The sequence below is a fragment of the Pseudonocardia sp. ICBG601 genome, assembly GCF_020496245.1.
This window is the reverse complement of the sequence record NZ_JAHLJA010000043.1, coordinates 1-56,663: the sequence shown is the minus strand read 5'-3', so window position 1 is coordinate 56,663 and position 56,663 is coordinate 1. Positions and strand designations below refer to the sequence as shown.

Below are 56,663 nucleotides of genomic sequence, written 5' to 3'. Positions count from 1 at the left end.
GGAGCCCCGGGCGCACGGCCCGGGGCCCGGGGTCACCCCGCCGGGCACCACCGGGCCCCGACCGGGTGGCCCTGCGCCACCGTCGCGTGACGCCCCGCGCCGTCGCCGCACCGGCGTGGTCACCTCGGCCCCGGCCGGGTGGCGATCGGGGGAGTGCGGGCATGGCGGGATGGACGGGCAGCCGGGGCGCGGCGGTGGCGACGGCGGTCGTGGTCGGGCTGCTGGTACCGGTCACCCAGCAGGCGTCCGCGGGCCCCGCCCGGGTCGCGCCGCCCGTCGCGGCCGTCGTGCCCGCGGCGCCCGGGCCCACCGTGGGGACCGCGTCCACCGGTCGACCGCGTCCACCGGGGCCACTGCGGAGGCCGCGTCCACCGCGGAGACCGTGGCCACCGGGCGCTCGGGTCCACGGTGACGGCCGGGTCCACGGGTCCACCGGGTCCACCGGGGCCGATGCGCCCGTCGCCCCGGCCCCGCAGGCCCCCGCCATCACCCACCGCGAGGAGCGGGTCGACACCCCGGCCGGGCCGGTGACCGTCGACGTCGTCGTCGCCGACCTGAACCGGGCCGAGCTGCGCGCCACCCTGCTCACCGGTGCGACGGTCGGCGAGCGGTCCTCGGTTCCCGCGCACGCGCAGCGTGGCGGGGCGGCCGCCGCGATCAACGGTGACTTCTTCGACCTGGGGCGCAGCAACGCCCCCGCCGGGCCCTCGGTCCGCGACGGCCGCGCGCTGACCTCCGCCGTCCCACCGGGCGGCGGCTCGCCCCGGGCGTCCCCGGCGCCGAGCAGGGCGACGTGCTCGCCGTCGACGACGACGGCACCCGCGCCTGGACCGGCTCACCCTCGACGCCTCCGCGACCGGCCCGCAGGGCCGCCTCCGGATCGACACCCTCAACGCCTACGCCGTGCCCGTCGGCGGGATCGGGCTGTTCACCTCCGACTGGGCGGGTGATCGGGCCGCCACGCTGTGCGGCAGCGACACCGACCGGAACGCGCCGTGCGCACCGGACCGGGTCGAGGTCGTCGTCCGCGACGGCGCGGTCACCGCGGTCCGCCCGCCCGGCGGGGGAGCGATCCCGGCGGGGGACCAGGTCCTCGCCGGCCGCGACCAGGGTGCCGCCGCGCTGCGACGGCTCGCCGTCGGCGACCGGGTCACCGTCCGGTACGCGCTCACCGCCGCGTCGGGGACGCCGCCGCGGACCGCGGTCGGGGCGTCGCCGATCCTGCGCGACGGTGCGCCCGTCGCCGGGTTGGACGCCCGCTCCCGCGACCCGCGCAGCGCCGCGGGCCTCACCGCGCAGGGACGGCTGATCCTGCTCACCGCCGACGGCCGCGAGTCGACCTCGGTCGGCATCACCCTGGCCGAGACCGCCGAGCAGCTGCGCCGGGCGGGCGCCGTCGACGGCGTCAACCTCGACGGGGGCGGTTCCTCGACGATGGTGTTCCGCGGCCAGGTCGTGAACAGCCCGTCCGAGGACGCCTACCGGCTGGTGCCCAACGCGCTCGGCGTCGTGGAGAACTGAGCGTCGGGGTCGCGGGCCACGGTCACCCCGAGCATCGCGAACAGCTGCTCCACCAGCCAGTCCCGCAGCTCGGCGCGGGCCGGCACCCGGCCCGCCTCCAGCCACACCAGCACCGAGCCCTCGACCAGCGCGACCCAGCCGCGCAGCGTCATCAGCTGCAGCGGCGTCGGGTCGGGCACACCGCCGCGCACGCACAGCAGGTCCACGATGTGGTCGCGCACGCCGTCGACCATCGCGTCGGTCTCCCCGGTGGAGACGACCGAGCCGCTGCGCAGCAGCGCGACGTAGGCCCGCGAGTGCCGGCCGACGACGTCGAGGAACACGTCCAGCGCGTCGGCGAGCTGGGAGTCCAGCGGACCGTCGGTGGGCAGCGCGACCCGGTCGATGAGCTCCTCGGCGACACTGCCCAGCGCCGCGACGTGCAGCTCCTCCATCCCGGAGAAGTACCGGTAGAACAGCGCCCGGGACACGTCCGCGGCCCGGGTGACGTCCTCGACGGCCACCTCCTCCGGCGAGCGGGCGCCGTAGAGGTCGAGCGCGGCCGACACCAGCTGCGCGCGGCGGGCCTCGGGCGTCATGCGCCGGGGTGGACGTGCGGGTGAGGTCATCACCGACGAGGGTACGGACCCCATACCTCAGAGCGTGTTTGGAAATTCTAGTGGGTTGAGGGTGTCGTGTGTTTCTGCTGGCGGGTGGCGGGGTATCCACGGGCGATGCGGCGGGTGATGGTGTTGATCGCGGCCCAGCGGATCATGGCTTCGGATGTGGTGGGGTGGCGTTCGTAGTCTCGGGCCAGGCGTCGGTGTGCGGTGAGCCAGGCCAGGGTCCGTTCGACCACCCACCTTCGTGGGAGGACGGTGAATCCGCGCTGCTCGGGTGGCTTGCGGATGATCTCGATCGTTGTCTGCAGGATCGTGGCGGCCCAGTCGAGCAGTCGCCCGGCGAAGCCGGCGTCGGCGTAGACGAACCGCACCCTGGTGCGCAGGTAGAGGTTGAGCAGGATCGGCTTGGCGCCGTCGCGGTCCTGTACCGAGGCCGAGCACACCATCGTGGTCAGCAGCAGACCGAGGGTGTCGGTCACGATGAACCGTTTCCGTCCGCCTGTCTTCTTCCCGGCGTCGTAGCCGCGGGAGTCCTGGCCGACGGTGTCGGCGCCCTTGACCGACTGGGAATCGATGATCCCCGCACTCGGCTCCGGATCACGGCCCTCGGCGATACGTAACTGCCCCCGCACGACCGGGAGGATCTTCTCGGTGACCTTCTGCTGTTCCCACTGGTTGAAGTACCAGTAGACGGTCTGCCAGGGCGGGAAGTCCACCGGCAACGCCCGCCAGGCACACCCGGTCCGCACGACATACAAGATCGCGTCCAGCACGTCCCGACGAGCATGAGCAACAGGCCGCCCCCGCCGCGCGAGCGGCGGTAACAACGGCTCGATCACCACCCACTGGGCATCACTGGTGTCCGAGGGGTACCGGCGCGGTCGTTCCTGCATGCCGACCACGATGGAGCACCCCAGCCGTGTCGACCATCCCGACACACCCACCATTTCCAAACACGCTCTCAGCGCCCGAGGTCGACGACGATCGTCCCGTCCGTGGCCCGCCCGACGCACAGCGCGGTCAGGCCCGGCCCGGCCGGGTCGCCCACGGTCGTGCCCTCCACCAGCCGGACGTGGCAGGTCCCGCAGAATCCCTGCCGGCAGGAGTAGGGCACGTCCGGGCGCAGCGCGCGGACGGCGTCCAGCGCGGTCCGGTCGGCCGGGACCGCGACGTCCGGGCCGCCGACGATCCGGACGGTGAACGGGCGGCCGCCGCGGATCGGGGGCGGGGAGAACCGCTCGGAGTGGAACCGCTGCCCGGCGGGCAGCGCCCGGCGCAGCGCCTCGATCATCGGCGGCGGCCGCAGCAGTAGACGGCGGCGTCGGGGTCGGTCCCGGCCAGCAGCTCGGCCGCCGTCGGGACACCCGCGACGTCGTCGGGGCGGCGGACCACACGATCCGGGGCGAGCGCGGCGAGGGCGTCGGACAGCGGCATCGACGCCCGGTCCCGGCCGGTGTGCACCAGCCGCCACCCCACCCCCGCGGCGTGCGCGGCCCGGACCATCGGCGCGATCGGGGTGATCCCGATGCCACCGGCGACGAACAGGTACGACGGCGCCGCGGCCAGGGGGAACGCGTTGCGCGGGCCGTGCAGCCGCAGCCGCACCCCGGGGCGCAGGTCGTGCACCTCGTGCGAGCCGGAGCCCCCGGGCACCCGCCGCACCGCGATCCGGTACACCGACCGGTCGCCCGGGTCGCCGCACAGCGAGTACTGCCGCAGCAACCCCGAGGGCAGCTCGACGTCGACGTGGGCGCCGGGCCGCCAGCCCGGCAGCGGCGCGGTGCCGGCCGGGACGAGGTCGACCTCGGCGACGTCGGGGCAGGGGCGGCGCACGGCGTGCACCTCGACGACCACGGTGCGGTCCACCGGGGTGACCGGGCGACGGCGCCGGCCACCGGCCGTCGCCAGGGTCTGGGTCACCGCGGTGAGCACCGACAACGCGGTCGCCCCGCGGTTCGGGTGCGGCGGCGTCGCGGCCGAGCCCGCGCCGGACAGCAGCGCGGTCCTCATGCCGCGGACCCCCCGGCCGGGTCGGCGTGCCCCGCCTCGGCGGCACGGGCGGCGGGGGAGACCGCGAGGTAGGCCACCGCCGCGTCGGTGTCGCCGTGTGCGGCGGGGTGGAACCGCGGGCTCAGATAGGTCAGCACGGCGCGGGCGAACAGCCACGGGCCGGGCACCAGCCCACGCCGGGAGTCCCGCAGGTAGTCGCGCAGCCGGGCCCGGCGCTGCGGTGTCCCGCGCAGGTGCGGGTCGCGGGCGCACAGGTGCCGGGTGCCGTCGGCCCACAGCTTCGCCAGCGCCGGGCCGGCCACCGCCATCGCCCGGATCCGGCGCAGCCACCGCCCGTCGAGGTGGGTGTAGAGGTCGTGCGCGACGCTGCGGTGCTCGACCTCCTCGGCGCCGTGCCAGCGCAGCATGTCCAGCATGTGCGGGTCGGCCCCGGCCGCGTCGAGAGCGTCGGCGTCGAGGATCCACGAGCCGAGGACGGCGGTGAAGTGCTCGATCGCCGCGATCAGCCCGACCCGCTCCACCAGCCACTCCCGGGCCGCGTCGCCGCTGAGGCCGCGGTCGCCGAGCAGCTCCGTGAAGATCCACTCGACCTGCTCGACGAAGCGGGTCACGTCCACGCCCGCCTCGACGAGGTGGTCCAGCGCCCCCTGGTGCGAGGTCGCGTGCACGGCCTCCTGGCCGATGAACCCGCGCACGTCCTCGGCCAGCGCCTCGTCACGGACCATCGGCAGCGCGCGGGAGAAGACCTCCACGAACCAGCGCTCCCCCTCGGGCAGCAGCAGGTGCAGCACGTCGATCAGGTGCGAGGCGAACGGCTCGCCGGGGATCCAGTCGGTCCGCAGGGTGCTGAAGTCGAACCGGACGTCGCGGGCCTGCAGCGCGATCCGGTCCTCGGTCGGGTCGGTCATGGCGATGCTCCTGGGAGGCTCAGCGGGTCCCGTCGACCCGGGCGAGTGCGCGGACGAGTGCGGGGGACAGCCGGGAGGCGAGCAGCCCGACGTGCGCCTCGGCGGTGACCGGGGCGATCGGCAGGTCCCGCTCGACGGCGCGGACCAGCCGGGCGGCGACGCGCTGCAGGGTGTACCCGCGTCGGGCGTAGGCCGCCGCGACGTCGCGACGGCGGACGGCCTGCGTGGCGTCGTCGGTGCCGGCGAAGCGGGTGGCACCGGTGATCGGGGTGTCGACGAACCCGGGGCACAGCGCGGTGACCCCGACCCCGGCGCCCGCCAGCTCGGCGCGCAGGCACTGCGACAGCATGAGCACCGCCGCCTTGGTCGTGGCGTAGGCCGGCAGCGAGCGCGACGGCAGGTAGGCCGCCGCCGACGCGGTGTTGACGATCGTGCCGCCCTCGCCGTGCGCGGCGAGCAGCGCGCCGAAGTGCCGGCAGCCGTGCACGACGCCCCACAGGTTCACGTCGACGATCCGCTGCCACTCCTGCGTCGTCGTGTCGGCGAACGACCCGGCGACGGCGATCCCGGCGTTGTTCACGACGAGGTCGGGCACCCCGTGCTCGGCGGCGACCCGCTCGGCGAGCGCGGCGACGGCGGCCTCGTCGGCGACGTCGACGACCGCGGCCACCGCACGCCCTGGCCCGTGCCGCCGGGTCACCAGGTCGACGGTCTCCGCGGCGCCGGCCTCCGAGACGTCGGCGACGACGACCCGTCCCCCCAGGTCGGCGAGCCGGCGGGCGATCTCGCGGCCGATCCCGCTGCCGGCCCCGGTGACGACGGCGAGCGAGCCATCCCAGCGCGACGCCCGGCCCGGCCGCCCCCCGCTGCGGACCAGGGCGGCGCCCCGGGCCGCCGCCCGCTCCAGCGCGGGCGCGGTGGTGCCGCCGGAGCGCTCGGCGACGAGCTCGCGGACGCAGCGCGCGACGACACCCGCCCGCTTGCGGACGATCCAGTGCCCGCCGGGCAGGTACCGGACCCGCAGGTCGGGGGCGTACGCGGCGGCGCTCGTCGCCATCGCGGGGGTGACGTAGGCGTCGCCGAGCGGGGCCAGGATCTGCACCGGGACGTCGGTGCGGCGCGGCCGGGGGCGTCCGAGCCGCCGGGGCAGGTTCCGCCGGTAGAGCTCCAGGCCGTTGACCGCGTCGCGCACCGAGGGCCGCGGGATCCGCTCGGTCCGCGCCACCATCGCGCCGAGCAGCCCGCTGCGGACCATCAGCTCGGGCAGCACCGGCATCCGGAACGCCAGGGTGTACCAGGAGTGCAGCGCCTGGATGAGGACCGGCCGCAGGTCGCGCAGGCCGCGGCGGCGCAGGAACAGCCCCACGTGGTCCAGGCACGGGCCGGAGACCGAGGTGAACGACGCGACCCGGCCGTCCATCGCCGAGGGGGCGCCGTCCTCGCGCGTCACGGCGTGCCAGGTCTGGATCGCGCCCCAGTCGTGCGCGAGCAGGTGCACCGGGGAGTCGGGGGAGAGGGCGTCGGCGACCGTGCGCAGGTCCGCGGCGAGCAGCTCCAGGTCGTAGCCGGCCGGGGCTCCGGGGGCGGCGGAGCCACCGTGGCCGCGCACGTCGTAGGTGACGACGTGGTGGTCCGCGGCGAGGTCCGCGGCCACGCGGTCCCACACGTGCCGGTCGTCGGGATAACCGTGCACGGCGACGACCGTCGGGTGCGACGGGTCGCCCCGTTCCTCCACGACCAGGTCCAGGTCGTCCCGGCTGCGCACCGTCCGGACGCGGCCGGCGGGCTCCACCTCGTTGTGAGACACACCGTCATCGTAGAAAACGTGTCAACAAGACGCCACCCCTGGTCGCCGCCGCGCTGCCGGACGTCGTCGGGGCCGCGGGGAGGTAGGTTCTCCACGGCCGTCCCCGCACCACGATCCGAGGTCCCAGCGTGTCCACCGCTCCGCCCACGTGGTTCACCGACGCACTCGCCGATCCGGGCGAGCCCGGGCGCACCGAGAGCGACGGCGTCGAGATCCGTTTCCGCAGCTGGGGCACCCCGGGCGGGCCCGGCGTGCTGCTCGTGCACGGCGGCGCGGCACACCTGCACTGGTGGGACCACATCGCTCCGCTGCTGACCGAGGGCACCCGCCGGGTGGTGGCGGTCGACCTGTCCGGGCACGGTGACTCCGGGCGCGCACCGTCCTACGACCTGGACCGCTGGGCCGCCGAGCTGCGTGCCGTGATCGACGCCGCCGGCCTCGGCCCGCGTCCGACGCTGATCGGGCACAGCATGGGCGGGTACGTCACGCTCACCGCGGCACTGCGCTACGGCGAGGAGCTGGCCGGGTCCGTCGCCGTCGACTCCCCGATCCGGGACCGGTCGCCGGAGGAGCTGGCGGCACGGGAACAGCGGGCGTTCGGTCCGGTGAAGGTGCACCCCGACCGCGACGCGCTGGTCGCGCGGTTCCGCACCATCCCCGGCCAGCCCGGTGACCTGCCCTACGTGCACCGGCACATCGCCGAACGCAGCGTGCGCGCCGTCGACGGCGGCTGGAGCTGGAAGTTCGACCCGCGCATCTTCGGCGGGATCGCGCTGACCCCCGGCGACCTGGGCCGGCCGGGCTGCCGGATCGCGCTGTTCCGCGCCGAGCACGGCCTGGTCCCGGCCGACATGGGGGAGATGGCCGTCGACCGGATGGGCCGGGCCGCGCTGGTCGTCGAGATCCCCGGTGCCGGGCACCACGTGATGATCGACCAGCCGCTGGCGCTGGTGACCGCGCTGCGGACCCTGCTCGCGGACTGGGAGCACTCGGTTCCGGTGGTGGCGCCCGAGATCTAGGGTGGGCCCATGACAGAGCAGTCAGAACTGACTCCTTCCGGGACGGCCGCGTCCGACGAGGACGTGCTGGTCGAGCGGCGGGACGGCGTCCTGCTGATCACGATCAACCGCCCGCACGCCAAGAACGCCCTCAACGAGAGCGTCGCGCGGACCGTCGCCGCGGCCGTCGACGAGCTCGACGCCGACCCCGACCTGCGGGTCGGCGTGCTGACCGGGGCGGGCGGGGTCTTCTCGGCCGGGATGGACCTCAAGGCGTTCCTGCGCGGCGAGCGGCCGTCGGTGCCCGGGCGCGGCCTCTGCGGGATCACCCAGGCCCCGCCGGTCACCCCGATGATCGCCGCCGTCGAGGGCTGGGCCCTGGCCGGCGGGTTCGAGATCATGCTGGCCTGCGACCTCGTCGTCGCCGGGCGGGGCGCCCGTTTCGGGGTGCCGGAGGTCAAGCGGTCCCTGGTCGCCGCCGCGGGCGGGGCGCTGGAGCTGGCGAACCGGGTGCCCCGGGCACTGGCGCTGGAGATGCTGCTGACCGGGGACCCGATCGACGCCGCGCGGGCCGAGGCCGCCGGCCTGGTCAACTCCGTTGTCGACGACGGCACCGCGCTCGAGGCGGCGCTGGCGCTGGCCGCGCGGATCGCGGTGAACGGGCCGCTCGGCGTCGCCGCGTCGAAGCGGATCGTGCGGGAGAGCCCGGACTGGGGCGCCGACCGCTGGGAGCGCCACGACGCGATCGTCCGCCCCGTGCTGACCTCGGAGGACGCCCGCGAGGGCGCCACGGCGTTCGCCGAGAAGCGCGACCCGGTCTGGCGCGGTCGCTAGGGGGTCACGCCACTCCATCGGGTGCCGCACCGATCGTTTCAAATCTTCGTTAAGAAGGTGTCCCTGAGCGTTCACCGTCGAACGGAGACACGATGTCCCTCCCCCTCGCGCGCCCGCTGCGAGCTGCCGTTCTGGCGGTGGCGACCGCGATGATCGCCACCACAGTGGGCGTCGTCCCCGCCCTCGCGGCCCCGGCCACGGACTGCCGCGAGGTCCGGGTGCCGGTCCGGGTCGTGGGCGGAGCGGGGGACATCGCCGGCACCCTGTGCGCCCCGGCCGGTGCCTCGGTGCTGCAGGTCCTGGTGCACGGCTACACCTACGGGCGGTACTACTGGGACCTGCCGTACCAGCCGGAGACGTACTCCTACGTCGACCGCTCCACCGCCGCGGGCATCGCCACCCTGAACATCGACCGGATCGGCACCGGTGACTCGTTCCACCCGCTCGGCGCCACGCTGACCTACGACAACCACGCCGACGCGGTGCACCAGGTCGTCCGGGCCGCCCGGGCGGGCGAGCTCGGGCGGGCGTTCGAGCACATCGTGCTCGTCGGGCACAGCTACGGCTCGGTGACCGCCTACCTCGAGGCCGGGCGGTACCAGGACGTCGACGCGCTGATCGTCACCGGTGCCGGGCACCAGCTCAACGCGGTCACCCTCGCGAAGGACGTCGCCGCCAACAGCATCCCGGTCGCCCTCGACCCGAAGTACCACGACGCGGGGCTCGACCCGACCTACATGACCACCCGGCCCGGTACCCGCTCGGTCTTCTACCGGGTGGAGAACGCCGACCCCGCGGTGATCGAGCTCGACGAGGAGCTGAAGGGAACCGGCAACGACATCGAGCTGGCCACCGCGGCGACGTACCTGGCCAGGCCGGAGTCGAGGTCGATCGACGTGCCGGTGCTGACCGTCAACGGCGACCAGGACAGCATCTTCTGCTCCGTCGGTGCCTCGGACTGTTCCTCGGCCGAGGCCCTGGCGGCCCAGGAGGCGCGCTACCTCGGCCCCCGTGCGGTGTCGGAGGCGGTCGTCCTGCCCGGTGGCGGGCACGACGTGAGTCTGGAACGCACGACGCCGCAGGCGCACGATGCGATGATCGACTTCATCGAGCGCCACGTCGGGGGCTGACGACGGCCGCCCGGCCGAGACGGCGGGCGGTCAGGCGACGAACGCCTCCCAGATCAGGAAGGCGTTCAGCCCCACCACGACCGCGGCGACGACGACCGCCGCGGCCGTGGTGACGCGGTGGTTGACCATGTCGCCCATCACCTCGCGGCGCGCGGTCAGCCACACCAGCGGGACCAGCGCGAACGGGATCCCGAACGACAGCACGACCTGGGAGAGCACCAGCGCCTGCGTCGGGTCGATCCCGATGCCCAGCACGACCAGAGCGGGGGCGAGGGTCAGCAGCCTGCGCAGCAGCAGCGGGATCCGGCGGCGCAGGAACCCGGCCATGATGACCTGCCCGGCGTAGGTCCCGACGCCCGAGGACGCGAACCCCGAGGCGAGCAGTGCGATCGCGAACCCGTACGCGGCGACGGCGTCGAGCTCGCTGCCCAGCCCGGCGAAGATGCCCTCCAGGGTGTCGGTGCCGGGCACGTCGGTGCCGGCGAACAGGGCGGCCGCGACGACCAGCATCGACAGGTTGACCAGCCCGGCCACGCCCATCCCGAGCGCGATGTCGGTGCGCCCGACCCGCAGCAGGAACCGGGTGTCCTCCGGGCCACGGGCGACCAGGCGGCCCTGGGTCAGCGCCGAGTGCAGGTAGATCACGTGCGGCATCACGGTCGCGCCGAGGATGCCGGTGGCCAGCACCAGCGACCCGACGCCGTCGAAGCCCGGGACCAGGCCCGCCGCGAGCGCGGGACCGTCCACGTCGGTGCGCGCCACGGTGGAGACCAGCCCGACCAGGATGATCGCGAGCAGGAAGACGATCGCCCGTTCGAACGGCCGGTGCCCGCGCGACTGCAGTCCCAGCAGCACGAACGCGATCACGCCGGTGATCACCCCGCCGGTGAACAGCGGGATGCCGAACAGCAGGTGCAGTGCGACGGCGCCGCCGATCACCTCGGCCAGGTCGGTCGCGATCGCGACGAGCTCGGCCTGGGCCCACATGAACCGGTTCCGCCACGGGGTGAGGTGCTCGCGGCACAGCTCGGGGAGGTTCTTGCCGGTCGCGAGCCCGAGCTTGGCCGAGAGCGACTGGATGAGCATCGCCATCAGGTTGGCGACGACGATCACCCAGACCAGCAGGTAGCCGTAGCCGGCGCCGGCGGAGAAGTTCGTCGCGAAGTTGCCCGGGTCGACGTAGGCGACGGCGGCGACGAACGCGGGCCCGAGGACGGCGAGCCTGCCGCGCCACCCGCGTCGGCGCAGCTGCTCCACGCTGACCGGTGCGGCCGTGTCCGTGCTCGTCATGTGCGCCCCCGTGCAGTGATGAGGTCTGGCGAAGACGCAGTGTAGGCACGACTAACTCTGCAGGTACAGAGGTGCAACGATGCAGACCGTGCGGGTCACAGGTAGCGGTGCATCACGTGCAGGCCGGTGGTCGTGCCGTCGGGCAGGGCGAACGCGTCGGGCACCGTGCCGACCGTGGCGAAGCCGAGCGAGTGCCACAGCGCGACCGCGCGGGTGTTGGTCGCAACGACGGCGTTGAACTGCATCGCGGCGTACCCGTCCGCGCGGGCGAGGGCCAGCACGTGCTCGCCGAGCGCGCGCCCGGTGCCGCGCCCGGCCTCGCCGGCGTCGACGGCGAAGCTCGCGGTCGCGACGTGCGAGCCCGGCCCCGGCTGGTTGGGCCCGGTCTTGGCGGTGCCCACGACCCTCCCGTCCCGGACCGCCACGACGACCCGTGCCGGCGGCGGGAGCATCCACATGCGGGTGATCCAGGCGTCGTCGGCGTCGGGCGGGACGGTGTAGGTCCGGCCGTCGGCGAAGATCGGGCGGAGCACGTCGAGGACGGCGGGGAGGTCGTCGGCGGTGGCGGCGCGGATGTGCACGCGCTCAGGGTAGGTAGAGGTCGCGCGGGCCGGCGTCGAGCGCCTCGACGTCGCCGCCGGTGTGCTCGGCGAGCCAGTCGGCGAAGGCACCGGTGTCGGTCTCGGCGACGGCCACGGTCAGCGTGACGTCCGCGCCGTGCGTGACGTCGCACAGCCGGTACGGGGAGTGGTGCAGGTCGTGCTCCAGGCGCCCGGCACGGTCGTGGCCGACGGCGAGCAGCAGCTCGCGGTGCCGGACCCGGCGCAGCTCGCCCACCGCGTCCAGGGTGGCGGTCAGCGCGCCGGAGTAGGCGCGGACCAGCCCGCCCCCGCCGAGCTTCGTCCCGCCGAACCAGCGCGAGACGACGGCGACGACGTCGGTCAGCCCCCGGCGGGTGAGCACCTCCAGCATCGGCACGCCCGCGGTGCCCGACGGCTCCCCGTCGTCGCTGCTGCGGGCGGTGAGGTCCCCGGTGGCGGGGTCGCCGATGCGCAGCGCGGTGCAGTGGTGGGTGGCGTCCGGCCCGGCCCGGCGGACGCGGTCGATCACGGCCTGGGCCGCTGCGACGTCGGTGACGCGGGCGACGGTGCAGCGGAAGCGCGACCGCGCGATCTCGATCTCGTGCGCGCCGTCGCGGGCGATCACCCGCACGCCGCGACCGGCCTCACATCGTGACCGCGCTCGCGATCGGCGGCGCGTCGGGATCGATTCAGTGCATCCTGGAAGGGTCCGGTGACGAGGCCGCCCGCCTCACCCGGCGGGCTCCCTCGTCCACAGCTGGCGGTTCTGCCGCCGACACCGAAGGGAATCCCATCCATGATCGACACACTCCGCGTCCTGCGTTCCGGCCTGACCCGCGTGGTGCGCCGGATCGACGACTACACCCTCGCGGCGTTCAACCCGGTCTACCCGAACCCCGCCGGCCGCGAGCGCTGAGGGCACTCCCGGCCGGCGTGGTCCGGGTCAGTCCTGCTCGTCGGCCGCCGGCGGGGCCAGCTTCAGCGGCCGCAGGTACACCCACAGCAGGAACAACGCCCCGATCACCAGCATGCCGATGCCGATGTCCAGGTTGAGGTTCGTACCGCCGGTCTTGGCGAGGTTCTCCGGGTCGTTCCCGGACACGGTGCCCATGATCGTCAGCACGATGCCGTAGACCCCGAACAGCAGGGCGATCACCGTCCGCAGGTCGAACAGGTTGGCCGCGGTCGTCGAGACCGGGGCGTCGGTCCCGGCGCGGTCGCCGGGGGTGTGGTCTGCACTCTTCGAGCTCATCGCAGGTCTCCGCTCAGCCGAACGCGATGTAGAGGACGACGGTCATCGCGAGCACCAGCGCGCCGAGCACACCCGGGCTGCGGTACCAGCCCGCGTCGTCGCCGTCGGTGGAATGGGTGCGGGCCTCCTTGGGCGTGAGGCTCCAGGTCAGGCCGACCAGCTCGGCGTCCGGCTTCGGGGTGGTCACCAGCGAGACCCCCGCGGCCACGCCGACACCGACGACGAACGCCGCGATGGCGCCGACGAAGCTGCCCGCCTGGCTGGACATCGTCCAGACCTCGGCGCGCACCAGGATGTCGACGAGCACCGCCGCAGCGGTACCGGAGAGCAGGCCGATCCAGGCCGACGGCCCGGTCATCCGCTTCCAGAACAGACCCAGGATGAAGATCGCGAACAGCGGTGCGTTGAAGAAGCTGAACAGCGACTGGATGTAGTCCATCAGGTTCGCCGAGCCCGAGGCGATGAACGCGGTGCCGATCGCGAGCACGCAGCCGACGATCGTGACCAGCCGGCCGACGCCGAGGTAGTAGCGGTCGGCGCGGCCCGGGCGCACCCAGTCCTGCCAGATGTCGTAGGTGAACACCGTGTTGAACGAGCTGATGTTCGCCGCCATGCCCGCCATGAACGCGGCCAGCAGGCCGGCGATCGCGACGCCGAGGATCCCGTTGGGCAGGACCTCCTTCATCAGCAGCGACAGCGCGTTGTTGTAGGTGATGCCCTCGACGGCGTCGCCGCCGCCGGACTTCACCGCGGCGATCTGCGGGACCAGGATCCCGGCGATCATGCCCGGGGTCACGATGACCAGCACGACCAGCGCCTTCGGGAACGCACCGATGATCGGGGTGCGCCGGGCGGCCGACATCGACTTGGCCGACAGGGCGCGCTGGACCTCGGCGAAGTTCGTCGTCCAGTAGCCGAAGGACAGGACGAACCCGAGGCCGAACACGATGCCCAGCACGGACAGGAACGGGTTGGCGATCTCGGTGAGCGGGGTGCCGGGCCAGGCGTTGAGGTCCGCACCGCCGCTCGGGCCCTCGGTGACCGCGCGGGTCAGGCCGTCCCAGCCGCCGACCCGGTTGAGCCCGGCGACGGTCAGCGGGATCAGCAGCGCAAGGATCACGAAGAACTGCAGGACCTCGGTGTAGATCGCGGCGGACAGCCCGCCGAGGGAGATGTAGCCCAGGACGACGACGGCCGCGACCGGGATCGCCAGGTACAGCGACCAGCCGAGCAGCGCCTCCAGGACCAGGCCCAGGGAGAACAGGTTGACCCCGGCGATCAGGATCGAGGCGACCGCGAAGATCACCGCCTGCACCCGCTGGGTGGTCTTGTTGAACCGCTTGAGCAGGAACTCCGGCACGCTGCGGGCCTTGGAGCCGTAGTAGAACGGCATCATCACGATGCCCAGGAACACCATCGCCGGGATCGCGCCCAGCCAGTAGTAGTGCACCGTCGGGATGCCGAACTGGGCCCCGTTGGCGACCATGCCGATCAGCTCGATCGCGCCGAGGTTCGCCGAGATGAACGCCAGGCCGGTGATCCAGGCCGGCATCGACCGGCCGGACAACAGGAAGTCGAGGCTGGAGGAGACCGAGCGGCGTGCCGCGAAGCCGATGCCGAGCACCAGCACGAAGTAGAAGGCCACCAGCAGGTAGTCGACCAGGTTGGGGTTGAGGCGCAGGACCTCCTGGGCGGTCATGCCGTGCCCTCCCGGGACGTCCCCGGGGCCCGCCGGGCCGTCTCGTGATGCTCCATCTCGGATAGCTCCTCGCCGTCGAGTGCGTGTGCTGCCGGTCCGCCGGCCGGTGGTGCACGACGGCGCGTTGCGCGGACCAACGCACAAGCTAGACCGGACTCGATCAGAAGTGAACACTTTCGCTCGATTTCGAGACCGGTCGGTGACCTGGATGCCCCTCGGGTGGCCGATCGATACGCTCGGTCGACCCTTGCCGCACGTTCGGTTGTGTTGCATTCTGTGCGGGTGAAGCCCCGACGGTGTCCGGCCCGGACACGATGAGCCTGCTCGCCGAGCAGCGGCGCGAGGCGATCGTGGAGCAGGTCCGCACCCGCGGCGCGGTGCGGGTGTCCGAGCTCGCCGACCACCTCGGTGTGTCGGAGATGACCGTGCGCCGCGATCTCGACGTGCTGGCCCGGCGCCGCCTGGTGGACAAGGTGCACGGCGGCGCGACGGCCGTCGGCGAGCACACCACGTCCGAGCCCGGGTTCGCCGCCAAGTCGGTGTGCGAGCTGGAGGAGAAGGACGCCATCGCCGCCGCGGCCGCCGAGCTGGTGACCCCCGGTGCCGCGATCGGGCTGTCCGCGGGTACGACGACCTGGCGGCTCGCCCGGCTGCTCGCAGCCGTGCCGCGGCTGACGGTCGTGACCAACTCCGTCGCCGTCGCGGACGCGCTGCACACCGGCGGCGCCGACTCCCGCGGGACCACGGTGATCCTGACCGGAGGTGTGCGGACGCCGTCGGAGGCGCTGGTCGGCCCGGTCGCGATCGCCGCGCTGCGCTCGCTGAACCTGGAGACGGTGTTCCTCGGGGTGCACGGGATGAGCGCCGCGGCGGGCTTCTCCACCCCGAACCTCACCGAGCGCGACACCAACCGCGCCCTGATCGAGTCCGGCAGCAGGCTGGTGGTCGTCGCCGACCACACCAAGTGGGGCACCGTCGGGATCTCGACGATCGCCGAGCTGTCCGAGGCCGACGTGCTCGTGACCGACAGCGGTCTGGCCGACGCCGACCGTGCGGTCCTCGAGGGCGAGGTCGACCACGTGATCATTGCCCGGACCGGAAGGTGACGTACGTGCAGAAGGTGCAGAAGCTGGCCACCCGGATGGCCGACGGCCGGGAGATCCTCTGGTTCGACGGCCCCGACCACGCTCCCCGGGACCCGGCCGACCTGGTCGACGCCCGCGACCTCCCGCGGGTGGTGCCCGCCTCGCAGCTGCGCTACGACGCGCTGGCCGGGGAGTGGGTGACGATCGCCGCGCACCGGCAGGACCGCACCTACAAGCCGCCGGCCGACCAGTGCCCGCTGTGCCCCAGCCGCGACGGTCGCCACACCGAGGTGCCGAGCCCGGAGTACGGCGTCGTCGCGTTCGAGAACCGCTTCCCGTCGTTCGGGTCCGCACCCGGCGCCCCGCTGCCCGAACGGGCCCGGTGCCGCAGGCGGCGTCGGGGCGGTGCGAGGTCGTCTGCTTCACCGACGACCACGACACCCCGTTCTCCCGGCTCACCCCCGACCGGGCGCGCCTGGTCCTGGAGGCGTGGGCCGACCGGACCGCCGAGCTGGGTGCCCGGCCGGGGGTCCGCTACGTCTTCCCGTTCGAGAACCGGGGCGCCGAGATCGGCGTGACGCTGTCCCACCCGCACGGACAGATCTACGCCTACCCCTACGTCCCGCCGTTCCCGCAGCGGATGCTGGCCCACGTCGCCGCGCACCGCGAGGCCACGGGGGAGAACCTGTTCGACACGCAGCTGGCCGCCGAGCGGGCGGGGGAGCGCGTCGTCGTGGCCGGGGAGCACTGGACGGCGTTCGTGCCGCAGGCGGCGCGCTGGCCGGTCGAGGTGCACCTGTACCCGCACCGGCCCACCCCGGACCTGCCCGCCTTCGACGAGGCCCAGCGCGCCGAGTTCGCGACCCTCTACCTGGACGTGCTGCGCCGCCTCGACGCCCTCTACGACGACGAGCTGCCCTACGTCGCGGGCTGGAACCAGGCACCGGTGCTGGAGTCCGACGGTCGCTCCGACGCCCGGCTGCACCTGCGGCTGCACTCGATCCGCCGGGCCCCCGGGAAGATCAAGTACCTGGCCGGGTCCGAGTCCGGCGCTGGCGCGTTCATCTCCGACGTGCTGCCCGAGGCCGTCGCGGAACGGCTCCGCTCGCTGTAATCGCTGCCCTCCCACGGGGAGCCACCCGCCGGTGCTGCCCGCGGTCCGCCATGATCCGCAGCTCGCTCGGTGATCCGTTGTTCGCGTGCGTTCAGACGCGCGCGCCGGGCGGATCACCGCGCGTCTGACGGATCACCGCGCGGGCTGCGGGTCTGCGTGCGGGCTGCGGGGCGCCGGGCGGGCCCTGGGCTGCGAGGCGAACGGGTCCGGACGTGCGTCGAGGCCGCACCCCTCCCCAGGGGTGCGGCCTCGAAGGCAGGGTGCGGCGGGGGTCAGACCCGGACGGCGTTGTGGAACGGCATCGAGTCGATGTCGGAGTACTTGACCGGCTCGCCGCTGGTGGAGGCGTGGAGGACCTTGCCGTTGCCGGCGTAGATGCCGACGTGGCTCACCGGCGAGTAGAAGAACACCAGGTCGCCGGGCTTGAGCTGGCTCTTGGAGACCGGGGTGCCGTCCATCTGCGACTGCGCGCTGGAGGTGCGCGGCAGGTCGATGCCGATCTGCTCGAACGCCCACACCATCAGGCCGGAGCAGTCGAACGCGCTCGGGCCGGTGGCGCCCCACTTGTAGGGCTTGCCGAGCTGCTGCTTGGCCTGCGCGAGCGCCTGGGCGCCCTCGGCGGAGCCGCCGGTCAGGCCGCCGACGATGTCGCCGATCACGCCGCCACCGTCGCCGTCGTCGTCCCCGCCGTGCCGGGCCGACGCCGCGGCGGCCTTCGCCCGGGCCTCGGCCGCCTTCGCCGCGGCCTCCTTCTGGGCGACGGCGGCGATGCGGGCCGCGTCGGCCTTCTCGAAGGCCTGTGGGACCGAGGCGGTGACGTGCTCGAACCCGCTGGTCAAGGTGGACGCGGCGTCGCTGGTGCCGGTGCCGCCGTGCTCGGAGCCCGCGGCCGGGATCGACAGCTTCATCGTGGCCTCGTTGGCCGCGCCGGTGAGGTCCATGTCCGCGGAGGCATCGGGGGACTGCTCCGGCGAGCTGAGGGTCGACACGACGCCCATGACCGCGGTGGCGCCGACGAGCGTCGCCGACATGGTCGCGACGACGGCGCGCGGGTTGCGCCCGAGCGGCCCGGTGTCCGAGGTGCCGCGGAGCAGGCCGACCGCGGTCCGCGAGGTGACGCCGGCGGGGGTGTCCGGCGCGTCGCGGGTGATGACGGTGTCGCTGCCGGACGCGGCGGGCAGACCGGTCGCGGGGGTGCCGATGCGCTCCAGGTCCGGGCCGGGGGCGTCGGCACGGCGGGCGCGGCGGCCGCCGGTCGCGGGGGTGTCGAACCCGGCCTCGGAGTAGCGGGCGAGCAGCTCGGCGGCGGAGATGCCCGCGCCGGCGTCACGGTCCCGACGACGCCGGGGGACATCGCTCTCGGGTGTATGGAGTTCCGGGGTGAGTGCAGTGGTCATTCGGGGGTCCTCGCCGCCTCGAACCCGCCCCGGTCCTCGTGACCGGACACGGCTCCGCCCCGCTGCGTGCTGGGTGGGCGCCAGGGGGAGTGTCGGCCAGCGGGGAGCAGGCGACCGACCAGGCGCACCAGCCGACATCTCGTCGACCAGCCGAGAGGGACCGTAACCGATCCGTGACTCGGACACCGACGGGGCTCGCCGGGTGTGCGGCGAGCGGCCGGTCCGGCGCGATCCGCGCACCGGGGCCGCGCCCAACGGTGCAGACGGTGTGTTGTTCGGGTCGTACGGTCGTTCGGCTGCGCCGAACGGTGTGCGCGCGCGGATGTCGCAGTGCGCACGGTGACCGGGAGAGCCCCGGACGGACCACCCTGTCCCGAACCCGGCGGTGCCGCCGGTGGCGCCTCGTCGGCGTGACTGGGCCGGGAGGTCGTCCGGACCGCGGCGGACGGAGCAGCGCACGATGCGGGTCCCGTGCCTGGTGAGCGCGGGTGCCGGGTGCTCTGCGACGATCGGGGCGGGTGCCCGTCGCGACCGGCGGGGCGTGCGCCGGTCGGGTCGATGCCCGGGCCGGTGCCCGGAGCGGGAACCGGTGCGGCTCGGCGTGACGCCGGCCGCACACGGTGAACCGGGCGGCGGTCCGCGACGTAGGCATCCGGGAGGCACGCGGGGGGCGTCCGGGAACGGACGGGCTCCGGAGCCGGGCCCACCGACCCGGACCCCCACACGGACCCGCCGACACCGACCACCGACACCGACCCACGATCCCGGGAGGCCGCAGCAGTGCCGGACCGAGCAGGCGACCCCGTCTGGGTGGGTGAGCTCGCCCACCACCGCGGCGTGCACGGCAGCGGCCACGGGGCCGGCGACCTCGTCGTCCCGGCGCGGTTCGGCTCGGCCCGGCTGCTGGTCACCGACGGCGGTGTCCCCGTCGGTCAGGCCGTCGTCCCGCTGCACGGGGGCCGGGCGCGCGCCGCGGACCTGGCCCGGGCCGCCGCGGCCGTCGCCGGGCGCGAACCACCGGCCGAGCCCGCGGTGTCGGCCGAGTCGCTGACCGTCGTCGTCGCGACGCGGGGGCGGCCGGAGAGCGTCCGTCGCTGCCTGGCCGCGGTGCTGGCCGGCGACCACCCCGACGTGACCGTGCTCGTCGTCGACAACGACCCGCCCGACGAGCGCACCCGCGAGGTCGTCCGCGACTGCGCGGACCCGCGGGTCCGCTACGTCCGCGAGCCGCGCCGCGGTGTGTCGGTCGGGCGCAACCGCGGCCTCGCCGAGGCCGGCACCGCGGTCGTCGCGTTCACCGACGACGACACCGAGCCCGACCCGCGGTGGGCGTCACGGATCGCCGGGTCCTTCGCCGAGGACCCCGAGCTCGTCGCGCTGAGCGGTCCCGTGCTCGCCGCGCGGCTGGAGACCCCGGAAGAGCGGGCCGCCGACGTCGCGCTGGCCTGGAACAAGGGCTTCCTGCCGCGCCGGTTCCGGCTCGACGACCCACCCGCGGACTCCCCGGTGTTCCCGTTCTCCCCGGGCCTGTTCGGGATCGGCGCCAACCTGGCGGTGCGTGCCGAGCCGGTCCGCGCGCTCGGCGGGTTCGACGAGGCGCTCGGCCCGGGCAGGCCCACCCGGGGCGGCGAGGACATCGAGCTGCTGGTCCGGATCGTGCTCGACGGCGGCACCCTGGCCTACCTGCCGTCGGCGTGGGTGTGGCACCACCACCGGCCGTCGTCGGGGGAGCTGCGCGACCAGATGGGCGGCTACGCGCTCGGGCTGGGCGCGTTCCTGGGCAAGGTGGCGCTGGACCCGCGGGCCCGGCGGCTGGCGGTGCGCCGGTTCCCGGCGGCACTGGGGCGGCTGCGCGACATCGTGCGCCGCGAGTCCGCGGAGCCGAAGCCCGTCGCGCGGGCCCGCCACGAGCAGCACGCCCCGGCCGCTGTCGGTGGGCGCGGGCCGTCGCCGGAGCCGTTCGGTGCCCCGCTCCCGGAGGAGGAGCGCCCGGCGCCGCAGGACGTCGTCGCGCTGCCGAGGGGGTCGGGCGCTCGCAAGCTGCGCGGACTGGTCTCCGGTCCGGCGCTCTACCTGCAGGCCCGCCGGCAGGTGCAGGCCGAGGGCGGGAGCGCTCCGCCGCTGACCGGCCCGGCCCGGCCGCTGCGGCGGCGCTGACCGCGGTCCGGTCCGTCCCTGCTCCGAGCCGGCCGACCGGGACCTCCGCGAACGAGGCACCCGGCGGCGCACCGGGAGCCCGGTCCGGGCAGCCGGAGCCCGGGACCGGCTCAGCCCCGGCCCACCGGCTCGGGGGTGTCCAGCTCGGCGGCGGCCGGTGCGCCGGCGACCCCGACGGCACTGCGGTAGACGTCGCCGAGCCGGGCCGCCCACGGCGCGGCCGCGAACCGGTCGAGGAACCGCCGTCGGGCCCCGGCCCCGAGCCGGGCGCGCAGGTCGGCGTCGCGGGTGAGGCGCACCAGCTCGTCGGCGATCCGGGTGGCGTCGACCGGGGCCAGTAGGCCGGTCTCGCGGGTCACGATCTCCGGGATCCCGCCGACCCGGGTCGCGACGGCCGGGGTGCCGGTGCCGTGACCGAGCAGCAGCATCCGGGGCATCGTGTCGTGCCGGGTGGTGTGCAGCTGCACGTCGGCCGCCCGGAGCAGTGCCACCGGGTCGGTGCTGCGGCGGAAGGCCACCCGGCCGGACAGGGCCTCGTCGGCGGCGACCCGGGACTCCAGCCACGGCCGCAGCGGTCCGTCGCCGCCGAGCACCACGGTGAGCGGCTCGTCCGGCGCGATCCCGGCGACGGCGTCGAGCAGCATGTCCTGCCCCTGGCCCCGGCGCATCGGCGCGACCGAGACGGCGACGACCTCGTGGTCGGCCACGCCGAGCCCGCGCCGCAGGCGCTCCCGCTCCTCGGCCGTGCCCTCGCCCGGGTCGGCGGCGCCGTCCGGGATCACCGACAGGCCCTCGGTGGACCCGGCGGCGCGGCGGTACCAGTCGCGCTGCAGGGCCGACGTCGCGATCGTGCGGGTCATGAACCGCTTGCGCGCCAACGTCTTCGCGGTCCGCCGGAGCTGGTCGCCGCGGTCGGCGGGGTGCTCGTGGATGTGGTGCAGCGTGGACACCGCCGGCACCCGCAGGCGGGCCGCGGCGGCCGAGCCGACGACGTCGGGCCGGGCTCCGTGGGTGTGCACCAGGTCGACGCCGTGCTCCCGGAAGGCGGCGAGCACCTTCAGCACGGCGCGCGGGTCCCACGGTGCGACGTTCAGCTCGACCGGCGGCGCCCCGGCACGGGACAGGAGTTCGGCGACGTCGGAGTGCCCGGACGGGGCCAGCGCGACGACCACGACCCGGAACCCCGCGTCCGGGCCGGCGACGGCGAGGTCGCCGAGCGCGGCCGCGACGCCGCCGTCGTCGAGCGACTCGACGAGGTGCCCGATCGTCAGGATCCTGCTGGTGCTCTCGCTGGTGGGGCACGGTGACGTGGCCTCCCGGGGTGGCGCGTGGGGGTCGGTCGTCGGCGGTCGGCCGGTGACGCGGCCCGGCTCGCCGGCCACTCCGACACTACCGAGTGACGACGGGGCGAGACGGGGTCGCGCGCTGCGCGCATCGGGCGACACCGGACCGGAGGTGCCTGCCGATCGGGGGAGTGCCCGGGCGTGTCCGGGGTCCATTACGGTCATTCCGGTGCGCACGGTTCTCGTGATCGGGATCGGGGCCGGTGACCCCGACCACCTCACCCTCCAGGCGGTCCGCGCCCTGCAACGGGCCGACGTCGTCTTCGTCATCGACAAGGGGCTCGACGGCGGGGGGTCGCAGGACGACCTGCTGGCGCTGCGCACCGAGATCCTGCGCCGGCACCGCCCGGACGGCGGCTACCGGCTGGTCACTGCGCCCGAGGTGGGCCGGGACCGCGGCACCGAGGTCGAGCGCGACGACGAGCGCTACCGCGAGGTCGTCGTCGACTGGCAGGACCGGCGGGCTCGCCTCTACCGCGAGATGCTCGACGCCGAGCTGGCCGACAGCGAGACCGGCGCGTTCCTGGTGTGGGGCGACCCCTCCCTCTACGACGGGACGCTGCGCCTGCTCGACCGGGTCCTGGACGGTGCCGGGGAGCAGTGGGCGGTCGAGTCGGTCGCCGGCATCTCCAGCGTCGCCGCGCTCGCCGCCGCCCACCGGCTGATCCTCAACCGGGTCGGCCGCCCCGTCCTGATCACCACCGGGCGTCGGATCGCCGAGGGGATGCCCGACGACGTCGACGACGTCGTCGTGATGCTCGACGGCCGTACCGCCTTCGCCACGCTGCCGGCCGAGCAGCGTCGTGAGCTGCACATCTACTGGGGTGCCTACCTGGGGACACCCGACGAGCTGCTCGTCGCCGGGCCGCTCGACGAGGTCGCCGACGAGATCCTGAAGGTCCGCGCCGAGGCCCGGGAGCGCAAGGGGTGGATCATGGACACCTACCTGCTGCGCCGGGGTGCCGACGAGCGCTGACCCGCCGCGGGCCGACGACGAGGAGGTCGCATGCGCTACGCCGACGGACCCACCACCGAGGCCACCGCCCGGGTCGCCGCACCGCCACGGGCGGTGTGGGCGCTGGTCACCGACCCGCAGTTCCTGGTGGAGGTGTCCACCGAGATGCAGCGCGCCGAGTGGGTCGACGGCGACCGCCCCGGGCCCGGTGCCCGGCTGCGCGGCGAGCACCGCCACGAGGCCATCGGCGGGTGGAGCACCGTGTCCACGGTGACCGCCTGGGAACCCGAGCGGGTCTTCGAGTGGACCGTCGAGGCCGGTGCCGAGTGCGGCGAGACCGCCGTCTGGCGCTTCGAGCTCACCCCCGACGGCGACGGCACCGTGCTGCGTCAGTGGGCCCGGATGGGCCCCGGGCCGTCCGGGCTCACCGCGGCGATCGAGCGGTGGCCGGACAAGGAGGAGCGGATCGTCGAAGGCCGGCTGCGCGAGTGGCGGGCCGGGATGGAGCGCAACCTCGATGCCGTCCGCGAACGCCTCGGCTAGATCGAGGTCGCGCCGGACCGGGTAGCGGATCGATGTCCGGCTTACTTGACATGAAGTCGAGTAGCCTTGACAATCGTCGATGTGGGACGGACATCGGCGAGGGGACGGCGCAACGCCGTCCGCGCGGCCCGGACGGCGGCCGGCATGACGCAGGCCGAGCTGGCCGAACAGGTCGGCGTGACCCGGCAGACGGTCGTGGCCGTCGAGGCCGGCGACTACGCACCGTCGGTCTACCTGGCCCTGGCCATCGCCCGGTCGCTCGACGGCACCGTCGAGGGGCTGTTCGGGGCCGAGGCGGAGGCCGGCCGGACCGCAGGGAACGCGACCGGGACATCGGAGTGAGGCCGCGCCGAGGCGCGGCGGGGGGAGGACGTGTGATGGGTGACGAGACGAAGCGCGACAGCTGGTTCGTCCGGGCGGCCGCCGCGGTCGGCGACCTGGGCAATCCGTTCTACCGGGAGGAGCGCCGCCGGGACGTCTGGAACGAGGCGTCGGCCGTGGGCTTCCAGCTGATGCTGTGGCTCGGGCTGGCGGCCGCGGGGGCGATGATCTGGATCGGTGGACCGCCGGCGCTGCCCTACGTCCTGGTCGTGATCGGCGTCGTCGGTGTGCCGTCGCTGGTCAGCGGCATCTACGCCGCGAGGCTCGGGGTCCGCGCCACGGAGGGTGCGCGGATGTCCTGGTGGCGCATGGCCCCGGTCCTGGTCCTGTTCCTCGTCATGGCTGCCGGGCTGCTGGTGCGCGGGAGCAGCGACGGGGTCAGCGCCTCGACGGTCTGGGGGTCGTGGCGGGCGGCGTGGCCGTCGTCGGGCTGATGAGCTGGACGGAGATCCGGGCGCGCCGTCGCGAGTCCACCGCCGACGACGTCGCGGCCTGACGGGCTGATCGACGCGCGGGTGGCGCGGCGCTGTGGTCGGATCGATGCGTGCCCGGCAGCGTCGTCCCCTCCGTCCTCGACACCCTCCTCGACCGCACCCTGGTCCCCGGCTACTCGCGGATCGGCTACCTCCTGCGGCGCCCGGGGTGGAGCGGCGACCGCGCCGACCCACCCCGCGGCGCCCTGGCCGGGCGCGCCGCGCTCGTCACCGGCGCGGGCGGCGGACTGGGCGAGGCGATCGCGACCGGGCTGGTCCGGCTCGGCGCGACGGTGCACCTGCTCGTCCGCTCCCGGGACAAGGGCGTCGCGGCACGGGACCGGATCCTGGCCGCCGTGCCGGGGCTGTCGGCCGACCGGCTGCCGGTGCAGGTCTGCGACCTCGGCGAGCTCGCAGACGTCCGCGCGTTCGCGACCCGGTTCGCCACCGAGGTCGACGCCCTGGACGTGCTGGTGCACAACGCCGGGCTGCTCCCGCCCGGCCGCAGCGAGACCTCCGAGGGCAACGAGCTGACCCTGGCCGTGCAGGTCCTCGGGCCGCTGCTGCTGACCCGGCTGCTCACCGACACCCTCGCGGCCGGCGCCGAGCGGTCCGGCAGCGACTCCCGGGTGATCATCATGTCCTCGGGCGGCATGTACGCCCAGCCCCTGCGCGACGACGACCTGCAGTTCCGCACCGGCGACTACGGCGGCACCGCGGCCTACGCCCGCACCAAGCGGATGCAGGTCGTCCTGACCGGGCTGCTCGCCGACGAGCTGGCCCCCCGTCGGGTCACCGTGCACGCACTGCACCCCGGCTGGGCCCGCACCCCGGGCGTCACCGGGTCGCTGCCGCTGTTCGACCGGGTCGTCGGCCCCGTGCTGCGCACCCCGGCCCAGGGTGCGGACACCGCGGTGTGGCTCGCGGCCGCGCCGTCCTCGGCGGTCGGGACCGGCCGGTTCTGGCACGACCGCGCCCCGCGGCCCGAGCACTACCTGTCGCGCACCCGGGAGACCCCCGCCCAGCGCGAGCGGTTCCGCGCCGAGGTGGACCGGCTCACCGGCTGACCCCGGGTGCCTCCAGCAGGGTGCGCGCGGCGCGCGTGACGTGGGCCAGCACCGTGTCCGGCTCGGCCCGCCCGACCGCGCCCTCCGGCAGCAGCGGCTGGACCAGGCTCAGCCCGAGCAGCCAGGTCAGGACCAGCTCCGCGCGCAGCTCGGCCTCGGCCCGGTCGGCGGCGCCGGTGGCCTGCGCGGCGAACGCCTCGGTGAACGCCCCGGCCAGCTCCCTCCGCACGGCCGTGGCCGCCTCCGACGTCCCGGCCGAGCGCACGACGGGCCCGAACAGGTCGCGCTCGGGGCCCTGGCTGCTGTCGAGGACGGACCGCAGCAGCCGGGGCAGGAGGTCCTCGGGCGGGCCGTCGTGCAGCACGGCGAGGGCGCGCTCGGCGGCGACCCGGGCGAACAGGGCGTCCTTGCTGCCGAAGTAGCGGAAGAGCAGCGCCTGGTTCACCCCGGCCCGGTCGGCGATCGCACGGACCGAGGTGCGGTCGTAGCCGTGCTCGGTGAACAGGTCCGCGGCCGCGGCGAGCAGGGCCCTGCGGGTGCTGTCACCGGAACGGGTGGACGGGTCGGCGGTCACGGGGGAGTGCTCCTTCGTACGTGCTGGAGGTGCGGCGCGCCAGGGGCGCGGCGCGGGGGACCGGCGACGGCGGGTCCGGTGTCGGCGACCGTAGCGTCCGGGCGTCGGCGCATGGCGGGAGGCGACGCCGGGTACGCACGGTCGATACCGAACACCCGAGACCGAAGACCACCCGACACACGGCCACAGCGAGGAGACCCGCAGGCGATGGCATCCGCTTCAGGTGACGAGAACGAGTTCCAGCCGGAGGCGCCGGACATGGCGTCGGCGATGCAGCTGGACACCGACGAGGCGCTGACCGGGCCGTCGGACACCGACCCGCTGGACTCCGGCTACGTCCCGCCGGACCGCCCCTACGGCGTCGAGGACAACGCGGTGACCGCGGCGGGACAGGAGGAGGGCGAGTCGCACGAGGCGCGCCTGGCCCGGGAGCTGCCCGACGACCTGCCGGAGGGCGACCCGGGCCGCTCCGGTCGGCTGACCGCGGCCACCGACTCCGTCGCGGGTGACCCGGCCGTCGACGGCGCCGGGACCGACGTCGGCATCGACGGGGGCGCGGCCAGCGCCGAGGAGGCCGCCGTGCACGACGTCGACGAGGGCGTCGTGCCGGTGGTCGACGAGTCCCCGGTGGGGGACCCGGAGGTCAGTGACCAGCTTGCCCGCGACGCCGACCACGCCGACGAGGCCGCGGCCGACGCCGAGTGGGACGCCTCGACCGACCCCGAGTGGGCCGGGCAGAACCGCTGAGTGTCCGGGACACCCGGTCGACAAGAGGGCCCCGGTACCGCGTCGTGCGGTCCGGGGCCCTCGTCGTCGGTGGGAGCGTGGGCTCAGGGGGTGGTGGGGCCCGCCGCGCTGCCGGTCAGCCGGGCGATGGCGCCGTCGATGTCGAGGTGGTCGTGCTCCTCGCCGAGGTCGACGATCTCCAGCGTCGAGTCGACGAACTGGGCCAGCAGGTCGCGGTCGACCTCCAGCACGGCGGAGCCGCCGTCGGAGCGGATCTCCAGCTCGACGACGTCGTAGCCGTCGATGCGGCGCGGCGCCATCCGGATGTCACCGATGCCGGTGGGGGTGGTCAGGCCCTCGATCACGAGATCACGCGCGACGAGCCACTCGATCCAGCGGTCGGAGGACCGGCGCACCGAGAAGGAGATCGCGAACGGGTCCGCGGCGCGGTACGCCCATCGGCTCACGATCGGCGACGCCTGCCCGTGCAACACGGTGAAGACGTCCTGCTGGACCGACTCGCTGGCCATCGTGCTCCGCCTCTCCTGGACCCCCCGACCGTCGCGGTCTCGCGACGGCCTCGTACGGAACATCGTCGAACCGGGCCCTGGCGCTGCACTCGACGCCGGGTTTCACCCGTTCGTGCCAACTGTCATTCACCTCACGGTACCCACGGCGCGCACAGGGCGTAACGCGAGGTCGGCTTCCGGCGAGGCGCACCGTCCGGCACGAGGCTCCGGTGACGTCGGGTGCCGGCGCGGGCCGGGCCGTGACCGGCCCCGGCAGTCGGCCCCGGTCGGCCCCGTCGGGTCCGGTCAGCCGCGGTCGACGTGGTCGACCACCCAGATCCCGCCGGTACCGGAGCGGACCGGCTGGGTGAGCCGGATCGTCGCGCGCTGCGGCGTGCGACCGTCGGTGGCGGCGTAGACACCGTTGCCGAGGCGGGTGACGGTCGGGTTCCGGTAGCCGAGCTCGCTGCCGACGAAGGAGAGCGTCACCTCCTCCGGATCGAGCAGCCACGGGTCGCCGCCGGCGTCGGACTGCTGCTGCATCCGCCGCGCGGTCGCCGCGTCGCCCGCGGGCCACATCGGCGACGGCGCCGCGGCCGCCCCCGGGGCCCCGGTCCGGCCCGACCCGCCGCCGTCGGCACCACCGCGCCCGGGCGCGGGGGCCGGGGCGGGGGCGGCCGTCGTGCGCGACGGCTCGGCGGTGCGGCTCGGCGTGGGGGTCGCGGTGGGCGTCGGGGACGGGGTCGGCGTGGCGGTCGGCGACGTCGTCGTCGGGGCCGGCGACGGGGTGCGCCACGCCGCGGGCAGCTCGCCGTTGCCGCAGCCGGTCAGCAGCAGCACGAGGAGCACCAGCGCGAGCCCCACGAGTACGACGCGGAGCAGCGTCCGCGGTCCGTACCGGCCCACCCGCAGGCGGGACACCGACACGTCGGGGGTCGTCACCTTCGGCAGGTTCGGCACGGTCACGCGGGCACCTTACGATCACCGGCCGGCCCGGGCGGGCCGACCTCGCCGCCACCATCGCGTGATCGAGGTCCTACGGCCCGAGTTCCTGCGGCGGCCCCGTGCGGCGGCCCCGTGCGGCGGGGCCGTCGCGACCTGCCGAGCCTGCGGCGGAGTGACTAGGGTCGCGGTACGGCCGCACGGGCGGCCCCGCACGACGGGCCCGGGGCACGGGCCCCCCGCACGAGCCCACCGAGGTGCACCCCATGGCGACCGGCAGCCCGGCGACGGAGACGTTCCTCGCCGCCCGCGACTTCCTGCTGACCCACCGCGAGGACTACGACACGGCCTACCGCGACTTCCGCTGGCCGGAGCTCGACGAGTTCAACTTCGCGCTCGACCACTTCGCCGTCGTCGCAGCCGACCCCGAGCGGGGCGCCCGGAAGGCCCTGTGGATCGTGGAGCAGGACGGCTCGCAGGCGCACTGGACGTGGGCGGAGCTGTCCGAGCGGTCCAACCGGGTCGCGAACTGGCTGCGCGAGCAGGGCGTCGTCCGCGGCGACCGGGTCGTCCTGATGCTCGGCAACCAGCTGGAGCTGTGGGAGACCCTGCTGGCGGCGATGAAGCTGGGCGCCGTCGTCATCCCCGCAACCACCCTGCTCACCCCGGCCGACCTGCAGGACCGGATCGACCGGGGCCGGGCGCGGCACGTCGTCGTCGGTGCGGGCGACACCGCGAAGTTCGACGGCGTCGACGGCGACTACACCCGCATCGCCGTGCGCGGTGCCGTCGCGGGCTGGCGCGACTACACCGGTGAGGCCTACTCGGCCGCGGCCGAGTTCACCCCGGACGGCGTCACGAAGGCCTCCGACACGCTGCTGCTGTACTTCACCTCGGGCACCACGGCCAAGCCGAAGCTGGTGGAGCACACCCACACGTCCTACCCGGTGGGGCACCTGTCGACGATGTACTGGATCGGGCTCGAGCCCGGCGACGTGCACCTGAACATCTCCTCGCCCGGCTGGGCCAAGCACGCCTGGTCCAACGTGTTCGCGCCGTGGATCGCCGAGGCCACCGTGCTCGTCATGAACTACGCCCGGTTCGACGCCGAGTCCGTCCTGTCGGTGCTGGACTCCTGCGGTGTGACGAGCTTCTGCGCGCCGCCGACGGTGTGGCGGATGCTGATCCAGGCCGACCTGTCCGGGCTGACGACGCCGCCGTCGAAGGTCGTCGGGGCGGGGGAGCCGCTCAACCCCGAGGTCATCGAGCAGGTCGAGAAGGCGTGGGGCCTGCGCATCCGCGACGGGTTCGGCCAGACCGAGTCCTCGGTCCAGATCGGCAACCCGCCCGGGCAGCCGGTCAAGCCGGGCTCGATGGGCAGGCCCATCCCCGGGTTCGTCGTCGCGCTGGTCGACCCGGCCACCGGGAAGGCGGCCGACGAGGGCGAGATCTGCCTGGACCTCGCCCACCGCCCCACCGGGCTGATGGTCGGCTATGCCGACGACCCGGAGCGCAACGCCGAGGCCATGGCCGGCGGGTACTACCACACCGGCGCCGTCGGCTCCCGTGACGAGGCGGGCTACATCACCTACGTCGGCCGCGCCGACGACGTGTTCAAGGCCAGCGACTACCGGATCAGCCCGTTCGAGCTGGAGAGCGTGCTGATCGAGCACCCGGCCGTCGCCGAGGCGGCGGTCGTGCCGTCCCCGGACCCGGTCCGCCTCGCCGTGCCGAAGGCATACGTGGTGCTCGCGAACGGGCACGAGCCGACCGAGGAGACGGCGAAGGCGATCCTGCGGTTCGCCTACGACAACCTCGCGCCCTACAAGCGGATCCGCAGGCTCGAGTTCTTCGAGCTGCCGAAGACGATCTCCGGCAAGATCCGCCGGGTCGAGCTGCGCGGCCGGGAAGGCGAGATCCACGCCGACCCGGCCGCGACGCCGCCCACCGAGTACACCCTGTAGACCCGGCGGGGCCGGGTCACGCGTCGCCGAAGTGACCCGGCCACTGCTGGTAGGGGATGCGGGTGATCTCCAGGACCTCGCCGAGGCGCGACCACTCGTTGCGGCCCAGGCGGGCCAGCGGGGCGAGCCGGTGGATGTCGGGCAGGGAGTTGCCGCGTTCGTCGGTGACGAACACGCTCTCCTCGATGGCGGCGTGCACGACCCGGCCGATCACGACGGTCGAGTTGCCCAGCTCGATGCTGGCGTGCAGCACGCACTCCAGCGCGACCGGTGACTCGGCGACCCGCGGTGGTGCGACGACCGACGACGCCTCGGCGGTCAGCCCGACCGAGGAGAACTCGCTGATCTCGGCGGGGAAGTCGGTGCCGGTCGCGTTGATCTTCTCGAACATCGGCTCGTTCGCCAGGCAGACGACGAACTCGCGGGTCTCCGAGACGTTGCGCAGCGAGTCCTTCTTCCCGACCGACGTGAACTGGATCATGGGCGGGTCCACGCAGGACACCGTGAAGAACGAGTGCGGGGCGAGGTTGTCGACGCCGTCGGCCGAGCGGGTGGAGACCCAGGCGATCGGCCGGGGGACGACGACGCTGGTCAGGAGCTTGTAGAACGGGCCGCTGCCCAGCTCCTCGGGGACGATGTCCGTGCGCATGCCCCTGATCCTCCCCGGCCCGGCGCCGGACCGCCCACCGCGAGGGTCAGTTCCCCACGCCGAGGGCACCCATGAACGCCGACGGGTAGCGGTCCCCGCGCGCGGAGCCCGCGGGCAGCGCGTCGGTGATCGCGGCGAGGTCCGCCGGGCCCAGGTCGAGGTCGTCGGCGGGCAACGCCTCGGCGAGCCGCTCCCGGGTGCGGGCACCGACGAGCGGGACCACGTCGTCGCCCTGCGCGGCGACCCAGGCGATCACGAGCTGGGCCACGGTGACCCCGCGCTCGGCCGCCAGCGCGCGCAGCGTCTCGACCAGGCCCAGGTTGTGCGTCAGGTTCTCCCCGCTGAAGCGCGGGCTGCGGGTGCGGGCGTCCCCGGGCCTGCCGGGCTCGTAGTGGCCGGAGAGGAGCCCGCGGGCCAGCACGCCGTAGGCGGTGAGGCCGATGCCCAGCTCGCGCAGCGTCGGCAGGACCTCGGCCTCGACGGCGCGGGAGATCAGCGAGTACTCGATCTGCAGGTCGGCGACCGGGTGCACGGCGTGCGCCCGGCGGACGGTGGCGGCGTCGACCTCGGACAGCCCGAGGTGGCGGACGTACCCGGCGTCGATCATCTCGCTGATCGCGCCGACGGTGTCCTCGATCGGGACCTGCGGGTCGAGCCGGCCGGGCGGTAGACGTCGACGTGGTCGACGCCGAGGCGGGTCAGGGAGTACGCGAGGAAGTTCTTCACCGCGACCGGGCGGCAGTCCTGGGTCAGCGGTGGCAGGCCCGGGCCGCCGAGCCCGCCGAACTTCACCGACAGGACGTAGCCGTCGCGATCGCGCCCGCGCAGCGCCTCGGCGAGCAGCAGCTCGTTGTGGCCCATGCCGTAGAACTCGCCGGTGTCGATCAGCGTGACGCCGGCGTCGAGCGCGGCGTGCACGGTCGCGACGGCTTCCGCGCGGTCGGCGTGTCCGTAGGAACCGGACATGCTCATGGCGCCCAGGCCGAGAGCGGAGACGGTGGGGCCGGTGGTGCCGAGGGTGCGTGTCTGCATGGGAGCCAGCGTGCGCCGCGTCGGCCCGTAGCGGGAGCGGAGCGTCGATCGTGGGAGCGGCGCTCCCTGGTCGGGCGGCCTGCCCACGGGGACCATCGCAGGGTGCAACGTGAACAGCTCGCGGACTTCCTGCGTCGCCGGCGGGACTCGGTCCGCCCGGCCGAGGTCGGCATCGCGGCGGGGCCGCGCCGGCGGGCCACCGGCCTGCGCCGGGAGGAGGTGGCGATGCTGGCGGGGATGTCGGTCGACTACGTCGTGCGCCTCGAACAGGGGCGCAGCAGCCGGCCGTCGACGCAGCTGCTCGCCGCGCTGGCCCGGGCCCTGTGCCTGACCGACGACGAGCGCGACCACCTCTTCCGACTGGCCGGGCACCGGCCCGCTCCCGGGGAGGGGGTGGCCCGGCTCGCCCGCGCCGGGCTGCTGCGCCTGCTCGACCTGCTGCCGGCCACCCCGGCGATGGTGATCTCCGACCTGGGGGAGGTCCTGGCCCAGAACGCGATGTCACGGGTGCTCGCCGGGGAGCAGACCGGGTTCACCGGCGATGACCGCTACCTCGCCCACCGCTGGTTCACCCGGTCCGACCAGCGCGACGGTCACCCGCCGCAGGAGCAGGTGCGCCACTCCCGCCAGCTCGTCGCGGACCTGCGGGCGGTGGCCGGGCGGCGTGCGGGGGACCCGGTGGTCGACCGGCTCGTCGCGCGGCTGGCCGCGGCCAGCGCCGAGTTCCGCGAGCTGTGGGCCGAGCACGAGGTCGCCGTCCGCCGCGCCGACCGCAAGACGCTGCGGCACCCGCGGGTCGGCGCGCTGGTGATGGACTGCGAGACCCTCGTGACGCCCGACCTCGGCCAGCAGCTGGTCGTGCTCACCCCGGCCGACGACGAGACCCGCGAGCGGCTCGAGTTGCTGCGCGTGCTCGGCGTGCAGGAGTTCCCGACCGGGCCTGCGCCGGACGGACGCCCGGTGGCCTAGTTTCCCCGGCATGGGAACACGGGGCCGCGCGACGGGGCTCGCCACCGGGATCGTCGCCGACGCGCTGCTCGGCGACCCGCGGCGGGGGCACCCGGTCGCCGGGTTCGGTGCCGCCGCCGCCCGGCTGGAGCGCCGGCTGTACCGCGACGCCGTCGCGCCCGGTGCCGCCTACACCGCGCTGCTGGTCGGTGGCACGGTCGCGGCCGGGGCGCTGGCCGAGGCGGTCGCCCGCCGGGCCGGGGGTCGGCGGGCGACGGTCCTGCGGGCCGGGCTGACCGCCGTCGCCACCTGGGCGGTGCTCGGCGGGACCTCGCTGGTGGGGGAGGGCGCCGCGCTGGCCGCGTCGCTCGACGCCGGCGACCTGGACGCCGCACGCGCCCGGATCCCGCACCTGTGCGCGCGTGACCCGGACCTGCTCGACGCCGACGGCATGGCCCGCGCCGGAGCCGAGTCGCTGGCCGAGAACACCTCCGACGCCGTCGTCGGGCCGCTGGTGTGGGGCGCGGTTGCCGGGATCCCGGGGCTGCTCGGCTACCGCGCGGTGAACACCCTCGACGCGATGGTCGGCTACCGCTCCGCCCGGCACGCCCGCTTCGGGTGGGCCTCGGCCCGCCTCGACGACCTGGTCAACCTGGCGCCGGCCCGGGTCACCGCGGTGGTCACCGTGGCCGTCGCGCCGCTGGTGGGGGGCTCGCCGGCGACCGCGCTGCGGACCTGGCGCCGCGACGCCGCGGGGCACCCCAGCCCGAACGCCGGTCCGGTCGAGGCGAGCGCCGCCGGTGCGCTCGGGCTGCGTCTGGGCGGGCCGACGGTCTACGCCCACGGCACCGAGGACCGCCCGTCGCTCGGCGACGGGCACCCGCCCCGGGTCGCCGACCTGCACCGCGTCGCGCGGCTGTCCCGGCTGGTGGCCGGGACAGCCGGGCTGCTCGCCGTCGCGACGGCGGCGGTCCTCGCACGGCGGGATGTACCCACCCGGTCGGCGAGAGTGCATCGGGGGCGGTCGCCGAGCGGGTGAGCGGGTCCGGAGGGAGGGATCGCGGGCGGTCGGTGTGTTCGGGGGGCGAATTCGCTTACCCGGTAAGCGAATTCGCAGAAGGACGGCCCTCCGGGACGGCCCTGGTCCGGTGCGCGGGCGGCGCGGGTACGGGTGGGCTCGGTGAATTCGCTTACCCGGAGGCTTATTCAGGCTCCGTCAGGTAAGTGCGTAGAAGATGAGTCCGATGACTGCCGAGATCGTCGTTTTAAATGTGGCGTAGGGTCGGCGGTAGTCTGTGTGGAGAACTTTCCACGACTTGATATGGGCGATGACTCGCTCGATGGTGGCGCGTGTGCGGTTGAGGCTCTTGTTGAATGTTTTCTGCCAGTCGAGAAGTTCCCGGCCGGGTTGTTTTTTGAACGGGGTGAGCATGCCGCGCCCGATGTAGCCTTTATCGCCGATCGGTGGGTATGTGGCGAGGTGGTCGAGGGCGCCGGATTGGTCGAGGCAATGTAGGTCGTGTCGGGAGCCTGGGGTCGGGTCGGAGATCCACGACAGCTGCCCTTCCAGGGTGGCTGCGACCTGGACGACGACGCCGGTGGTGCGATGCTTGCCCGACCACAGACCTGGTACGGCGGTCCATGACCAGCAGGGCAGCAGGGTTCCGTCGATGATGTACTGCCGATCGGCACGAAGCTCCTCCGCAGTCGGAACTACACTCCGCAGCGCCTGCGCCAGCAACGGTGTCACCCCCGCGATCGCTCGACTGACCGTCGACTGCGACACCCCGTAGGTTTCCGCCAACTCCCACTGCACACGATTCCCGCGCAGATACGCCAACGTGATCACCACCGACCAGAACAATCCCAGAATCGGCGGCCAAGGCCGTCGCAGGCCAGTCGCGTTCCGCTGATCCTGCTCATGCACCAGAGCGGCAAGATCCTGAATCTCATCACGCCGAAAGCCAGTGGTATAGTACATACTGCGACAGCCCATTCATCTCGGATTGATTCGACAAACCAATCTTCGCGATGGACGGGCTGTCGCCCAACCCGACACGCCGGGCTAGATCGTTATTTCACGGGCCCTGAATAAGCCTCCCGGTAAGCGAACTCGCAGAAGGACGGCCCTCCGGGACGGCCCTGGTCCGGTGCGCGGGCGGCGCGGGTACGGGTGGGCTCGGCGAGTTCGCTTACCCGGTAAGCGAGTTCGGAGAGTGAGGCCCGCGAGGTGGTGCTGGTCCGGTGCGGGGGGCAGCGCGGGAGACGGGTCGGTCGGGCGGACTCACTGACCGGGTGAGCGCACGGGACTCGCGGGGTGCAGACCTGCCCGCCCGGCGCACCTGGCCGGGGCGGAGTCAGCCGGCGCCCGGACCTGAACCGGCGGCGTCGCGGGCGGTGTCACGGGGGCCGTCGTCGGCGCCGTCGGTGACACGGTCGGTGACACGGCCGTCGGGGGCGGGCTCGTCGCCGAAGCCGTCGCGGCCGGAGAGCTGGTCCCGCAGGCTGCCGGCCGTCTCGCGCTTCCCGTTGCGCTGCAACAGTTCCAGTCGGATGAACAGGCCCAGCGCGATCAGGGCGACGGCGCCGAAGGTCAGCCACTGCAGGGCGTAGGAGAAGTTGCTGAACGGCGCTCCGCCCCCGACCGGCGCGATCGGGATCGGGTCCAGCACGCCCGGCTGACCGGCCTCCAGCACGACGACGCCCTCGACCGGCGTCAGGCCGGTGGCGGCGGCGACCGACCGGGAGTCGGACACGTAGACCTGGCGGGTGCCGTTCTCGACCAGCGGGGGGCGGCCCTGCGGGTCGGTCTCGTCCAGGCGCAGCCTGCCCTCGACGGTCACCAGCCCGGCGGGCGCCGCGGCGTACTCGGGCACGGCGCCCCGGTCCGCGGCCGGGACCGACCCCCGGTTCACCACGACGGTCCGACCGTCGGTGAGCCGCAGCGGCGTCAGCACCTCGAACGCGGGCGCGCCGTCGACGACCCGAAGGCGGACGAGGGTCTCCGCGGCGCGGTCGAAGGAGCCGGTCAGGGTGACCCGGCGCCACTGGTCCTCGACGCCGATCCCGGTGCCCGGCGGCACGAGCGTGTCGAACCCGACGGCGGGGGTCGCGTCGGCGTTGGCGATGGCCCGGCTCTGCGCGGAGCGCTCGGACTCCCGGTCGAACTGCCACGGCGCGAGCAGCGTGTAGCAGGCGACGGCGAAGGCCAGCACCGCGACGACGAACGCGATCCACCCGGGACGCAGCAGGAAACGCACGCCGCCCAGGGTAGCCGCGCCCGCCGACGGTCCCGCCGGGGCGATACTTCGCGCCGTGGTGGTTCAGGGAGCGGTCCTCGTCGCGGGGACGACGTCGGATGCGGGCAAGAGCGCCGTCGTCGCCGGCATCTGCCGGTGGCTGCACCGGCGCGGGGTCTCGGTGGCGCCGTTCAAGGCACAGAACATGAGCAACAACTCGGTCGTCACCCCGGACGGCGGGGAGATCGGGCGGGCGCAGGCGATGCAGGCCTTCGCCTGCGGCATCGCCCCCTCGGTCGATCTGAACCCGGTGCTGCTCAAGCCCGGCGGGGACCGGACCTCGCAGGTCGTGGTGCGCGGCCGTGCCGACGGCCAGGTGTCAGCGCTGTCCTACCGGCACCGGACCGCGGCGCTGTCCGACGTCGTCGCCGACTCCCTGGCCCGGCTGCGCGCCCGCCACGACGTCGTGGTCTGCGAGGGGGCGGGCTCGCCCGCGGAGATCAACCTGCGGGCCACCGACCTCGCCAACATGGGCTTCGCCCGGCGCAACGACCTGCCGGTGCTCGTCGTCGGCGACATCGACCGCGGCGGGGTGCTCGCGCACCTGTTCGGCACCCTCGCCGTGCTCGACCCGGCCGACCAGGCGCTGATCGCCGGCTTCGTGATCAACAAGTTCCGCGGGGACCCCCGCCTGCTCGAACCCGGCCTCGACCGGCTGCGCGAGCTCACCGGTCGGCCGACGCTGGGCGTGCTGCCCTTCGCCGAGGGCTCTGGCTCGACGCCGAGGACTCGCTCGCCGCCGTCGCCGACGGGGTGCTCGGGCGTCCGGCCCCGCCACTCGGCACCCAGTGGCTGCGGGTCGCGGTCGTCCGGTTCCCGCGGATCTCCAACGCCACCGACGCCGAGGCGCTGGCCTGCGAACCGGGCGTCGCCGTGCGGTACGTGACCGAGCCGTCGCGGCTCGCCGACAGCGACGTCGTCGTCCTGCCCGGGACGAAGGCGACCATCTCGGACCTGGCCTGGCTGCGGTCCTCCGGGATGGCCGACGCGGTGCGCGCGCACGCCGCGTCCGGGCGTCCGGTACTGGGGATCTGCGGGGGCTACCAGATGCTCGGGCACACCGTCGCCGACCCGGACGGGGCCGAGGCGGCCCCCGGCACCTCCGTCGCCGGGCTGGGGTTGCTGGACCTGGAGATCGCCTTCGACCCGGTCAAGCACCTCGGCACCCCCACCGCGACGGCGTGGGGCGAGACCGTCACCGGCTACGAGATCCACCACGGCCGCGTCGTGCGCTCCGGCGACCCCGGCCTGATCGGGGAGGAGGGCAGCGACCGCGGCAACGTCCTGGGCACGCACTGGCACGGCCTCGCCGAGAACGACGGTTTCCGACGGCTGCTACTCACCCGCCTCGCCGACGAGGCAGGGCGGACCGGGTTCCGGGTGGCACAGGACACGTCGTTCGCGGCCGAGCGCACCCGGCAGGTGGATCTGCTGGCCGACCTGGTCGAACGTCACCTGGACACGTCGTCACTTGAACATGTGATCGGACACGGTGCGCCGTCGGACCTCCCTGTGCTGACCTCCGGTCTGGCAGCCTCACCGGCGTGAACACGAGCACCGCCCCCGCCGCCGGACCTCCCCGTTTCCCGTTCTCCGCCGTCGTCGGCCACGACGACCTGCGGCTGGCGCTGCTGCTCAACGCCGTGCACCCGGGCGTCGGCGGTGTCCTGGTGCGCGGGGAGAAGGGCACTGCGAAGTCCACGGCGGTGCGCGCGCTGGCGGCGCTGCTGCCCTCGCACGACGTCGTCGAGGCCTGCCGGTTCGGCTGCGACCCCGCCGCGCCGGACCCGTCCTGCCCGGACGGCCCGCACCCGGCGGGCGCACCGGGCGGCCGCCGCCCGGCCCGGCTGGTCGAGCTGCCCGTCGGTGCGACCGAGGACCGCCTGGTCGGCTCGCTCGACCTGGAGAAGGCGCTGTCCGAGGGGCGCCGCGCCTACCAGCCCGGCCTGCTCGCCGACGCCCACCGCGGGGTGCTCTACGTCGACGAGGTCAACCTGCTGCACGACCACCTCGTCGACCTGCTGCTCGACGCCGCCGCGATGGGCCGCGCGCACGTCGAGCGCGACGGCGTCTCCGTCTCGCACGCGGCCCGGTTCCTGCTGGTCGGGACGATGAACCCGGAGGAGGGCGAGCTGCGCCCGCAGTTGCTCGACCGGTTCGGGCTGACCGTGGAGGTCCGGGCCAGCCGCGACGTCGACACCCGCGTCGAGGTGACCCGGCGGCGGATGGCGTTCGAGGACGACCCGGCCGGGTTCGTCGCCCGCTTCGCCCCGGACGAGACCGCGACCGCGGCCCGGCTCCGCGCCGCGCAGGCCCGGGTCTCCGCCGTCGCGGTGAGCGACCGGGAGCTGCGGCGGATCGCGTTCGTGTGCGCCCGGTTCGACGTCGACGGCATGCGCGCCGACCTGGTCATCACCCGCGCCGCGGCCGCGCACGCCGCCTGGGAGGGCCGCGACGCGGTGACCGCCGACGACGTGCGCGTCGCCGCCCGGCTCGCGCTGCCGCACCGCCGTCGCCGCGACCCGTTCGACGAGCCCGGCCTGGACCCGGCCGAGCTGGACCGCGCCCTCGCCGACGCCGAGGACCACCTGGGTCCCGAGGACGGCCCGGACCCCGACGACGACCCCGACCACGATCCGGACCCCGGCCCGGGCCCCGGCGACCCGGCCGAGCCGCAGGACGCCCCGGACGGCTCCGGGGCGGGCGAGGAGCCCGACGGGACCGGGGGCACGACCCCCGAGGCGGACGACCCGCGCGGCCCCGCGACCGGGTCCGGCGGGCGCGCCGAGGCCCCCGGCACCGACGGCACGGAGAGCGCCGACGGCGCGACCGACCCGACCGAGGCGACGGAGACGACCGAGGAGACCGGGGCGACGGACCCGGGGGACCGGGAATCCGGGGCCGAGCAGGCACCGGCCGGGGGCGACGGCGGGGAGGGCCGCGCCGTCGTCGTCGGGGAGGCCGCCCGGCTGCTCCGGGCCACGGTCAGGAAGTTCACCGTGCCCGGGCTGGGCGCGGGCGCCCCGGGGCGCCGCTCCCGGGCCCGCACCGACACCGGGCGCGTCGTCCGCCCGTCCGGGGCGGGGACCACCCGCGCCGCGGACCTGCACCTGCCCGCGACCGTGCTCGCCGCGGCCCCGCACCAGGCCGGTCGCGGGCGCCGCGGGCCCGGCCTGCTGGTCCGCCGCGACGACCTGCGCCGCGCCGAGCGGGAGGGCCGCGAGGGCAACCTGGTGCTGTTCGTGGTCGACGCGTCCGGCTCGATGGCCGCGCGCAGGCGGATGACCGCGGTGTCCGGCGCCGTGCTGGGCCTGCTCCGCGACGCCTACCAGCGCCGGGACAAGGTCGGGCTGGTCACCTTCCGGGCCCGGGAGGCGGAGCTGGCTCTGCCCCCGACGTCGTCGGTGCCGCCCGCCCAGCAGCGCCTGTCCCGGCTGCGCACCGGCGGGCGGACCCCGCTGGCCGGCGGACTGCTCAAGGCCCGCGCCGTGCTCGACGCCGAGCGCCGCCGGGACCCGCGCCGTCGCCCGCTGGTCGTGCTGCTCACCGACGGGCGGGCCACCGTCGCCGCCCGCGACGGCGGGGACCCCGTCGCCGACTCCCGCCGCGCCGCCGGGCTGCTGGCCGCGGACGGGGTGCACACCGTCGTCGTCGACTGCGAGGCCGGGCACGTGCGCCTGGGGCTCGCCGCGCCGCTCGCCGCCGCCGCGGGCGGCGAGCTGGTGACCCTCGACGAGCTGACCGCCGACAGCGTGGGGGACCTGGTCCGGGCGACCCGGTCCGCGCGCGCCGCCTGAGAGCGTGTTTGGAAATTCTAGTGGGTTGAGGGTGTCGTGTGTTTCTGCTGGCGGGTGGCGGGGTATCCACGGGCGATGCGGCGGGTGATGGTGTTGATCGCGGCCCAGCGGATCATGGCTTCGGATGTGGTGGGGTGGCGTTCGTAGTCTCGGGCCAGGCGTCGGTGTGCGGTGAGCCAGGCCAGGGTCCGTTCGACCACCCACCTTCGTGGGAGGACGGTGAATCCGCGCTGCTCGGGTGGCTTGCGGATGATCTCGATCGTTGTCTGCAGGATCGTGGCGGCCCAGTCGAGCAGTCGCCCGGCGAAGCCGGCGTCGGCGTAGACGAACCGCACCCTGGTGCGCAGGTAGAGGTTGAGCAGGATCGGCTTGGCGCCGTCGCGGTCCTGTACCGAGGCCGAGCACACCATCGTGGTCAGCAGCAGACCGAGGGTGTCGGTCACGATGAACCGTTTCCGTCCGCCTGTCTTCTTCCCGGCGTCGTAGCCGCGGGAGTCCTGGCCGACGGTGTCGGCGCCCTTGACCGACTGGGAATCGATGATCCCCGCACTCGGCTCCGGATCACGGCCCTCGGCGATACGTAACTGCCCCCGCACGACCGGGAGGATCTTCTCGGTGACCTTCTGCTGTTCCCACTGGTTGAAGTACCAGTAGACGGTCTGCCAGGGCGGGAAGTCCACCGGCAACGCCCGCCAGGCACACCCGGTCCGCACGACATACAAGATCGCGTCCAGCACGTCCCGACGAGCATGAGCAACAGGCCGCCCCCGCCGCGCGAGCGGCGGTAACAACGGCTCGATCACCACCCACTGGGCATCACTGGTGTCCGAGGGGTACCGGCGCGGTCGTTCCTGCATGCCGACCACGATGGAGCACCCCAGCCGTGTCGACCATCCCGACACACCCACCATTTCCAAACACGCTCTGACACATCACGCCCGAGAAGGAGGGACCGCCGTGCCGCAGGGACAGGTGTCCGTCACGCCCGCCGACGGGCTCACCACCCGTCAGCGCCGCAACCGGCCGCTGCTGGTGGTGCACACCGGGGTGATGAAGGGGAAGTCGACCGCCGCGTTCGGGATGGCGCTGCGCGGCTGGAACCAGGGCTGGTCGATCGGGGTGTTCCAGTTCGTCAAGTCCGCGAAGTGGAAGGTCGGCGAGGAGGAGGCGTTCCGCGCCCTGGGGGCCGTCCACGAGCAGACCGGGCAGGGCGGGCCCGTGGAGTGGCACAAGATGGGGTCGGGCTGGTCCTGGTCGCGCAAGGCGGGCACCGAGACCGACCACGCCGCCGACGCCGTCGAGGGCTGGGCCGAGATCCGCCGCCGCATCGAGCGCGAGGAGCACCAGGTCTACGTCCTCGACGAGTTCACCTACCCGCTGAAGTGGGGCTGGATCGACGTCGACGAGGTCGTCGGGGTGCTCACCGCCCGGACCGGCCGGCAGCACGTGATCATCACCGGCCGGGACGCCCCGCCCGCCCTGATCGAGGCCGCCGACCTGGTCATGGAGACCACGAAGATCAAGCACCCGATGGACGCCGGGCAGAAGGGCCAGCGGGGGATCGAGTGGTGAGCACCGTGAGCACCGTGAGCACGGCCCGCGCGCTGGTCGTCGCGGCGCCGTCGTCGGGCAGCGGGAAGACGACGGTGGCGACCGGGCTGATGGCCGCGCTGTCGCGGCGCGGCACCCGGGTCGCGCCGTTCAAGATCGGGCCGGACTACATCGACCCCGGGTACCACACGCTCGCCGCGGGCCGTCCGGGCCGCAACCTCGACGTCGTCCTGCAGGGCGCCGACCGGCTCGCCCCACTGGCCCGGCACGGGAGCCGGGACGCCGACGTCGCCGTCGTCGAGGGGGTGATGGGGCTGTTCGACGGCCGCATCGCCGACGGCGCCGGGTCCACCGCGCAGGTCGCCGCCGCGCTGGGGGCACCGGTGGTGCTGGTCGTCGACGTCCGGGGGCAGTCCCGGTCGCTGGCCGCGTTGCTGCACGGGTTCCGCAGCTTCGACGAGTCCGTGCAGGTGGCGGGGGTGATCCTCAACCGGGTCGGGTCGCAGCGCCACGCCGACGTCTGCCGGGCCGCGGCCGAGGAGGTCGGGCTGCCGGTGCTCGGCGCCGTCCCGCGACGGGCCGAGCTGGCGGTGCCCTCGCGGCACCTGGGCCTGGTCACCGCCGCCGAGCACGGCACCGCCGCGACCGCCGCGGTGGACGCGATGGCCGAGCTCGTCGCCACACACGTGGACCTCGACGCCGTCCTCGCACTCGCCCGCCCGCTGCCCGCCGGCCCGGTCTGGGACCCGGCCGCCGAGGTCGGCACGAGCGGCACGGCGGGGCAGCGGCCGCTCGTCGCGCTCGCCGGGGGGCCCGCGTTCGGGTTCGGCTACGCCGAGCACGCCGAGCTCCTCACCGCGGCCGGCGCCGACGTGGCGACCTTCGACCCGCTGCGCGACCCCGCGCTCCCGGCGGGCACCGCCGCGCTCGTGCTGCCCGGCGGCTTCCCCGAGGAGCACGTCGGCGCGCTCGGCGACAACGCACCGCTGCGGGCGCAGGTCGCGGCGCTGGCCGCGTCCGGGGCCCCGGTGCACGCCGAGTGCGGCGGGCTGCTCTACCTGTGCCGGGACCTCGACGGGACGCCGATGTGCGGGGTCCTCGACGCGTCGGCGGGGATGACCCCGCGGCTCACCCTCGGCTACCGCGACGCGGTCGCAGTGTCGGCGTCGCCCCTGTTCGCGGCGGGCGAGCGGGCCGGGGCACACGAGTTCCACCGGTGCGCGGTCACCCCGCGGGCGGGTGCGGCCCCGGCCTGGGCGTGGCGGGGCGGGGAGCCGGAGGGCTACGTCGAGGACCGGGTGCACGCCTCGTTCCTGCACACCCACCCGGCCGGCGTGCCCGGCGCCGTAGCCCGGTTCGTCGCGGCGGCACGCCACACCCGGGCCGGGGCCGCCCCGGCCGCGTTCGCATGATCACCGGTCGTGGAGCCGACCGTCCGCGTGCCGAGCGCTCCGCTCCACGACCGGTGATCACGGTCGGGGTGGGGCTGCGCCCCGGAACCCCCGAGGCCGAGGTGCGCGCGCTGCTGGACCGGGTCGCCGCCGAGCACGGGCTGGAGCTCGGCGACGCCGTCGTCGCCACCCTGGACCGGCGGGTCGCCGAACCCGGTCTGCTGGCGGCCGTCGCACCGCGGGAACCGCACGGTTTCGCCGCCGCCGCACTGGCCGTGGTCGGGGTGGCGAGGCCGGATGCCCGGGTCGCCGCGGCCGTCGGGACCCCATCGGTCGCAGAGGCCGCCGCGCTCCTCGCCGCGGGCGACGGAGCCCAGCTGATCGTGGGCAAGACCGCTGGTCAGGGCGTCACGGTCGCCGTGGCCGCCGGAGCGGCGGATGTGGGATTGCCCTCCGGGGGCTCCTGTGACACATGCGGGCCCGGCTATCGTCCGGCGTCGCCGTCGAGCGGGGGCCCGGCGCAGGGACCCGCTGCCACCACCGGGCGTCGGAGTCCGGGAGAGGAACGTCGTTGAACGCGCACCACGAGCAGTACCTGGTCGGGCTGGACCTGGCCGGCCGCCGGGCCGTCGTCGTCGGCGGGGGACAGGTCGCCCAGCGGCGTGTCGCCCGCCTGATCGCGGCGGGAGCGGTCGTCGAGGTCGTCTCGCCCGAGGTCACCCCGGCGGTCGAGGGCATGGCCTCGGCCGGGGAGATCACCTGGACGGCCCGCCGCTGGACCGACGGCGACCTCGCCGGGGCCTGGTACGCGATCGCCGCCACCGACGAGCCGGAGACCAACGCCGCCGTCGTCGCCGAGGCCGAGCGGGACCGGGTGTTCTGCGTCCGCGCCGACGACGGCGACCGGGGCACCGCGGTCACCCCCGCCACCGGCGGCTACGACGGGCTCACCGTCGGCGTGCTGGCCCGGGGCGCGCACCGGCGGTCCGCGGCCGTGCGCACCGCGCTGGTCGAGGCACTGGCCGCCGGCGTCGTCGACGAGTCGGCCGAGCCCCCGCAGGCCGGTGTCGCGCTGGTCGGTGGCGGCCCCGGCGACCCGGAGCTGATCACCGTGCGCGGACGGCGGCTGCTGTCGCGCGCCGAGGTCGTCGTCGCCGACCGGCTCGGCCCGCGCGACATCCTCGACGAGCTGTCCCCCGAGGTCGAGGTCATCGACGCCTCGAAGATCCCCTACGGCCGCGCCATGGCCCAGGAGCGGATCAACGAGCTGCTCGTCTCGCACGCCCGTGCCGGGAAGTTCGTGGTGCGCCTCAAGGGCGGCGACCCGTTCGTCTACGGCCGCGGGTTCGAGGAGGTCCAGGCGTGCGCCGCGGCGGGGGTGCCGGTGACCGTCGTCCCGGGCATCACCAGCGCCTTCGCCGCACCGGCCGTCGCCGGGACGCCGGTGAGCCACCGCGGGGTGGCACACGAGATCGTCGTCGTCTCCGGGCACGTCGCACCGGGTGACCCGCGCAGCCTGACCGACTGGACCGCGCTGGGCCGGATGACCGGCACGATCGTGCTGATGATGGCCGTGGAGCGGCTCGGGAAGTTCGCCGAGGCGCTCATCACCAACGGCCGCCCGGCCGACACCCCGGTGCTGATCGTGCAGGACGGCACCACGCGGATCGAGCGGTCGGTGCGCGCGACGCTGGAGACCGCCGAGCGCGTCGCCGCCGAGCAGGAGATCAGCCCGCCCGCGATCGTCGTGATCGGGCCGGTCGCCGGTCTGCAGGCGCCCGTCGCCCGCTGACCACGCCGACCTCATTGCACACTGCAACCTTGCAGTGTGCAATCATTGGCGGCGTGACCGACGAGAACGGTGCTGCCGACGAGATCGACGATGTCGTCGACGCGGTGATGACCGCGAGCCGGGCGATGCTCTCCGTGGTCGCCGGGTCCCTGGCCGCCGCGGGGGAGCAGGCCGGCCCGACGGCGGGCGAGGTGACCCTGCCGCAGTACCGCGCGCTGGTCGTCCTGGCCCAGCACGGCACCCGGCGCCCGGCCGACCTGGCCACGGCGCTGACCGTGTCGGCCTCGACGGCGACCCGGATGTGCGACCGGCTGGTGAGCCGCGGCCTCGTCGTGCGCACCCGCACCGGCGACGACCGCCGCGAGGTCGCCCTCGCGCTCAGCCCCGCCGGGCGGACGCTCGTCGACGAGGTCACCCGGCTGCGCCGCGCCGAGATGCACCGGCTGCTCGCGATGCTGCCGGCCGCCGAGCGCACCGCGGTCCGCGACGCACTGCGCCGCTTCGCCGACGCCGCGGGCGAGGTCGGCGAGACCGACTGGGCCGTCGCGCCGGTGCCCGCCGAGGGCGGTGCGCGGTGACCGCGGTCCGCGCGCTGCACCGCGCGCTCGTCGGCACCCGGCCGGGGCTCGTCGGTCTGGCGACGGTCATCGGGGTCGGCGCCGGCATCGGGTCGGTGCTGTTCCACGAGCTGATCCTCGGCGTGACCTGGCTGGTCACCGGGCGGGAGGACTTCTCCGACGCCGGCCGGGTCGCCTCGCCGCACCTGCCCGGGCTGGGCGTGTGGTTCCTGCTGATCGCCCCGGTGCTCGGCGGCCTGGTGTACGGCCCGCTGGTCCAGCGGTTCGCCCCGGAGGCGCGCGGGCACGGGGTGCCCGAGGTGATGTTCGCCGTCGCGCGCAGGGGCGGGCGGATCCCGGCCACCGTCGCCGCGGTGAAGGCGCTCGCGTCGGGGATCTGCATCGGGACCGGCGGCTCCGTCGGCCGGGAGGGCCCGATCGTGCAGATCGGCTCCGCGCTCGCCTCGGCGATCGGGCAGTGGCTGCGGGTGCCCGCCACCCGGCTGGTGCTCATGGTCGCCTGCGGTGCCGCGGGCGGGATCTCCGCGACGTTCGACGCGCCGGTCTCCGGGGTGGTGTTCGGCCTGGAGCTGATCCTGCGGTCGTTCAGCGCCGAGGCGTTCGGCGTGCTGGTGATCAGCTCGGTGGTCGCGAACGTCGTCGCCGAGGTGATCGCCGGCGACCGCGCGATCCTGACCCTGCCGCACTTCGACCTGGGCAGCCCCGCCCAGCTGCCGCTCTACGCGCTGCTCGGGCTGCTCGCCGGGCTGCTGGGCTGGGCCTTCGCCCGGATCCTCTACGTCGTCGAGGACGCCTGTGACGCCGTCTGGCGCGGCCCGGAGTGGTTGCGCCCGGCCGTCGGCGGGCTGCTGCTCGGCGCGCTGCTGCTGGCACTGCCCCAGATGTACGGCGTCGGCTACCCCGTGCTGGAGGCCGCGATCGGTGGCCGGTACGTCGTCGGGTTCCTGCTCCTGCTCGTCGTCGGGAAGATCCTCGCGTCCAGCCTCACCATCGGCATCGGCGGGTCCGGCGGTGTGTTCGCGCCGTCGCTGTTCGTCGGTGGCACCGCCGGGACCGCCTTCGGCTACGCCGCCGCGGCCCTGTTCCCGGCGCTGGACCTGCACCCCGGCGCGTTCGGTCTGGTCGGCATGGCGGCGGTGTTCGCGGTGGCCGCGCACGCCCCGATCACCGCGGTGCTCATCGTGTTCGAGCTGACCGGCGACTACGCCCTCATCCTGCCGCTGATGGCCGCCGTCGTCCTGGCCACCGGCCTGTCGAACCTGGTGTCGCGGGACAACATCTACACGCTCAAGCTGCTGCGACGCGGGATCGACCTCGCCGCCGACACCCCGACCGACGAGGCACTGCGCCGGGTCGTCGTCGCCCAGGTGATGCGTCCCGCCGACGGCACCCCGCCCGGCCCGGAGCTGCCCGCGCTGGACCCGGCCGCCCCGGTGCACGACGTCCTCGGGGTGCTCGCCGCGCACCGGGGAGCCGCGCTGCCCGTGCGGGAGCCGGACGGGCCGCTGCTCGGGACGCTCGCCGAGCACGACCTGCTCGACCATCTGCGGGGGGTGTCGGGGCGGGGGACGGTTGACCACTGACCCGGTCGCGTGATGGGCTCCCCGACGACGACGGAACAGGAAGCCGGTGCGAATCCGGCGCGGTCCCGCCACTGTCACCGGGGAGTGCCCTCCCCACACCGGTGCCACCGCCCGCGAGGGTGGGAAGGCCGGGGAGGGCGTGGGGATCCGGGAGCCAGGAGACTGCCCGTCGTCGCGGATTCCCACTGGTGAGGGCGCGGACCCTCGAGGAGGACATGCGATGAGCCACGACCTGGTGGTGCTCGGTACCGACCCGTCCGGCGACGGCGCACCCCGCCCGGGTGCCCACGTCGCGGACCTGCTGGCCGACGCCGAGACCGTCTTCGCCTTCCCCCAGGCCGAGTCGACGGCCCTGTTCTACGCCGAGGCGTGGCGGGTCGAGCCGGTCACCCCGCGTGACGCCGTCGCCCGGATCGGGGCCTGGGCCGCCGCCGGACCCGCCGGCGGCGCGGTGCTGCTGGTCGGGGGCGACCCCGCGGCCGACGCCGCGCTCGGTGCGGTCCTCGACGGGCTGGCGCGCACCGTCCCGGCGTTGCGGGCCCGGGTCGCCGAGGGCAGCCGCGTCGCGCCGCCGCACCGCAGCCCGCTGATCGGCTGAGCCCGCCGGCGGGACGGCGCGCTCAGGCCCGCCAGCTGCCCAGCGGGTCGGCCCGGGTGAGGTCGGGGTCGGCGGCGTCGAGCGTGCGGGTGCGGCCGGGCCCGGTGTAGGCGGTCTCGAAGCGCACGGTGACCCGCCCGTGCCCGGCGCCCTGGACCCAGCCGTGGCCGTGCTCGGGGTGTGCGACGTCGTCGCCGGCGCGCCAGGGCCGGTCCGGGTCGGGTTCGCGGTCGGGGCGGCCCGGGCGGACGGGGCCGGGCACGTCGCCGGCGCCCGTGGTCGCGTCGGCCCCCGCGGTACCGCCGGTCCCCGCAGGACTGTCGGCCCCCGCGGCCGCGCCCGTCCCTGTCCTCGCGTCGGTGTCCGGAGGTGCGTCGGTGTCCGGCGGTGCGTCGAGCACGGCCACCCCCGCCGCGCCGGCCGGGGCGTCGGCCGCGGGTGGGGGGTCGAGGGCCGAGGCCGTCGTCCACCCGTTCTCCGAGGGCACCGCGTCGAACAGGGCCAGCGGCGGCTCGTCGCCGAAGCCGGACACCGACACTCCCAGCAGCCGCACCCCGCCCTCGCCGACCGCGCCCTCGGCCAGCCGGCGCGCCACCGCGACCAGGGTCGCCAGGTCCCGGGTGCCGAACGGGGTCGTCTCCGACCGGGTGTGGGTGGTGAAGTCCCCGGTCCGCGCCTTCACGGTGACGGTGCGGGCGGTCCGACCGTCGGCGACCAGCCGTCGGTGCACGGCGACGCAGATCGACTCCACCGCGGTGTGCACCGCGCTCATCGCGGTCAGGTCGGCGTCGAAGGTCGTCTCCGCGCTGATCTGCTTGGCGGCGCCGCGCGGGGCGACCGGACGGTCGTCGATGCCGCGGGCGAGACGGTGCAGCTCGGACCCGATCGCGCTGCCCAGCACCCCGGCGACCTCGCGGGCGTCCATAGCGGCGAGCTGCCCGATCGTCTCGATCCCGATCTTCCGCAGCGCCTCGCCGGAGACCGGCCCGATGCCCCACAGCGACCGCACCGGCAGCGGGTCGAGCACGGCCGCCTGCTCGGCGTGGGCGATCACCCGCAGCCCGTCCGGCTTGGCCTGCTCGGAGGCGATCTTCGCGATCTGCTTGCCCGACCCGGCGCCCACCGAGGCGGGCAGCCCGGTGCGGTCGCGCACCGCGCCGCGCAGCCGGGTGCCCCACTCCCGCACCTGGTCGGGGGAGGCGCCCACGAGGTCGGGCGGCTCCACGAACGCCTCGTCCACCGACACCGGCTCCAGCACGGGGGAGAACTCGCCGAGGACGGCCATGACCTCCTCGGACAGCGCCTTGTACAGGGAGAACCGGGGCGGCAGGACCGTCGCGTGCGGGCAGCGCCGCCGCGCCTGGCCCATCGGCATCGCCGAGCGTGCCCCGAACACCCGGGCCTGGTAGCTCGCCCCCGCGACGACGCCGCGCGGTCCCGCGCCGCCGACGAGGACCGGACGGTCGGCCAGGGTGGGCCGGGTGAGCTGCTCGACGGAGGCGAAGAACGCGTCCATGTCGAGGTGCAGCACCCAGCGGTCGGCCGCCGCGGTCACTCCATCATCACCCGTGCATCGTGCCCCGGCGCACCGACAGGATCGCGTCGCCGTCGGCGACGGTGACGGCCGGGGCCACCGGTCCCGCCCCGGCGACGGCGCCCGGGTGGTCGTCGAGGCCGGTGGGGACGTCGGTGACCCACCAGCTCCCGGCGGTGCCGGTCCAGTCCAGCACCCGGGCCGGGCTGTGCGGCGGGGACAGGGTGATCGCGTCCATCGGGCTCGACAGGCCCTCGCCGGTGGCCTTGAGCAGCGCCTCCTTCCGGGTCCAGGTGACCAGGAAGCCGGTCCCGTCGGGCGTCCCGGCGGCGAGCTCGGCGGGGGACAGGGCGTGCCGGACCAGGCCGTCGAGGCCGGACAGGGGGCGGTGTGCCTCGACGTCGACGCCGACCGGCCCGGTCCCGACCGCGACACCGACCAGCGCGCCGGAGTGGGTGAGGGAGAAGCCGGGGTCGTCGCCGCGCCCGGCCAGGCGGGGCTTGCCGTGCGGCTCCCCGCAGCGGCAGGTCCGGTCGAGGACCAGCTCGGCGGGGTCGGCGTCGAGCCGCTCGGCGAGCACGAGCCGGGCCAGCGCGTGCGCGGCGAGGTAGCGGGCGCGGTCCTCGGGCCGTCGCAGCGCGACGAGCCGTTCGCGTTCGTGGGCGTCCAGCAGCGCGACGAGGTCGGCGCGGGCGCCGGGATCGGCCGGGGCGGCCCACCAGACGGTGACGGTCACGGCGTCCAGCCTCCCACGTCGCACCCCCGTCGGGGCGCGCCGCCGGGAGTGATCACGGACCGGGCACACGAAGGGTCGCCCGTCGGCGTCTCCGGTGCCCGGTCCGTGCTCCCCGTGCGGTCAGCCGCTGCGGCGGGCGGCGAAGTCCGTGCGGACGTGGGCCGGGCGGGCCTGCGGGGCCGGCCCCGCCGTGCGCGGTGCCGCCGGGCCGCCCGGCGCGCCGGACCGGCCGCGCTCGGCCGCACGGCGCTCGGCGCGGTTGGCGGGTGCGGCGGCGGTGGCTCCGCCGGGTGCCGCCCCGCCGGCCGTGTCGGGCCCGGTCTCGCCGGTCAGGGGACCGGGAACCGCGGACGCGTCGGTCGGTCGGGCTGTGCTGTGGGCTGCGCTGTGGGCGGTGGTGTGCGCGGTGGTGTGGCGGGTCGTGGGCATACGACCTCCTCGGAACATCGGGTCGGACTCGGACCGGGTGGGAGGGGCCGGTGACGCGCGGGGACGCCGGAGGGGCCGCGCGAGGGCGGCGACGGTTCCGGGGCCCGGTGAGGACGTCACGGGCCGGCGACGGAGGGCGCGGAGATCGACCGCGCGGGTCGCTCAGAGGAACCGGATCAGCATGGCGGCGACGCTACGACGACGACCCCGACCGGTGCCACCGGTTTTCCCCGGCGCCGCCGCCCTATCGTCGCGGGCATGGGTACGGCGGGCACGGGTACGGCAGGGACGGCGGGCACGGTGACGGCGGACGTGCTGGTGATCGGCGGCGGCATCGCGGGGGTGTCGGTCGCGTGGGAGCTGGCTGCGCACGCCCGGGTCGTGCTGACCGAGGCGGAGGACGACCTGCCGGTCCACTCCACCGCCCGCTCCGCGGCGACCTACATCCCCGGGCACGGCTCCGGCCCGTTCCGCGCGCTGATCGACGCCTCGGGCCCGCGGTTCGCCGCGCTGCCCGCGCTGCTCGGCACGCCACCGCTGCTGAGAGCGTGTTTGGAAATTCTAGTGGGTTGAGGGTGTCGTGTGTTTCTGCTGGCGGGTGGCGGGGTATCCACGGGCGATGCGGCGGGTGATGGTGTTGATCGCGGCCCAGCGGATCATGGCTTCGGATGTGGTGGGGTGGCGTTCGTAGTCTCGGGCCAGGCGTCGGTGTGCGGTGAGCCAGGCCAGGGTCCGTTCGACCACCCACCTTCGTGGGAGGACGGTGAATCCGCGCTGCTCGGGTGGCTTGCGGATGATCTCGATCGTTGTCTGCAGGATCGTGGCGGCCCAGTCGAGCAGTCGCCCGGCGGAGCCGGCGTCGGCGTAGACGAACCGCACCCTGGTGCGCAGGTAGAGGTTGAGCAGGATCGGCTTGGCGCCGTCGCGGTCCTGTACCGAGGCCGAGCACACCATCGTGGTCAGCAGCAGACCGAGGGTGTCGGTCACGATGAACCGTTTCCGTCCGCCTGTCTTCTTCCCGGCGTCGTAGCCGCGGGAGTCCTGGCCGACGGTGTCGGCGCCCTTGACCGACTGGGAATCGATGATCCCCGCACTCGGCTCCGGATCACGGCCCTCGGCGATACGTAACTGCCCCCGCACGACCGGGAGGATCTTCTCGGTGACCTTCTGCTGTTCCCACTGGTTGAAGTACCAGTAGACGGTCTGCCAGGGCGGGAAGTCCACCGGCAACGCCCGCCAGGCACACCCGGTCCGCACGACATACAAGATCGCGTCCAGCACGTCCCGACGAGCATGAGCAACAGGCCGCCCCCGCCGCGCGAGCGGCGGTAACAACGGCTCGATCACCACCCACTGGGCATCACTGGTGTCCGAGGGGTACCGGCGCGGTCGTTCCTGCATGCCGACCACGATGGAGCACCCCAGCCGTGTCGACCATCCCGACACACCCACCATTTCCAAACACGCTCTGAGCCCGCGCCCGGTCCTGCACGTCGCCGACGACGACCTGGCCGCCGACCACCTCGCCACGACGGTGCGCGAGCAGCACGGCGAGCCCGGCGCCCCGGTCGCGCTGGACCCCGAGCAGGCCTGGCGACGCGTGCCGGTGCTGCGCCGGGCCCCGCGTGCGGCCGCGTGGACCGCCGGTGCCTGCGACGTCGACACCGCCGCCCTGCACGACGGCTACCGGCGCGGGCTGCGCGCCCGCGGCGGCACCGTGCTGCGCGGGGCCCGGGTGGCCGCGCTGGAGCGGGACGGCTCCGGCTGGACCGCCACGACGGCCGCCGGGCACCGGGTGCGGGCGGAGACGGTCGTCGACGCGGCCGGCGCCTGGGCCGACGCGGTGGCGGCACTCGCCGGCGTGCCCGGTGCCGGGCTGACCCCCTACCGGCGCACGATCGCGGCCTGCCCGGTCGCCGACCCGTCGGTGCTCACCGTCGACGGCGCCGTCCTGCCGATGGTCGTCGATGCCGCCGAGCGCTGGTACCTCAAGGCCGAGGCGGACACGGTGCTCGTCTCCCCGGCCGACGAGACCCCGGCCGAGCCGGGCGACGCCCGTCCCGACGAGCTCGACGTCGCCCTCGCCCTGGACCGGGTGGGCGCGGCGACCACGTTGGGGCTGCGGTCGGTGCGGACCGCGTGGGCGGGGCTGCGGACCTTCGCCCCCGACCGTGCCCCCGTGCTGGGTGCGCGGCCGGAGCACCCCGGCTTCTTCTTCGTCGCGGGGCAGGGCGGGTCGGGCATCGAGTCAGCCCCGGCGCTGGCCGCGCTGGCCGCGTCGGTCGTCCTCGGCCGCCCGTCGCCGGCCGACATCGATCTCGACCCGGCTGCGTGCTCCGTCACACGATTGACGTAAGCGCTCGCTTACCACTGGCTGGCACGATGGACCCATGGCGCTGACCACCACCGGCACCGAGACGCACGACCTGTTCTCGGGCGACTTCTGGACCGACCCGCACCCCGCCTACGCGGCCCTGCGCACCGAGGAGCCGGTGCGGGAGCTCGCACTTCCGGACGGGAAGGTGTGGCTGATCAGCCGGTACGCCGACGTCCGCGCGGCGTTCGTCGACCCGCGGCTGAGCAAGGACTGGCGGTACACGCTGCCCGCCGACCAGCGCGAGGGCCAGCCGGCCGCGCCGATCCCGATGATGATCCTGATGGACCCGCCGGACCACACCCGGCTGCGCAAGCTCGTCGGCCGCTCGTTCACCGTGCGGCGGATGAACGACCTGCAGCCCAGGGTCGAGGAGATCACCCAGGAGCTGCTCGACGCGCTGCCCGCCGAGGGCCCCGTCGACCTCATGCGCCAGTACGCGTTCCTCGTCCCGGTGCTGGTCATCTGCGAGCTGCTGGGCGTGCCCGCCGAGGATCGCGACAAGTTCTCCGCGTGGTCGTCGGTGCTGGTCGACGACTCCCCGCAGGAGGAGAAGTTCGCCGCGATGGGCAGCCTGAACAGCTACCTCGCCGAGCTGATCGAGCGCAAGCGCACCGAGCCCGACGACGCCCTGCTCTCCGGCCTGCTCGCCGTCAGCGACGCCGACGGCGACCGGCTGTCCTCCGAGGAGCTCGTCGCGATGGCGACCCTGCTGCTCATCGCCGGGCACGAGACCACGGTCAACCTGATCGGCAACGGCGTGCTCGCCCTGCTGACCCACCCCGAGCAGCACGCCCGGCTGAAGGCCGACCCGTCGCTGATCAACTCGGCGGTGGAGGAGTTCCTGCGCTTCGAGTCCCCGGTCTCCAACGCCCCGATGCGCTTCGCCAGCGAGGACGTCGAGTACTCCGGGGTGACCATCCCCGCCGGGTCGACCGTGATGCTGGGGCTCGCCGCGGCGAACCGGGACCCGGAGTGGCTGGCGGACCCGGATCGCCTCGACATCACCCGGGACTCCTCGTCCGGGGTGTTCTTCGGTCACGGCATCCACTTCTGCCTGGGCGCGCAGCTGGCCCGCACCGAGGGGCGGGTGGCGATCGGCAGGCTCATCGCGCAGCGGCCGGACCTGGCGCTGGCCGTCGACCCCTCGGAGCTCGTCTACCGCGAGTCGACGCTGGTCCGGGGCCTGTCCGGGCTGCCGGTCACGCCGGGCGCGCCCGCCTGAGGGACGCGCCGCCGCCGGACGCGACCGAGGGGGCGCGCCCGGCGGGCAGCCGTCGGTGCAGCGGGTCGGGGTCAGCGCAGCGGAGCGCCGGTCTTCTCCCGGACCTCGTCGGCGGTGACGCCGGGCGCGGTCTCGACCAGTGCGAGCCCGGCCGGCGTCACGTCGATCACGGCCAGGTCGGTGACGATCTTCGTGACGCAGCCGAGGCCGGTGATCGGCAGCGAGCACCGCTCCACGATCTTGGGGGACCCGTCCTTGGAGACGTGGTCCATCATCACGATCACCGAGCGCGCGCCGTGGACGAGGTCCATCGCGCCGCCCATCCCCTTGATCATCTTGCCGGGGATCGCCCAGTTCGCGAGGTCGCCGTTCGCGGCGACCTCCATCCCGCCCAGGACGGCCACGTCGAGCTTCCCGGCCCGGATCTGGCCGAAGCTCTCGGCGGAGCCGAAGAAGGCGGCACCGGCGGCGACGGTGACGGTCTCCTTGCCGGCGTTGATGAGGTCGGGGTCGACCTCGTCGTCGGTGGGGTAGGGGCCGACGCCGAGGATCCCGTTCTCCGAGTGCAGCACGACCGTCCGGCCCTCGGGATGTGCCCGGGGACCAGGGTCGGCATGCCGATGCCGAGGTTGACGTACGCGCCGTCGGGCAGCTCCGCCGCGACCCGGGCGGCCATCTCGTCACGGTTGAGGGCCATGGTCAACGCACCGTCCTGAACTCGACCGGCTTCTCGACGTCGGGGACGTGCAGCACGCGGTGCACGTGGATGCCGGGGGTGTGGACCTCGTCGGGGTCGATCTCCCCGGGCTCGACCAGGTGCTCGACCTGGGCGATCGTCGTCCGCCCGGCCGCGGCGCAGTCCGGGTTGAAGTTGCGCGCCGCGCGCCGGAACACCAGGTTGCCGTGCCGGTCGCCCTTCCAGGCGTGGACCAGCGCGAAGTCCGGGGTGAGGGCACGCTCGAGGACGTAGGTCACGCCGTCGAACTCGCGGGTCTCCTTCGCCGGGGACTCGACGGCGACCGAGCCGTCGGCCGCGTAGCGCCAGGGCAGCCCGCCCTCGGCGACCAGCGTGCCGACCCCGGCCGGGGTGTAGAACGCCGGGATGCCCGCGCCGCCGGCCCGCAGCCGCTCGGCGAGGGTGCCCTGCGGGGTCAGCTCCAGCTCCAGCTCGCCGGCGAGGTACTGGCGGGCGAACTCCTTGTTGTTGCCGACGTAGGAGCCGATCGTGCGCCGGATGCGCCCGGCGGCGAGCAGGGTGCCAGGCCGAAGCCGTCGACGCCCAGGTTGTTCGAGATCGTCTCCAGGTCCGTCGCGCCCTGTTCCAGCAGCGCCGCGATCAGCACCGTCGGAACCCCGGACATGCCGAACCCGCCGACCGCGAGCGACGCCCCGTCGCCGATGTCGGCGACCGCCTCCGCGGCGGATGCCACCACCTTGTCCATCACGCACCTCCGTCGCCGACGACGGTACGCGGCGTACGACAGACGCACAAGCGTTCGCTCTGCGAACACAGCCGGACCGGCGTCCACGCGCCGAGATGCAGCTCAGCGGGGCCCGAGGGCGCCTCGTACCCCGCTGGGCTGCATCTCGACGACCGCCGCCGTTGCGGCGCACCGTCGGTCGGGCGGGCCGGCGTGGGTCAGGCCGGGGCGGGGGCGGTGTGCGGGTCGCCGACGGCGATCTCCCCGCCCGCGGCGACCTCGGCGTACACGCCCGCGCACGCCCAGACCCCGCCGATCTGCGGGATCTCGATGCGGTTGTGCTTCGCGATCGTGCGCAGGGTGTCCGGGTCGTCGGGCAGGTCGCCCTGGGGGAGCGTCGTCATGACGCACCGCATGGTGGCGAAGGAGAAGGAGACCCGGACCTCCTCGCCGATCGTCGACGTGCTGCCCGGCCAGTCGTTCTCGACGAAGCCGTGGCCGTCGGGGGAGGAGTCGGCGCGGAGCACGATGTTCGGCCGGTAGCGCAGCGGGTCGAAGGTCGCCTCCGGCGCGAGCTCGCGGAGCCGGTCGAGGGTGGACTCGGTGAGCACGTGCAGCGACGACAGGTCGAAGAACGTGCCCGGCGCCCCGAACGCGGAGATGTCGAACCGGCTGATGGCCTCGCCGGAGTCCTCGTGCCGGGTCGTCGTGGCCTCGATGAGCGCGCGCGGGGCGAGCTGCTGCGGGGTGAGGCCCTCGATGTCGGGCCACAGCTCCTCGAAGTGGCTGCCCTCCGGCGGAACCGAGACCAGCGACACGTCCCGCCCGGGCGCGGCCGACAGCGCGGTGTCCAGGCCCTCGTCGTCGCTGCGCAGGACCGAGCCGTCCGGGAAGGTGATCTCGACGGAGGCAGCGGCTCCCCGGGCACCGGCTCGGCGACGAACCGGGCCGCGAAGCCGAGCAGTCCGAGCCAGCGCCTGGGCACCTTGGCGCTGGCGATGCTCCCGGTCTCGGTGTCGAGCACCGCATAGGCGCGGTCGCCCAGCAGCCCCCGCCCGGTGACGGTGGCCCGGGTCAGGGACTCACCGAGCATGGACTTGACCGGGTACCGGTACAGCGCGACGACCGTCATGTCCGGTGTATATCGGGCCCGTCCGCGTTCCCGGCACGGGCCGGGACGGAGGGGGCCGCCCGGCAGGGTCTCAGCTGAGGGACTGCCGGGGGAGGGTCGCCGCGGATGCGCCGTCCTGCCCCGTCGGACACCCGTTCGGCCCAGCAGGGCGACCCGGAGCTCGTCCGCGAGAGTCGTAGACGGTGTCCGCGCCGGCCGCGACAAGCTCACCGGGCTCGGCGTAGCCCCAGCCCGCGCCGACGCAGCGCAGCCCGTGCTCGGCGGCGCCCTCGACGTCGTGCAGCCGGTCGCCGACCATCAACGGCTCGTCGGCACCGGACGGGTGCCCGAGCCGGCGCAGCGCCTCGGCGACGACGGCGCCCTTGGTCGGCCGGTCCGCGGTGCGGGTGTCGCCGACGATCTCGGTGAACAGGTCGGTCCAGCCGTGGTGGGCGATGATCCGCCGGGCCGGCGGCCGGCCTTGCTGGTGGCCAGGGCCATCGTCACGCCGGCCGCGGACAGCGCGCGCAGCAGATCCTCGACGCGGGGTACGGAGTGCAGTCCAGGCAGCCGTCCTCGTCGCCGTAGATCCGCCGGTACACCGGCAGCACCGCGGCGGTGCCCTCCTCGCCGAGGATCGGGGGCAGGCTGCGGTACAGCGGCGGGCCGAGCAGGTGGGTGCCGATGCGCGGACTCGGGGAGTCCAGGCCCACCTCGTCGATGGCGCGGCGCATCGAGCCGAGGATGCCGGGG

Annotated in this window: 51 protein-coding genes, 10 pseudogenes and 1 riboswitch (1 of these 62 running past the window's edge); of the genes and pseudogenes, 30 read left to right on the top strand and 31 right to left on the bottom strand. The window is 74.8% G+C overall.

Annotated elements, in window-relative coordinates; all coding sequences use genetic code 11:
* The 3 genes from KPL57_RS15855 to KPL57_RS15845 all read left to right on the top strand — a co-directional run.
* On the top strand, positions 1-412 hold the final stretch of the coding sequence (locus tag KPL57_RS15855; RefSeq protein ID WP_308252890.1) for an LLM class flavin-dependent oxidoreductase. The gene continues 1,472 nt to the left of window position 1, outside the view; 412 of the gene's 1,884 nt are visible here — the last part of the coding sequence; its start codon lies beyond the left edge, outside the window; the stop codon is at positions 410-412.
* Positions 413-527: 115 nt separating this feature from the next.
* On the top strand, positions 528-950 hold the full coding sequence (locus KPL57_RS15850; RefSeq protein WP_226352203.1) for a hypothetical protein: 423 nt from the start codon (positions 528-530) through the stop codon (positions 948-950).
* Positions 904-1,521 carry a phosphodiester glycosidase family protein gene (locus KPL57_RS15845; RefSeq protein WP_226352202.1) on the top strand — a complete coding sequence of 206 codons (618 nt, stop codon included), beginning with the start codon at positions 904-906 and terminating at the stop codon, positions 1,519-1,521. Before KPL57_RS15850 ends, KPL57_RS15845 begins: the two co-directional genes overlap by 47 nt.
* Here the strand turns inward: KPL57_RS15845 and KPL57_RS15840 are convergent.
* The 6 genes and pseudogenes from KPL57_RS15840 to KPL57_RS15815 all read right to left on the bottom strand — a co-directional run bounded on the left by KPL57_RS15840 (position 1,479) and on the right by KPL57_RS15815 (position 6,848).
* On the bottom strand, positions 1,479-2,129 hold the full coding sequence (locus KPL57_RS15840) for a TetR/AcrR family transcriptional regulator (protein WP_226352201.1): 651 nt from the start codon (positions 2,127-2,129) through the stop codon (positions 1,479-1,481). The two genes, KPL57_RS15845 and KPL57_RS15840, sit on opposite strands and share 43 nt — an antisense overlap.
* Before the next feature lie 31 nt (positions 2,130-2,160).
* Positions 2,161-3,070, bottom strand: a pseudogene (locus KPL57_RS15835) (IS5 family transposase); the annotation flags it as partial.
* A 14-nt stretch (positions 3,071-3,084) separates the two neighbouring features.
* Entirely contained in the window at positions 3,085-3,414 is a 330-nt protein-coding gene (locus KPL57_RS15830) for a 2Fe-2S iron-sulfur cluster binding domain-containing protein (protein WP_226352200.1), read from the bottom strand.
* Positions 3,411-4,133: a ferredoxin reductase gene (locus KPL57_RS15825; protein ID WP_226352199.1), complete on the bottom strand. Its 723-nt coding sequence runs from the start codon at positions 4,131-4,133 to the stop codon at positions 3,411-3,413. The genes KPL57_RS15830 and KPL57_RS15825 overlap by 4 nt, the downstream gene beginning before the upstream one ends.
* On the bottom strand, positions 4,130-5,041 hold the full coding sequence (locus KPL57_RS15820; protein ID WP_226352198.1) for a metal-dependent hydrolase: 912 nt from the start codon (positions 5,039-5,041) through the stop codon (positions 4,130-4,132). Before KPL57_RS15820 ends, KPL57_RS15825 begins: the two co-directional genes overlap by 4 nt.
* A 19-nt stretch (positions 5,042-5,060) precedes the next feature.
* Entirely contained in the window at positions 5,061-6,848 is a 1,788-nt protein-coding gene (locus KPL57_RS15815; protein ID WP_226352197.1) for an SDR family oxidoreductase, read from the bottom strand.
* Between the two features lie 128 nt (positions 6,849-6,976).
* Between KPL57_RS15815 and KPL57_RS15810 the strand changes: the two genes are divergently transcribed.
* The 3 genes from KPL57_RS15810 (at position 6,977) to KPL57_RS15800 (ending at position 9,810) form a co-directional block, all read left to right on the top strand.
* Positions 6,977-7,867, top strand: coding sequence for an alpha/beta fold hydrolase (locus KPL57_RS15810; protein ID WP_226352196.1), 891 nt, complete (start codon positions 6,977-6,979; stop codon positions 7,865-7,867).
* Between the two features lie 9 nt (positions 7,868-7,876).
* On the top strand, positions 7,877-8,680 hold the full coding sequence (locus KPL57_RS15805; protein ID WP_051050258.1) for a crotonase/enoyl-CoA hydratase family protein: 804 nt from the start codon (positions 7,877-7,879) through the stop codon (positions 8,678-8,680).
* A gap of 92 nt (positions 8,681-8,772) precedes the next feature.
* Positions 8,773-9,810: an alpha/beta hydrolase gene (locus KPL57_RS15800; RefSeq protein WP_226352195.1), complete on the top strand. Its 1,038-nt coding sequence runs from the start codon at positions 8,773-8,775 to the stop codon at positions 9,808-9,810.
* Positions 9,811-9,840: 30 nt separating this feature from the next.
* Here KPL57_RS15800 and KPL57_RS15795 read toward each other — a convergent pair whose 3' ends face one another.
* From KPL57_RS15795 to KPL57_RS15775, 5 genes are all read right to left on the bottom strand, one after another.
* Positions 9,841-11,100 carry an Nramp family divalent metal transporter gene (locus tag KPL57_RS15795; protein ID WP_226352194.1) on the bottom strand — a complete coding sequence of 420 codons (1,260 nt, stop codon included), beginning with the start codon at positions 11,098-11,100 and terminating at the stop codon, positions 9,841-9,843.
* A 95-nt stretch (positions 11,101-11,195) separates the two neighbouring features.
* Entirely contained in the window at positions 11,196-11,681 is a 486-nt protein-coding gene (locus KPL57_RS15790) for a GNAT family N-acetyltransferase (RefSeq protein ID WP_060711452.1), read from the bottom strand.
* Positions 11,682-11,685: 4 nt separating this feature from the next.
* Positions 11,686-12,312, bottom strand: a complete 627-nt coding sequence (locus KPL57_RS15785) for a YigZ family protein (protein WP_226352193.1) — start codon at positions 12,310-12,312, stop codon at positions 11,686-11,688.
* A gap of 312 nt (positions 12,313-12,624) precedes the next feature.
* On the bottom strand, positions 12,625-12,933 hold the full coding sequence (locus tag KPL57_RS15780) for a hypothetical protein (RefSeq protein ID WP_226352192.1): 309 nt from the start codon (positions 12,931-12,933) through the stop codon (positions 12,625-12,627).
* Between the two features lie 13 nt (positions 12,934-12,946).
* The gene (locus tag KPL57_RS15775; RefSeq protein WP_226352191.1) at positions 12,947-14,632 is read right to left on the bottom strand and encodes a sodium:solute symporter family protein; all 1,686 of its coding nucleotides are present in this window, start codon (positions 14,630-14,632) and stop codon (positions 12,947-12,949) included.
* 314 nt (positions 14,633-14,946) lie between these two features.
* Here KPL57_RS15775 and KPL57_RS15770 point away from each other — a divergent pair, with 314 nt between their 5' ends.
* Both KPL57_RS15770 and galT read left to right on the top strand, forming a co-directional pair.
* Positions 14,947-15,738 carry a DeoR/GlpR family DNA-binding transcription regulator gene (locus KPL57_RS15770; RefSeq protein WP_226352221.1) on the top strand — a complete coding sequence of 264 codons (792 nt, stop codon included), beginning with the start codon at positions 14,947-14,949 and terminating at the stop codon, positions 15,736-15,738.
* Positions 15,739-15,752: 14 nt separating this feature from the next.
* Positions 15,753-16,831, top strand: a pseudogene (gene galT / locus KPL57_RS15765) (galactose-1-phosphate uridylyltransferase).
* A 272-nt stretch (positions 16,832-17,103) separates the two neighbouring features.
* Here galT and KPL57_RS15760 read toward each other — a convergent pair.
* Entirely contained in the window at positions 17,104-18,228 is a 1,125-nt protein-coding gene (locus KPL57_RS15760) for a C40 family peptidase (RefSeq protein WP_226352190.1), read from the bottom strand.
* Between the two features lie 810 nt (positions 18,229-19,038).
* Here KPL57_RS15760 and KPL57_RS15755 point away from each other — a divergent pair.
* A complete protein-coding gene (locus KPL57_RS15755; protein WP_226352189.1) occupies positions 19,039-20,385 on the top strand; it encodes a glycosyltransferase family 2 protein in 1,347 nt (448 codons plus the stop codon).
* A gap of 110 nt (positions 20,386-20,495) precedes the next feature.
* On the opposite strand, the gene KPL57_RS15750 is transcribed toward KPL57_RS15755, so the two are convergent.
* On the bottom strand, positions 20,496-21,767 hold the full coding sequence (locus KPL57_RS15750) for a glycosyltransferase family 4 protein (protein ID WP_226352188.1): 1,272 nt from the start codon (positions 21,765-21,767) through the stop codon (positions 20,496-20,498).
* A 130-nt stretch (positions 21,768-21,897) separates the two neighbouring features.
* On the opposite strand from KPL57_RS15750, the gene cobF reads away from it, so the two are divergent.
* From cobF to KPL57_RS15725, 5 genes are all read left to right on the top strand, one after another.
* Positions 21,898-22,704, top strand: a complete 807-nt coding sequence (cobF, locus tag KPL57_RS15745; RefSeq protein WP_226352187.1) for a precorrin-6A synthase (deacetylating) — start codon at positions 21,898-21,900, stop codon at positions 22,702-22,704.
* A 30-nt stretch (positions 22,705-22,734) separates the two neighbouring features.
* On the top strand, positions 22,735-23,226 hold the full coding sequence (locus KPL57_RS15740; RefSeq protein WP_226352186.1) for an SRPBCC family protein: 492 nt from the start codon (positions 22,735-22,737) through the stop codon (positions 23,224-23,226).
* Between the two features lie 81 nt (positions 23,227-23,307).
* Complete coding sequence (locus KPL57_RS15735) at positions 23,308-23,568, top strand: helix-turn-helix transcriptional regulator (protein WP_226352185.1); 261 nt, start codon at positions 23,308-23,310, stop codon at positions 23,566-23,568.
* A gap of 35 nt (positions 23,569-23,603) precedes the next feature.
* Positions 23,604-24,041 carry a hypothetical protein gene (locus tag KPL57_RS15730; protein WP_226352184.1) on the top strand — a complete coding sequence of 146 codons (438 nt, stop codon included), beginning with the start codon at positions 23,604-23,606 and terminating at the stop codon, positions 24,039-24,041.
* A 110-nt stretch (positions 24,042-24,151) separates the two neighbouring features.
* Positions 24,152-25,147: an SDR family NAD(P)-dependent oxidoreductase gene (locus tag KPL57_RS15725; RefSeq protein WP_226352183.1), complete on the top strand. Its 996-nt coding sequence runs from the start codon at positions 24,152-24,154 to the stop codon at positions 25,145-25,147.
* Here the strand turns inward: KPL57_RS15725 and KPL57_RS15720 are convergent.
* Positions 25,137-25,721, bottom strand: coding sequence for a TetR/AcrR family transcriptional regulator (locus tag KPL57_RS15720; protein WP_226352182.1), 585 nt, complete (start codon positions 25,719-25,721; stop codon positions 25,137-25,139). The two genes, KPL57_RS15725 and KPL57_RS15720, sit on opposite strands and share 11 nt — an antisense overlap.
* Before the next feature lie 207 nt (positions 25,722-25,928).
* On the opposite strand from KPL57_RS15720, the gene KPL57_RS15715 reads away from it, so the two are divergent.
* Positions 25,929-26,468, top strand: a complete 540-nt coding sequence (locus tag KPL57_RS15715) for a DUF5709 domain-containing protein (RefSeq protein ID WP_193564266.1) — start codon at positions 25,929-25,931, stop codon at positions 26,466-26,468.
* Positions 26,469-26,551: 83 nt separating this feature from the next.
* On the opposite strand, the gene KPL57_RS15710 is transcribed toward KPL57_RS15715, so the two are convergent.
* Positions 26,552-26,977 (bottom strand): SsgA family sporulation/cell division regulator, encoded by a 426-nt coding sequence (locus KPL57_RS15710; RefSeq protein WP_020625337.1) that lies wholly within the window; start codon positions 26,975-26,977, stop codon positions 26,552-26,554.
* Positions 26,978-27,262: 285 nt separating this feature from the next.
* On the bottom strand, positions 27,263-27,922 hold the full coding sequence (locus KPL57_RS15705; RefSeq protein WP_226352181.1) for a hypothetical protein: 660 nt from the start codon (positions 27,920-27,922) through the stop codon (positions 27,263-27,265).
* 242 nt (positions 27,923-28,164) lie between these two features.
* On the opposite strand from KPL57_RS15705, the gene KPL57_RS15700 reads away from it, so the two are divergent.
* Positions 28,165-29,862, top strand: a complete 1,698-nt coding sequence (locus KPL57_RS15700; protein ID WP_226352180.1) for an AMP-binding protein — start codon at positions 28,165-28,167, stop codon at positions 29,860-29,862.
* 16 nt (positions 29,863-29,878) lie between these two features.
* Here the strand turns inward: KPL57_RS15700 and KPL57_RS15695 are convergent, their stop codons facing one another.
* Together KPL57_RS15695 and KPL57_RS15690 are read right to left on the bottom strand one after the other, a co-directional pair.
* A complete protein-coding gene (locus KPL57_RS15695; protein WP_226352179.1) occupies positions 29,879-30,511 on the bottom strand; it encodes a flavin reductase family protein in 633 nt (210 codons plus the stop codon).
* A 46-nt stretch (positions 30,512-30,557) separates the two neighbouring features.
* Positions 30,558-31,543 (bottom strand): annotated as a pseudogene (locus KPL57_RS15690) (aldo/keto reductase).
* Between the two features lie 102 nt (positions 31,544-31,645).
* On the opposite strand from KPL57_RS15690, the gene KPL57_RS15685 reads away from it, so the two are divergent.
* Together KPL57_RS15685 and KPL57_RS15680 are read left to right on the top strand one after the other, a co-directional pair.
* On the top strand, positions 31,646-32,512 hold the full coding sequence (locus KPL57_RS15685; protein WP_226352178.1) for a helix-turn-helix transcriptional regulator: 867 nt from the start codon (positions 31,646-31,648) through the stop codon (positions 32,510-32,512).
* Positions 32,513-32,522: 10 nt separating this feature from the next.
* A complete protein-coding gene (locus KPL57_RS15680; RefSeq protein WP_226352177.1) occupies positions 32,523-33,530 on the top strand; it encodes a cobalamin biosynthesis protein in 1,008 nt (335 codons plus the stop codon).
* 177 nt (positions 33,531-33,707) lie between these two features.
* Here KPL57_RS15680 and KPL57_RS15675 read toward each other — a convergent pair whose 3' ends face one another.
* Together KPL57_RS15675 and KPL57_RS15670 are read right to left on the bottom strand one after the other, a co-directional pair.
* The gene (locus tag KPL57_RS15675; RefSeq protein WP_226350834.1) at positions 33,708-34,472 is read right to left on the bottom strand and encodes a transposase family protein; all 765 of its coding nucleotides are present in this window, start codon (positions 34,470-34,472) and stop codon (positions 33,708-33,710) included.
* A gap of 376 nt (positions 34,473-34,848) precedes the next feature.
* Positions 34,849-35,751: an SURF1 family protein gene (locus KPL57_RS15670; RefSeq protein ID WP_226352176.1), complete on the bottom strand. Its 903-nt coding sequence runs from the start codon at positions 35,749-35,751 to the stop codon at positions 34,849-34,851.
* 58 nt (positions 35,752-35,809) lie between these two features.
* On the opposite strand from KPL57_RS15670, the pseudogene KPL57_RS15665 reads away from it, so the two are divergent.
* Positions 35,810-37,338: pseudogene (locus KPL57_RS15665) on the top strand (cobyric acid synthase).
* Entirely contained in the window at positions 37,335-39,587 is a 2,253-nt protein-coding gene (locus tag KPL57_RS15660) for a VWA domain-containing protein (RefSeq protein WP_226352175.1), read from the top strand. The pseudogene KPL57_RS15665 and the gene KPL57_RS15660 overlap by 4 nt, the downstream one beginning before the upstream one ends.
* 1 nt (position 39,588) lies before the next feature.
* Here the strand turns inward: KPL57_RS15660 and KPL57_RS15655 are convergent.
* A pseudogene (locus tag KPL57_RS15655) lies at positions 39,589-40,498 on the bottom strand (IS5 family transposase); the annotation flags it as partial.
* Between the two features lie 46 nt (positions 40,499-40,544).
* Here KPL57_RS15655 and cobO point away from each other — a divergent pair.
* From cobO to KPL57_RS15620, 7 genes are all read left to right on the top strand, one after another.
* Entirely contained in the window at positions 40,545-41,159 is a 615-nt protein-coding gene (cobO, locus tag KPL57_RS15650) for a cob(I)yrinic acid a,c-diamide adenosyltransferase (RefSeq protein ID WP_060711477.1), read from the top strand.
* A gap of 5 nt (positions 41,160-41,164) precedes the next feature.
* On the top strand, positions 41,165-42,550 hold the full coding sequence (locus KPL57_RS15645; protein ID WP_226352174.1) for a cobyrinate a,c-diamide synthase: 1,386 nt from the start codon (positions 41,165-41,167) through the stop codon (positions 42,548-42,550).
* Positions 42,551-42,603: 53 nt separating this feature from the next.
* Positions 42,604-43,104, top strand: a complete 501-nt coding sequence (locus KPL57_RS15640; RefSeq protein ID WP_226352173.1) for a cobalamin biosynthesis protein — start codon at positions 42,604-42,606, stop codon at positions 43,102-43,104.
* Positions 43,101-44,321 (top strand): uroporphyrinogen-III C-methyltransferase, encoded by a 1,221-nt coding sequence (cobA, locus tag KPL57_RS15635; RefSeq protein ID WP_060711479.1) that lies wholly within the window; start codon positions 43,101-43,103, stop codon positions 44,319-44,321. The genes KPL57_RS15640 and cobA overlap by 4 nt, the downstream gene beginning before the upstream one ends.
* Positions 44,322-44,374: 53 nt before the next feature.
* A complete protein-coding gene (locus KPL57_RS15630; RefSeq protein ID WP_226352172.1) occupies positions 44,375-44,899 on the top strand; it encodes a MarR family winged helix-turn-helix transcriptional regulator in 525 nt (174 codons plus the stop codon).
* On the top strand, positions 44,896-46,482 hold the full coding sequence (locus KPL57_RS15625) for a chloride channel protein (protein ID WP_226352171.1): 1,587 nt from the start codon (positions 44,896-44,898) through the stop codon (positions 46,480-46,482). Before KPL57_RS15630 ends, KPL57_RS15625 begins: the two co-directional genes overlap by 4 nt.
* A riboswitch (cobalamin riboswitch) is annotated at positions 46,479-46,668 on the top strand. Its footprint overlaps the gene before it by 4 nt.
* 34 nt (positions 46,669-46,702) lie before the next feature.
* Positions 46,703-47,080, top strand: a complete 378-nt coding sequence (locus tag KPL57_RS15620; protein WP_075307290.1) for a hypothetical protein — start codon at positions 46,703-46,705, stop codon at positions 47,078-47,080.
* Positions 47,081-47,102: 22 nt separating this feature from the next.
* Here the strand turns inward: KPL57_RS15620 and KPL57_RS15615 are convergent, their stop codons facing one another.
* From KPL57_RS15615 to KPL57_RS66555, 3 genes are all read right to left on the bottom strand, one after another.
* Positions 47,103-48,635 (bottom strand): DNA polymerase IV, encoded by a 1,533-nt coding sequence (locus KPL57_RS15615; RefSeq protein WP_226352170.1) that lies wholly within the window; start codon positions 48,633-48,635, stop codon positions 47,103-47,105.
* A 7-nt stretch (positions 48,636-48,642) separates the two neighbouring features.
* Positions 48,643-49,350 carry a 4'-phosphopantetheinyl transferase superfamily protein gene (locus KPL57_RS15610; RefSeq protein ID WP_226352169.1) on the bottom strand — a complete coding sequence of 236 codons (708 nt, stop codon included), beginning with the start codon at positions 49,348-49,350 and terminating at the stop codon, positions 48,643-48,645.
* Between the two features lie 120 nt (positions 49,351-49,470).
* Positions 49,471-49,779 carry a hypothetical protein gene (locus tag KPL57_RS66555; RefSeq protein WP_264198159.1) on the bottom strand — a complete coding sequence of 103 codons (309 nt, stop codon included), beginning with the start codon at positions 49,777-49,779 and terminating at the stop codon, positions 49,471-49,473.
* Between the two features lie 258 nt (positions 49,780-50,037).
* On the opposite strand from KPL57_RS66555, the gene KPL57_RS15600 reads away from it, so the two are divergent.
* A complete protein-coding gene (locus KPL57_RS15600; RefSeq protein WP_226352168.1) occupies positions 50,038-50,352 on the top strand; it encodes an FAD-dependent oxidoreductase in 315 nt (104 codons plus the stop codon).
* On the opposite strand, the pseudogene KPL57_RS15595 reads toward KPL57_RS15600, so the two are convergent.
* A pseudogene (locus KPL57_RS15595) lies at positions 50,325-51,234 on the bottom strand (IS5 family transposase); the annotation flags it as partial. The gene KPL57_RS15600 and the pseudogene KPL57_RS15595 overlap by 28 nt on opposite strands.
* On the opposite strand from KPL57_RS15595, the gene KPL57_RS15590 reads away from it, so the two are divergent.
* Both KPL57_RS15590 and KPL57_RS15585 read left to right on the top strand, forming a co-directional pair.
* Positions 51,146-52,135 carry an FAD-binding oxidoreductase gene (locus KPL57_RS15590; protein ID WP_308252889.1) on the top strand — a complete coding sequence of 330 codons (990 nt, stop codon included), beginning with the start codon at positions 51,146-51,148 and terminating at the stop codon, positions 52,133-52,135. The pseudogene KPL57_RS15595 and the gene KPL57_RS15590 sit on opposite strands and share 89 nt — an antisense overlap.
* A 34-nt stretch (positions 52,136-52,169) precedes the next feature.
* Entirely contained in the window at positions 52,170-53,378 is a 1,209-nt protein-coding gene (locus tag KPL57_RS15585; protein WP_226352166.1) for a cytochrome P450, read from the top strand.
* 71 nt (positions 53,379-53,449) lie between these two features.
* Here the strand turns inward: KPL57_RS15585 and KPL57_RS15580 are convergent.
* From KPL57_RS15580 to KPL57_RS15555, 6 genes and pseudogenes are all read right to left on the bottom strand, one after another.
* Positions 53,450-54,075: pseudogene (locus KPL57_RS15580) on the bottom strand (3-oxoacid CoA-transferase subunit B).
* 2 nt (positions 54,076-54,077) lie between these two features.
* Positions 54,078-54,820: pseudogene (locus KPL57_RS15575) on the bottom strand (CoA transferase subunit A).
* A gap of 197 nt (positions 54,821-55,017) precedes the next feature.
* Positions 55,018-55,617, bottom strand: a complete 600-nt coding sequence (locus KPL57_RS15570) for an MOSC domain-containing protein (RefSeq protein WP_226352165.1) — start codon at positions 55,615-55,617, stop codon at positions 55,018-55,020.
* A gap of 179 nt (positions 55,618-55,796) precedes the next feature.
* Positions 55,797-55,931 (bottom strand): annotated as a pseudogene (locus KPL57_RS15565) (MOSC N-terminal beta barrel domain-containing protein); the annotation flags it as partial.
* 70 nt (positions 55,932-56,001) lie between these two features.
* Positions 56,002-56,331, bottom strand: a complete 330-nt coding sequence (locus KPL57_RS15560) for an HAD hydrolase-like protein (RefSeq protein WP_308252894.1) — start codon at positions 56,329-56,331, stop codon at positions 56,002-56,004.
* Between the two features lie 82 nt (positions 56,332-56,413).
* Positions 56,414-56,663: pseudogene (locus tag KPL57_RS15555) on the bottom strand (hypothetical protein); the annotation flags it as partial.

Coding starts and splice junctions, on each gene's coding strand:
- KPL57_RS15780 (WP_226352192.1), bottom strand. CDS start 12,933: ATGAGCTCGAAGAGTGCAGACCACACCCCCGGCGACCGCGCCGGGACC.
- KPL57_RS15775 (WP_226352191.1), bottom strand. CDS start 14,632: ATGACCGCCCAGGAGGTCCTGCGCCTCAACCCCAACCTGGTCGACTAC.
- KPL57_RS15675 (WP_226350834.1), bottom strand. CDS start 34,472: ATGTACTATACCACTGGCTTTCGGCGTGATGAGATTCAGGATCTTGCC.
- KPL57_RS15695 (WP_226352179.1), bottom strand. CDS start 30,511: ATGCGCACGGACATCGTCCCCGAGGAGCTGGGCAGCGGCCCGTTCTAC.
- KPL57_RS15760 (WP_226352190.1), bottom strand. CDS start 18,228: ATGACCACTGCACTCACCCCGGAACTCCATACACCCGAGAGCGATGTC.
- KPL57_RS15820 (WP_226352198.1), bottom strand. CDS start 5,041: ATGACCGACCCGACCGAGGACCGGATCGCGCTGCAGGCCCGCGACGTC.
- KPL57_RS15830 (WP_226352200.1), bottom strand. CDS start 3,414: ATGATCGAGGCGCTGCGCCGGGCGCTGCCCGCCGGGCAGCGGTTCCAC.
- KPL57_RS15700 (WP_226352180.1), top strand. CDS start 28,165: ATGGCGACCGGCAGCCCGGCGACGGAGACGTTCCTCGCCGCCCGCGAC.
- KPL57_RS15800 (WP_226352195.1), top strand. CDS start 8,773: ATGTCCCTCCCCCTCGCGCGCCCGCTGCGAGCTGCCGTTCTGGCGGTG.
- KPL57_RS15620 (WP_075307290.1), top strand. CDS start 46,703: ATGAGCCACGACCTGGTGGTGCTCGGTACCGACCCGTCCGGCGACGGC.
- KPL57_RS15770 (WP_226352221.1), top strand. CDS start 14,947: ATGAGCCTGCTCGCCGAGCAGCGGCGCGAGGCGATCGTGGAGCAGGTC.
- KPL57_RS15585 (WP_226352166.1), top strand. CDS start 52,170: ATGGCGCTGACCACCACCGGCACCGAGACGCACGACCTGTTCTCGGGC.
- KPL57_RS15730 (WP_226352184.1), top strand. CDS start 23,604: ATGGGTGACGAGACGAAGCGCGACAGCTGGTTCGTCCGGGCGGCCGCC.
- KPL57_RS15710 (WP_020625337.1), bottom strand. CDS start 26,977: ATGGCCAGCGAGTCGGTCCAGCAGGACGTCTTCACCGTGTTGCACGGG.
- KPL57_RS15805 (WP_051050258.1), top strand. CDS start 7,877: ATGACAGAGCAGTCAGAACTGACTCCTTCCGGGACGGCCGCGTCCGAC.
- KPL57_RS15680 (WP_226352177.1), top strand. CDS start 32,523: ATGGGAACACGGGGCCGCGCGACGGGGCTCGCCACCGGGATCGTCGCC.
- KPL57_RS15840 (WP_226352201.1), bottom strand. CDS start 2,129: ATGACCTCACCCGCACGTCCACCCCGGCGCATGACGCCCGAGGCCCGC.
- KPL57_RS15715 (WP_193564266.1), top strand. CDS start 25,929: ATGGCATCCGCTTCAGGTGACGAGAACGAGTTCCAGCCGGAGGCGCCG.
- KPL57_RS15795 (WP_226352194.1), bottom strand. CDS start 11,100: ATGACGAGCACGGACACGGCCGCACCGGTCAGCGTGGAGCAGCTGCGC.
- KPL57_RS66555 (WP_264198159.1), bottom strand. CDS start 49,779: ATGCCCACGACCCGCCACACCACCGCGCACACCACCGCCCACAGCGCA.
- KPL57_RS15825 (WP_226352199.1), bottom strand. CDS start 4,133: ATGAGGACCGCGCTGCTGTCCGGCGCGGGCTCGGCCGCGACGCCGCCG.
- KPL57_RS15740 (WP_226352186.1), top strand. CDS start 22,735: ATGCGCTACGCCGACGGACCCACCACCGAGGCCACCGCCCGGGTCGCC.
- KPL57_RS15600 (WP_226352168.1), top strand. CDS start 50,038: ATGGGTACGGCGGGCACGGGTACGGCAGGGACGGCGGGCACGGTGACG.